The organism is Gallibacterium faecale (genome assembly GCF_027920745.1).
Lineage (GTDB): Bacteria > Pseudomonadota > Gammaproteobacteria > Enterobacterales > Pasteurellaceae > Gallibacterium > Gallibacterium faecale.
Map to the genome: position 1 here is coordinate 1 of NZ_JAQIBB010000039.1, position 43,997 is coordinate 43,997.

Genomic DNA, 43,997 nt, shown 5'->3' on the forward strand with positions numbered 1-43,997 from the left:
AATAATGCGATCTAATTGAAAGTTGAAAAAAGCCTTAATCTTCACGATTAAGGCTTTCTTTTACTACCTAATACTAACTAACGCCCTGCATTTTTCATAATGCGATCTTTCATTAATTTCCATTCACGTTCTTTAATATCTTCACGTTTATCGTGTTGTTTTTTACCTTTAGCAATACCAATCTTCACTTTAGCCCAAGCGCTCTTCCAATATAACGATAAAGCAACAATGGTATAACCATCACGATTTGACTTACCAAATAAAGAATCTATTTCTCTTTTACTTAATAACAATTTGCGTGTACGTGTTGGATCACAAACAACATGAGAAGAGGCGACATTTAATGGCGTAATATTGGCACCAAATAAAAAAGCTTCACCATGTTGGAAAATGACATAGCTGTCGCCAATATTTGCTTTTCCTGCTCTTAATGATTTAACTTCCCAACCTTGTAATGCCAGCCCAGCTTCAATTTCTTCTTCAATAAAATAATCATGTCTAGCACGTTTATTCAACGCTATTGTATTATCTTTCTTAGTTACTTTTTTCTTAGTCATTTTTTATATCCTGTCAATTTTGTTGGCTATTCTACCCAATCACTTTTGGAAAAACAAAGAAAAGCGTCCCTATTCCCAGTTATCGCTCTCTAGTATAGAATGCGCTACAATTTAGCAATATTATTTTAATATGATGAGGACATTATGTCTGAACAATCAATCTTAACTACATCTAAAGGGGCTAGAGTTGCCGTTGTTGATGGACTGCGAACTCCTTTTATTAAGCAAAATACCTTATTTAAAGAGGCAAAAGCGAAAGATCTTGGGGCTATGGTGGCGAACGAACTTTTAAGCCGTTTAGCGATTCCCAAACACAAAATTGAACAAGTGGTATTTGGGCAAGTTATTCAAGATCCCGATATTCCAAATATCTCTCGTGAGATCTCCTTACTACTAAATATGCCTCATGCGCAATCTTATACTGTTAGTAGTTCTTGTCCAACTGGATTACAAGTTTTAGTCAATTTAAGTAATAGTATCTTAATGGAAAATGCACATTATGCGTTAGCTGGCGGTGCAGACTCATTATCTAATGCACCAATTCGTTTAAATTCTCATTTAATTCAGTTAATCCGAGAAATTCTTGCCGCTAAGAGCTATGAAGAAAAATATCGCCTTTTCCGCCAAATTAGTTGGCAAGATCTCAAATTACAAGCCGTTAACCTTAAAGATCCATTAACTCAATTATCTCTCTCTGATGTTTCAGAACAGATGGCGCAAGATTTCCATTTAAATCGCCAAGAATTAGATGAATATGCTGCTCGTTCACATCGTTTAGCCTATCAAGCTTGGCAAAGCGGAGAGTTACGTCAACAAGTTATGGTTTCTTTTCCACCACCTTATGAAAAATTCGTGGTTTCAGATAACCAAATTGAACGTAATCCAAAACCAGAATTATTTGAAAAATTTAAACCGTTTAATGGTAAAAACTATGGTACTGCTACCGATTGGAACACATCTCACTCTTGTGATGGTGCAGCTGCGGTCCTATTGATGAATGAGCATACTGCTAAAGCAGAAGGATTAAATATTCTTGGTTATATTCGCCACTATACAATGACAGCAAATGATGTCTGGAAAAATATGTTTGTTGGCATTACTCATTCAGTAGCCAAAGTATTAGAAAACGCCAATATGCAGTTAAGTGATTTAGATCTTATTGATTTCCACGAAACGTCATCCGCTCAGATCCTAGCAAATTTAAAATTACTCGAATCAGATACGTTTGCACGCCAACATTTAAATCGTTCAACCGCTATCGGTTCTGTCGATATGACTAAATTTAATATTCTCGGTGGTTCAATCGCTTATGGTAATCCACGTGCTGTCAGCAGCTTAAGATTAATCATCCAATCTTTATATGCATTAAAACAACGCGGTGGTGGTACGTCTTTAATCGCTTCTGGTGGTTTAGGTGGTATTGGTGGCGCTATGATTTTGGAGAGTGAATAATGAATACGTTACAAGAAAATCAATTATCTCCATTTACATTAACTATTGATGAACAACAAATTGCTTGTGTGTTGATTAATGTCCAAGATAAAAAACGCAATACATTATCAGCTAATTTCGTTGCTCAACTTGATCAGTTATTAACTTCATTACCCGCTAGTACGAAAGGATTAATTATCCAATCTGCTAAAGAGAATAATTTTATTCAAGGTTTTGATCTTAATAGCTTAGTTGATAAATCCGATTTGCAATTAGAAGCATTTATTAATCAAGTTCATCAATTAATTGCTAAAATTCAGAACTTACCTTTTCCAACTATTGCCGCAATTCATGGAGCTTGTTATGGCATTGGCTTAGAAATTGCATTGGCTTGCCGTTATCGTATTGCATCAGATGATATAAAAACACAATTTGCTATGCCACAAGTACGTTCAGGTGTTGTTCCTTTTGCCAATGGGATCTCACACCTTGCTGAACGCGTTGGTTTAAAAGCTGCCCTCTCATTCTTACTTTCCGGAGATAAATTTGATGTTCATACGATGCAATCATTAAACTGCATTGATGAAGTTGTGCCAAAAAGTTTACTCTTACCAACAGCATATGAATATTTTTCTAAGCAAACTTTTGTGGCAAAAACCCTTTCTCAAACTGCATTAGTATGGCAAAAAATCCAAGGACACTTGCACAATAATCCGCTTACTCGCCATATTTTGTTTGATGCAGCTGAAAATAAAGAATGGTTAGGTCCTGTCGATAATTATCCTGCAATGGCAAAAATTATTGATATTTTAAAACAACCTACATATCAACAACGTTTAGAGGCAGAAAAAAACGCCTTTATTGCCTTATTTAATAGCGAAAATTCTCGTGTATTGCGCAACCTTGAACAAACTAAACGTGCAATGCGTATGCAATATGAAACTCGAGGCAATGTTCGTGATGTCAATAAACTCGCAATCATCGGTGGTGGTTTTATGGGAGCAGGAATTGCGTATATTACTGTACGTAATGCTAAAATTCCTGTTCGTATTAAGGATATTCACCCGAATGGTATCACCAAAGCTTTACATATGACTCACTCTTTACTGCAACGAGAAGTCAGTAAAAAATTAATTTCTTCTGGTGAAATGCGACAGTTGATGTATTTGATTTCTGGTGGCGAACGTTTTCTCGCTGCACCTGATGCGGATTTCGTCATTGAAGCAGTGTATGAAGAGTTAGAGGTCAAACAACGTGTATTACGGGAAAGCGAAGTGTTTTATGGTGAAAATACTATTTTTGCAAGTAATACCTCAACACTTTCTATTGCTGATATTGCAAGTGAAGCAAATCGCCCAGAAAACGTGATTGGTTTCCACTATTTCTCTCCAATTGCACAACGCAAAATGCTAGAGATTATTCCTCATGCCAAGACATCAGAAAAAACCATTGCAACCGCTATCCACTTTGCAATTCAACAAGGCAAAATTCCATTGCTGGTTGCTGATAAACCAGGATTTTTCGTTAACCGCATTTTAATTCCATATTTGCTAGAAGCTTTCTACTGCTTATGTGACGGTGAAGCGGTTGATTTTGTTGATCGTGCTTTACAAGAGTTCGGTTTTGAAGTCGGTCCATTAGCTATGTTAGATGACTTTGGCTTGGATTTACTCGCCAAAATGTTACCAAACTTAGAACAACATTATGGTAAGCCTTTTGCGGTTCCTGCTAAACTTGGTAATTTATTACGTGATGATCGTAAAGGACGTAAGAATAGACGTGGCTTCTATCTCTATAATTCACAAACTGATGAACGTACCATGGTAGATAAAAGTATCTATTACGTGATGGAAACCATCTCTGAAAATAACCTTGAGTCAGAACAAGTGGTGCGTCGCTGTATCTTAATGATGTTGAATGAAGCTGCTCGTTGTTTAGAGGAAGGCGTTATTAGTAGTCCAGAAGAAGGCAATATGGCTTCTGTATTAGGTGTGTTCTTCCCTGATTTCCGTGGTGGTATTTATGCTTATATGCAACATATTGGTGCAACTTCCATTGTGAAAGCGTTAAATGAACACGTCAACTTGTATGGCGAACGTTTCCAACCTTGTGAATGGTTGTTGAATCAAGCAGCACAAGAGCAACAAACCTTAGCCCATTAAGGAGCATAAAATGGCATCTGCAGCGCGTTGGAATCATTACAGTAAAATCTATAATTTTTTCCTTCAAGCTGCAGATAATATGCGCCAGAGCCAATTTGCCTTACTAGACCAACAGCAAATATGGCATCATTCTCCGCTGAATATCTATATTGCAGGAGCGGGTACAGGATTAGATTTACCCTATCTGGCAACACGCCTTAAGCCAAACAGTCAGCTCACATTAATCGACTTTTCTGCTGATATGCTAGCAAAAGCAGATAAGCTCATTCAGCAGCAACAATACCCTTGGCAAATTACGACTAAGGTTGGACGAGCAGAACAAAGCGAACTAGCGGATCAAAGTTGTGATCTTGTGTTGCTACATTTAGTTCTCGCTGTAACATCAACACCACAAGAACTACTTACTGAAATTGTGCGAGTTCTTAAGCCAAATGGCATAATTTCTTTGTGGGATAAATTTTTACCTGATGGGCAACAAGCTTCGTTTTGTAGGAAAAGTATTGATAAGTTTACTACAGCACTAGGTACAACAATCAATCTACGTTTACAAGATCTGATTGCACCATTGCCATTGACAATAGAACAACATCAATTTTGCCATTGGGGCTTAATGCAACAAGTAGTATTACGCAAAACTACCACGTAATACCACTTTTGCCATTTTATTTAATAACCACTCATATTATCTTTTGGTAAAAAGACTTTCTCTTTAATACGCTGCACTTTTGTTTCAATACGACCATCTGGGTGTAGAGTAATTTCACGCCAACCTGGTTGTAAACTATCTAAAGTAAAATGCGCGCAATCTGGTTTAAACTGAATACAGGTCGATGGTGTCGCAAACACAGGAATACCTTGCCATTGTGCATTCACCTCTTGGTGAATATGTCCATAAAAAATACCTTTTACTTTTTTATGTTTAGCCAACACTTCAGAGAAGTCATATGGATTTCTTAAATTATGCTGATCTAACCAAGCAGAACGCGTTGGTACCAAATGATGATGCAAAACCACTAACGTATTACGCTCAGGATACATCAATAGATGATGTTCTAACCAAGCTAATTCATCTTCACTCAACATACCATGTGGCACCCCGTATAACTGGCTATCTAATAATAAAACTTGCCAATGTTCACCGAGTAATAAGTGTTTATGTGGTTGAATGATCGCTTTATATACATCAAAAACAGCTTCCATTTTAGGTTGGAAGTCGTGATTGCCTGGAATCCAGAAAACTTTTTTCCCTAATTGTGCAATTTCTTTTACGAAACGATGATATCCCTCTTCACTACCATCTTGCACAAAGTCCCCTGTTGCTAAAATAAAATCGCTCTCAAAGCCAGAACTTTTAATTTCGCTTAATACCTGCTGGAAACTTGCAAATGTATTAATGCCTAATAACTCACTCTCTGCATCCGCAAACAAATGAGGATCTGTCACTTGGAGCAACCTTATTACACCAGCCGATTCATCTTGAAAAAGATCTGACATAATGCCCCCTAAAATAATTTAAACTCCTTTTTACTACTTTAGACATTTAAATAAAAAAGTCAGTAGGCAAATAGTAAAAATGTTAGTTTACGCACATTTTTTAATAAAATTTTTTCGGAATTGTTTGCTGTATCACAGATTTACTGCCATATTTTTTGCAATTTTCCATAATTTAATTGTAACCATTGCAAACCAATTACTGCGACCCCATTGTCAATTTTACCTGCCTCTAGCCATTGGTATGCTGTTTCTCTTGCAACCACATGCACGCGAATATCTTCATTTTCTTCTGCTAACCCGTGAATACCACCCACTTTACTAGAGTCAACACGTCCAGCAAATAGATGAATCCGTTCCGACATTCCACCCGGACTATCCCAGAATTGCATAATAGGTAATATCTCTGTTAACTGTACACCAGCTTCCTCTTCACTTTCACGTACAGCAACCTCGTCCGGTTTTTCACCCGTTTCAATCATTCCGGCAACCAATTCTAATAACCACGGCGAAGCTGAAGATGTTGCATCAATTGCACCAATACGAATCTGTTCTACTAAAACGACATTATCTCGTTGCGGATCATATAAAACGACTGCGGTAGCTTCATTTTTGGTCAGGACTTCCCTCGTTACCACACCACTCATTTCACCTGAAAATAAGCGGTGACGAAACTGCACTCGTTTCATGGTATAAAACCCTTTAAATACCACTTCATCATGTAACATTTCTACATCTTGTTGCCCATATTGGCGGATAACGGTTTCCTTTGTCATATAACTCTCCTATTTTCTCTTTTCCGCAATATTAGCTAAGAACAAAGCACCTACCATTAATAAAATAGCTGCTGATATTGCTAAAGTACCTAATGCACTTGAATGATCAACAATAATTAAACGAATCATTGCCGTGATCCCGATATATAAAAAATAACGTAATGGGAAATGGAATCCGGCATTAAAATATTTCACAATTAAAGCTAAGAACTCAAAATACAAGAAATAAACCACAATACGTTCTGCTAACACATACGCTATCGTAGTATCACTTGCTTTCAAAACTAAAATTTGTCCAAGTTCAAAAGTTTGTTTCCCTAATAACACCACTAAGATCACCGATAAAATGATCAAAGCAGCATTCAAGATCCACTGCAAAATATTGGCAAACTTTAACCCAAATTCATGTTGGTTATAATGTTTAGATGGTTCCTCTGTCATGCTTGCTCCCGATTCACAACCAAATAACGATTAAATTTTGTTATAACTTGCGCTAACTTATGGTTATCCCATTGATAACAATAACAATGTTCCTCTCTATAATCTTCTACATAACAAGCCAAATAAAAAGGAAGTGTTGATGTAAATAACAGTGTCCCTGCTGGTGCATCACTGGTACTAAATCTCTGTTGTGTTGGTTCAAACATCACTTTAGAGATAGCACCAATACCACGACCCTTTGCTTTTAAAATCGCCTCTCTTGCACACCAGCTTAAATAGAAAGCCTGTTCTGGATGTTGGCATTTCTGCCACCACTTGAGCTCTTCTTCTGTCGCATAATACGCCAATAATCGAGCCAAATTACGTTGTTTTTTTGGGTGTTCTAGATCTATTGCAACTACGCTCTGATATTGTCTGCGTTTAGTTAAAATCACTGCAACCCAATCCCCAGAATGGCTTAAATTAAAATCAAACGTTTGATTAAGCAAACAAGGTCGCCCATTTTCACCACGAGTTATGCCTTGAATAAAAACGCGCTCATCACCAATCTGCTTTAATAATTGCCACAATAAAAAATAAGCTACTTGGCGTTGTCTTTGTTTCTGTTCAGGCAACGCTGGCTGCTGAAATTTAATCTCAGAATAATGACAAGGTGGCTGTAAGTGAAAAGGGTAGATTTGCTGGATATTTCCCCAAGCAATAAAAACTTCAGACATAATAGGATCATTGTTCACAACATAGTGCAAGTGTACTCAAATTCATCGCTAATACCAATAATATTTCTATTAATTACCCGCATTTTAAGCTATTCTATACCACATTTTTTAATTCTAAATATTAACTTAATTATCGGTACTAATAGGACAACTTATCATGCAAGAACAATATCGTCCCGACGTAGTAGAGAGTCGCATTCAAAAATTCTGGCAAGACAACAAAACCTTCAAAGTTCAACAAGATCCCCAAAAAGAAAAATATTACTGCTTATCTATGTTCCCTTATCCATCTGGTCGTTTACATATGGGTCACGTGCGTAATTACACCATTGGTGATGTAATTTCTCGTTATCAACGTATGAATGGGAAAAATGTATTGCAACCAATTGGTTGGGATGCCTTTGGCTTACCTGCAGAAAATGCAGCAATTAAAAATAAAGCAGCACCGGCGACTTGGACTTACGACAACATTGAGTATATGAAAAACCAACTCAAAATGTTAGGGTTCAGTTATGATTGGGATCGTGAAATCGCAACCTGTAAACCAGAATATTATAAATGGGAACAATGGTTCTTTACTGAGCTTTATAAAAAAGGATTAATCTATAAAAAAACCTCAACAGTAAACTGGTGTCCAAACGATCAAACTGTGTTAGCCAATGAACAAGTGAATGATGGTTGTTGTTGGCGTTGTGATACTCCAGTAGAACAAAAAGAAATTCCACAATGGTTTGTGAAAATTACTGATTACGCAGAACAATTACTGCAAGGTTTAGATCAATTACCTGATTGGCCTGATCAAGTCAAAGCAATGCAACGTAACTGGATTGGTCGTTCAGAAGGGGTAGAAATTACATTTAAAATGCAAGACAGTGATGAAACCGTGACTGTTTATACTACTCGTCCAGATACATTCTATGGTGTGTCTTATCTTGCAGTTGCAGCAGGGCATCCACTTGCAGAGCAAGCCGCGAAAAATAATCCAGAACTCACAAAATTCTTACAAGAATGTCGTAATACCAAAGTTGCTGAAGCAGAATTAGCAACAATGGAGAAAAAAGGTATGTTCACAGGCCGTTATGCATTACATCCAATTACAGGCGAAGCGGTACCTTTGTGGGTCGCTAACTTTGTGTTAATGCATTATGGTACTGGTGCCGTTATGGCTGTTCCAGCTCACGACCAACGTGACTATGAGTTCGCTCAAAAATACAACTTACCACTAAAACCTGTGATTACCCCTACTGATGGTAGTGAATTAGATCTTAGCAAAGCCGCTTATACCGAACACGGTATTGCGATTAATTCAGCTGAATTTAATGGTTTAGATTTTGAACAAGCTTTTAATGGTATTGCTGACAAATTAGAAGCGATGGGGGTTGGCAAACGCCAAGTGAACTATCGTTTACGTGACTGGGGTGTTTCTCGCCAACGTTATTGGGGCGCACCAATTCCAATGATGACTTTAGAGAATGGTGAAGTTGTTCCTGTTCCATTACAAGATCTCCCAGTAATTTTACCTGAAGACGTGGTAATGGATGGGGTACAAAGCCCAATTAAAGCCGATCCTAACTGGGCGAAAGCAACCTATAATGGACAATCTGCTCTACGTGAAACAGATACCTTCGATACCTTTATGGAATCCTCTTGGTATTATGCACGTTATACCTGTCCACAATACCAACAAGGTATGTTAGATAGTAAAGAAGCCAACTATTGGTTACCAGTTGACCAATATATTGGAGGAATTGAGCATGCCACAATGCACCTACTCTATTTCCGTTTCTATCACAAATTATTACGTGATGCTGGCTTATTATCTTGTGATGAACCTGCTACCAAACTACTTTGCCAAGGAATGGTATTAGCAGATGCATTCTATTACACCTCACCAACCAACGAACGTATTTGGGTATCTCCAACTAAAGTGAGTGTAACACGTGATGAAAAAGGACGAATTGTTAAAGCAGTTGATCCTGAAGGTCATGAATTAGTACACGCTGGTATGACAAAAATGTCTAAATCTAAAAATAACGGGATCGATCCACAAGAAATGGTGGAAAAATATGGTGCAGATACCGTGCGTTTATTTATGATGTTCGCCTCACCAGCTGAAATGACCCTTGAATGGCAAGAATCTGGTGTTGAAGGGGCTAACCGTTTCCTTCGCCGTTTATGGAAATTAGTCTATGACTATCAACAACAACCAGCAACAACCTCTATTGATGTGACTGTACTTAATGCTGAACAAAAAGCATTGCGTCGTGATTTACATAAAACTATCGCAAAAGTAAGTGATGATATTGGTCGTCGTCAAACTTTTAATACAGCCATTGCTGCCGTAATGGAGTTAATGAATAAATTAACTAAAGCATCTTTAGCAACCGAACAAGACCGTGCGGTAATGAAAGAAGCATTAAATGCTGTGGTGAAAATGCTTTACCCAATTACACCACATATCTGCTTCCAGTTATGGCAAGATCTTGGTAATGAAGATGTGATTGATTTCTCTCCATGGGTCGTTGCTGATGAAAAAGCAATGATTGATGATGAAAAACTTGTTGTGGTACAAGTGAATGGTAAAGTTCGCGGTAAAGTGACTGTACCAGCTTCCGCTTCTGAAGATGAAATTAAAGCTGCTGCTATGGCAGACGAAAATGTACAAAAACACTTAGAGGGTTTAAACATTATCAAAGTAATTTATGTTCCAGGTAAATTACTCAGCTTCGTTGCCAAATAACAAGTTATTTAACTAATCAAGTAGTGCCATATTCAATGACTGAAATACGACTCATACAATATTTCTATGAATATGGCACTCTATCTGTAAAGGAATCCCTATGAAAAAGCTAAAACACATTTTTACTTTATCATTAACACTGTTGCTATCTGCTTGTGGATTTCATTTTGCCAATGATGAACTTTCCAAAAACACCTTTAAAGAGGTGCAATTAGAAACAGGTGATAAATATAGTGATATTGCTTTAGCGATGAAAAAAGAGTTGCGTTCACGTGGCGTTACGTTAGTCGAAAAAGGTAACACACCAATTTTACATTTAAATGGTGTATCGACTAATGACACTGTTGCTTCTGTGTTTAAGCAAGGACGTGAAGCTGAAAGCTTATTGACATTATCTGTTAATGCTTCCTTACAAATGCCTGATAACAAACGTTATCCAATTAATGTTCAAGTTTCACGCACATTCTTCGATAACTCACGTGCAGCTTTAGCAAAAAATGCTGAACAACGTACTATCTGGAGCGATATGTACCGTCAGGCAGCACAACAAATTTTGGTAAAAATGATCAGCATCCAACAACAATATTAATTTATGATAGTAAGGATCTTTGCCAATAAATTAAGCTATTCTCTCCAACAGCAATCTTATCTTGGTTATTTGCTTGTGGGGCAAGATCCTTTACTTTTGGAAGAAAGCAAAGCTACGATTCTGGAATTTGCTAAGCAACAAGGTGTCGAGCAAAAACAAGAACTTGTTATTGATACTAGCACTGATTGGTCACAACTCTTCAATGACCTACAAACATTTGGTCTGTTTTCTAGCAAGCAGATCTTTTTTATCACGTTACCAGAAAATCTCTCCACTACTTTACAACAACAGTTACAACAATTAGTTTCACTCTTACATTCAGATACGATCGTTGTATTACAACTGGCAAAACTCTCATTAGCGATGGAAAAACAAGCTTGGTTTATAGCTTTAAACCAACTCGCTATTTTGCAGGTAAATTGTCAAACACCACCAATAGAGCAATTACCACAATGGATTAAACAACGTGCCACAATGATGTCACTTAATCTTGATCCTGCTGCAATTGAATTACTGGCTTACAATTATGAAAATAATTTAGCTGCCTTAAAGCAAGTTTTACAGTTAATGCAACTGCTATACCCTCAACAAACAATTACACCGTTAAATGCTAACCAATGTATTGAGCAATCTGCTGTATTCACGCCTTATCAATGGGTTGATGCAATTTTACAAGGTAAAGGCTATCGGGCAGCGCGAATCTTAGAACAATTACATAATGAAGGGGATATTCAAGCTGTTGTTTTATTAAGAATCTTACAAAAAGAGATATTCTTATTGCTAGAACTAGGTACTGAACCGCAAGCAAAAATTTCGCCTCAACAGCATCTTTCTGCGATTGGTGTAAAAGAACGCTTTGATCACTTACGCATCTGGAAAAACCGTCGCCCTTTTTACCTTAATGCGATTCAACGTCTTTCCTATCAACAGATATACCAATTAATTCATCAATTAACGGCATTAGAAAAAGAACTCAAACAAAATGCAGATGCCAATGTTTGGCAATCATTACAAGAAATTGCCATTAATCTGGCAAGTTAAAATCACTCTTCTGCTTCAGCGAGTAATCGTTGGATAATTTTTACATTCGCTGGCGGAAACTGCCCTATATCCAGTTGTTTTTGCTCTAACCAAAATCCTTCTTGTCCTTCACGACCAAAAGGTTCCCCTACCCACTCTTCAACTAAATAAAAATAGAAAGAGATAATTTTTTGTGGATACTCAAATTGGAAGTGTTCATACAATTTTGTATTAAGTACAAAAATACCCACCTCTTCTTCAAGCTCTCTTTTTAGTGCTTGCTCTGGTGTTTCACCTTTATCGACTTTTCCCCCTGGAAACTCCCATGATTGAGCAAAATCTTTTCCTTCTAAGCGTTGAGTAAGATAGATTTGTTTGAATTCATTACGAATAATTCCTGCAGCAACTTTAACTAACGGCTTTTTCATATTTTCTCTCTTATTGCTTAATCCTATTTCATCTTGTTGATAAAAAAGCTGTACACATCTCCTGATAATGTACAGCTTCTCTGTTATCTAAAGCAAATTAAAAGTGCTATTTAATTTTGCCACAACAGTGTTTATATTTTTTACCCGAACCACAAGGGCAAGGTTCATTACGTCCGATTTTACGTTGTGATGTTCCATCTTCGGCTTGTCCTGACTCACTGTGGTATTCTACTTGTGCTTGTTCCGCCATTTTTGCAGCAGCCGCAGCAGCTTGAGCTCTCGCTTGTTCCGCTGCTTCGATCTCTTCTTGTGTACGAACTTGGACTTTCGTCAAAATACTTACCACATTAAACTTCAAGGTTTCCAACATATCCGTAAACATTTGGAAGCACTCTTTCTTATACTCTTGTTTTGGATCTTTTTGTGCATAACCACGTAAATGGATACCTTTACGTAAATGATCCATTGCAGAAAGATGTTCTTTCCAAAGTTCATCTAATGTTTGTAACATCACACCTTTTTCGAAATTACGCATGGTTTCAGCGCCAACCATCGCTTCTTTCTTCTTATAATCTTCAACTGCAAGTTCAACAATACGTTCACGCAATGTTTCTTCATGTAAGTTGTGATCTTCGTCCAACCATTTTGCAATTGGTAAATCCATATTGAAATCCGCTTTTAAGCGTTTTTCTAATCCTTCCACATCCCAAAGTTCTTCGAGAGATTGTGGTGGAATATATTGATCAATCACATGATTAAATACATCTTGACGGATCACATCAACAGTTTCAGAAATATCATCATTTTCTAATAATTCATTACGCTGTGCATAAATCGCATGACGTTGGTCATTAGCGACATCATCAAATTCAAGCAAATTCTTACGACCATCAAAGTTATGGGCTTCGACTTTTGCTTGTGCAGAAGCAATAACTTTGGTCAACATTTTCGATTCCATCGCCTCGCCTGGCTCAGAAAATGCTTTACGCATCAGATTTAATTTACCTTCATTCAGGTAAATTCGCATTAACGCATCATCGAGTGATAAATAGAAACGCGAAGAACCTGGGTCACCTTGACGACCAGAACGACCACGAAGCTGGTTATCAATACGGCGTGATTCATGACGTTCTGTACCAATAATGTGTAAACCACCTGCTTTCATTACAATATCATGGCGTTCTTGCCATGCTTGTTTAATCGCTTCAATTTGTTCCTCAGTTGGATTTTCTAATTTAGCTATTTCCGCTTTCCAGTTACCACCTAACACAATATCTGTACCACGACCAGCCATATTCGTTGCGATTGTTACTGCACCTGGATACCCTGCATCCGCTACAATTTCCGCTTCTTTAGCATGGAATTTCGCATTCAAGACATTATGTTTAATCCCTTCTTTCTTCAAAATATCAGACAGTAACTCTGATTTTTCGATAGACACTGTCCCCACTAACACTGGTTGTTGGCGAGCAATACAGTCTTTAATGTCTTCAACTATCGCTTTGAATTTATCTTCTTCGCTCTTAAACATTAAATCTGTACGGTCATCACGAATCATTGGCTTATTCGTTGGAATAACAATAGTTTCTAAGCCATAAATTTGTTGGAATTCAAACGCTTCAGTATCCGCAGTTCCTGTCATTCCAGCTAATTTTTCATAAAGACGGAAGTAGTTTTGGTAAGTAATTGAGGCCACAGTTTGGTTTTCGCTTTGAATCTTCACGCCTTCTTTTGCTTCAATAGCTTGGTGTAAACCATCAGACCAACGGCGACCAGCCATCGTACGTCCTGTATGTTCATCAACGATCACGATTTCGCCATCTTTCACAATGTAATCCACATTACGTTCAAACAGAGAATGTGCTCTTAATGCAGCATAAACGTGATGCAACAAGGTAATTTTTGCAGGTGAATAGAGTGATTCATCCTCTTTCATTAACCCAGCTTCCATCAATAATTTTTCAATTTTAATCTGACCACGTTCCGTTAAATATGCCTGTTTGTTTTTTAAATCGACAGTATAGTCACCATCACCTTGGAACTCTTCACTATCTTCTTTTTCTTGCTTAATTAAATGCGGAATTAGCTTATCAATAGCGATATATAACTCAGAACTATCCTCTGCTTGCCCCGAAATAATTAATGGCGTACGCGCTTCATCAATTAAAATAGAGTCCACTTCATCGACAAGTGCATAATGTAATGGGCGTTGGAAACGTTCTTGCATACTGTGAGCGAGATTATCACGTAAATAATCGAAACCTAGTTCACTATTAGTTGCATAAGTGATATCCGCAGCATAAGCAGCTCGTTTCTCCTCAGGCAACATACCTGGTATATTTACGCCAACTGTCATCCCAAGAAATTCAAACAGAGGACGATTGGTTTCCGCATCACGGCGAGCAAGGTAATCATTGACAGTAACGACATGAACTCCTTTACCCGTTAAGGCATTTAAATAACATGGCAAGGTAGCAGTTAAGGTTTTTCCTTCCCCTGTACGCATTTCAGCAATACAACGATTATTTAACACCATTCCCCCAATTAACTGCACATCAAACGGACGTAAACCTAAAACACGTTTACTTGCCTCACGTACAGTGGCAAAGGCCTCTGGTAATAATTGATCTAAGATTTCACCTTTTTCTAAACGATCACGAAACTCTGCTGTTTTTGCTTTTAATTCATCATCTGAAAGTTCTGCAAATTTAGGTTCTAATTTATTAATTACGGCTACACGTTTATTTAAACGACGTAAAATACGGTCATTACGACTACCAAAAATTTTTCTTGCAATAGCTGATAACATAATAATTTCTTTTTCTTGTTACAAAATCATACTTGCTGACGTACAAGTCAGCACACCAAAATAATTATATACAGATTAAACTTGGTAAGTTGGTCCAGCACGGATTAAGATCTGATAACGATTAATTTGTTGCCACTTATTTTGTTGCATCGCAACAAAAACAGGCTGAACTTTAATCTTTTGGCGAGAAATAACGATCTGTTGTTGGGCTTTCCGCAATAACAAAAAGTGAGAATTAACTTGTTGCTGTTGGATTGCTGAAACAGTTTGATTAGCTTCTAATGGAATTGTTGTCGTGTGGGTTGGCTGTTCTGCGTAGATCGGTAGAAAGAATAAGGTTAATAACCCTAATAAAAGCCGCTGCCATAATGCTTTTTTTCCGACCTTGGTTAATTGATAATCCACAATAATAAACCCAACAAAACCACTAAAAATAACAAGTTACGATTATAGAATAATTCCTCTATAATGTCATACAAATTGCTGTAATAAGGTATGCAGATGGCAACAAACAAAGACGTACGCAATCAAAAAGTGATGAATATAAATGATATTTTGCAGCGTTCTTCACTTTCAACCTTGATAGAACAACACAATCAACTACAACAATTCTATCTTGATATTGAAAAATTAATTCCTGCCCAATTTCAGGGAAAGATGCGCCTCGCCGATCAATCCGAAAACAAGCTACTTTTTCATGTCGCTAATGGCATTGTTTACCAAAGTTTGTTGTTTCAACAGGCCCAACTACTAGCCAATATTCAGAAAAAATATCCAAAAATTCAGCAGATTGAATTTAAAGTCATTCCTAGCTTAGGATAGAGTTGTTTTTTGCCAACCACTTTTCTATCTTAGCGCGTGAAAATACAGCAATAAGTTCTTTCACTTTTACCCGTCGTTCACTGGATTGGCTAATCGAGCGTTGTACATTAATCTTACGAATCTTTGCCCCTTGATATAAAGCACGCGTAAAGCTTGTATCATGATTTGAGATCAATACGGTTGCATTCTGTCTTAATGCTGTCATTCGCGCAAATTCAGCTAATTGCTGTTGTTGCTGTAAACTAAATTCATTACCAGCATAACGCGTAAAATTTGATTCTTGTTGTAACGGTGCATAAGGTGGATCACAATACACCACACTTTGCTCCGTTGCTAATGCAAATGTTTCTTGGAAAGAGGCGCAAATAAACGTAGCCTGTTGAGCCTTTTCTGCAAAATATCGCAATTCATTTTCTGGAAAATAATGTTGGCGATAGGCCCCAAATGGCACATTGAATTCATTATCACTGTTATAACGACATAAGCCATTAAAACCAAAGCGATTTAAATAGAGAAAAATTGTTGCCCGCCGCCAAATATCATCACTACGATTAAATTCATCACGTAACGCATAATAACGTTGTGCTGTATTCGCTTCTGCATGAGCAAAAAGAATTCGTGTTTCTTTGATATATTGCTCAACATCCGTCTTAACTAATTTAAAAAGATTGATCAGATCTGGATTAATATCGGCTAATAGATATTGTTCAAACTCACTATTCAGAAATACAGTTCCAGCACCAACAAAAGGCTCAATTAATTGCGATTTTCCTTGTGGATAAAGGCGCTTAATTTCATCAATTAAGCGATATTTACCACCAGCCCATTTTAAAAACGATCGATGTTTTGGCGAATGTAGTTTATGTGACATGGATTAATTGGTTTGAATACAATCTTGAATCACTTGTAACACTAACGATTTATCAACATCCGCAGTCACATATGCTCTACCAAGAGATTTTAATAAAATTAGACGCAATTTACCGGCTAACACTTTTTTATCACGCATCATATGCGGTAAATAATCTTCTGCCGTCATTTGTTCTGGAGAAAAAATTGGTAAGTTCGCTGCGACTAATAATGCTTGCAAACGGGCAACATCTTGTTGTGTAAGATCACCTAAACGATGAGATAAATATGCAGCCATCATCATTCCTGTTGCAACCGCTTCACCATGCAGCCATTCACCATAACCTAGATGTGCTTCAATCGCATGACCAAAAGTATGACCTAAATTGAGTAACGCACGCTCACCTTGTTCGGTTTCATCTTTTGCGACTGTATCCGCTTTTAATTCACAGCAACGTTGAATACAGTACTGCAATGCCTCTGCATTTAATTGCATCAAAGCAGTAATATTCTGTTCCAACCAAACAAAAAAGGCATTATCTAAAATCGCACCATACTTAATGACTTCCGCCAAACCGGCACTTACTTCACGAGCTGGCAATGTCGTTAGAGTATTGGTATCAATTACCACTTTTGCAGGTTGATAAAACGCACCAATCATATTCTTACCTAATGGATGATTTACTGCTGTCTTACCACCAACAGAAGAATCCACTTGAGCTAATAATGTTGTTGGTACTTGAATAAAACGTACTCCACGTTGGTAAGAGGCTGCTGCAAATCCAGCAACATCACCAATTACCCCACCTCCCAAAGCTAAAATTGTCGTATCTCGACCATGTTTTGCTTCAAGTAATGCAGTAAAAATTAAATTTAATGATTCTAGCGTTTTATATTGCTCACCATCTGGTAACAACACTTCACTGACTTGACAACCAACTTGGTGTAATGCTGTTTTTACTGTTTGTAAATAATGGCTTGCCACAGTTGGATTGGTAACAATCATCACTTTGTCACCAGACTTTAAAGGATAGTAACTACTTGGTTCTGCTAATAATCCACTTCCAATACTGATTGGATAACGTCTTTCTTTAAGTTCTACATAAACATCTACCATTTTTCTATCCTTTAAAGTTAATGTATCAACTGATTAACCAGTGAAATTCTCTAACAAATCAATGATGTTATTTGCCATTAACTTAGCACTTTGATCATCAGTTTGTAAGGTAATATCCGCAATTTCTTCATATAAAGGCGTACGGATTTTCGCTAAATCTTCTAATACTTGACGAGGATCTTCAACACCTTGTAATAAAGGGCGTTTCTTATCACGTAATGTACGTTGGTGTTGTTTTTCTACTGTTGTTTCTAAATAAATAACAATCCCACGAGCGGAAAGATGATTGCGATTTTCTTTTGACATTACCGCACCGCCACCAGTAGATAACACAATACCTTGACGTTGGGTTAATTCATTGATGATTCTCTCTTCTCTTTTTCTAAAGCCTTCCTCGCCTTCAACATCAAAAATCCACCCAATATCAGCCCCTGCTCTTTGCTCAATCTCAGTGTCTGAGTCCACAAAATCCATACTTAATAATTGAGCAAGTTGACGTCCAATCGTACTTTTTCCTGCTCCCATAGGGCCAATTAAAAAAATATTTCTTTTTTCTGCCATGTTTTTATCGTTCTAAATGATTTAAAGATAAATGAATAGTTTGATCTTTGAGTGTGCGTAACTGAATCTAAGTTACTCATTATGTTGTTTTTACTGCAAAAGAAAAAGAATACCGAAGTATTCTTCTATAATCACAACACTCAAAAGATCCCCAAGACCTCGAATGTTCATTGAGATAGCGCGATATTATCTCAATAAATAGGCGCATTTTTCAACCTTACATTCAATTTTTATCAAAGTTTATTCGAATGGATAAATACGTCTTTGCGTTTCTGATAATTTTCTAATGTTTCCGCAGCATTATGAATAATTCTAGGTGTAATAAAAATCACGAGCTCACGCTTTTGATGGCGTTCTGTTTTACTACGAAATAACTTACCTAATCCAGGAATGTCCCCTAACAACGGCACTTTATTTTCTCCTTTTCCCATTAAGTCATGGAAAATACCCCCTAAAACTACGGTTTCCCCATCTTTCACCATCACTTGTGACTGTACTTCTTGCTTATCAATCGTCACCACTTGCCCTGCACCATAAGGAATTGCAGCCCCTGCAGAATTTTGTGTAACAATCAGATCTAATGCAATCATTCCTTGATGCAATATTTGTGGCGTTACCTCTAACCCTAAAACGGCTTCTTTAAACTCAATATGGGTACGACTACTTCTTTCATTATCATCTTCTATCACATAAGGAATTTCTGAACCTTGTTTAATCACAGCTCGTTTTTGATTGGAAGTTAATAGATGAGGACTAGCAATAATTTCTACATTGTTTTCTTGTTCTAAGGCTTTCAACTCAAGATCTAATAATCGTCCATGAATTTTGGCGACTTGTAGTGCAATAGAAGCTGCTTCCGAACTGGTAGCAAAATTGACATTGAGGTGCGTATTCAAATTCTCTACACCAAAACTATCCAATTTGGCAGCTACTTTATGAAAATTTTCTGTTTGTCCAAAAATACCCCAACGTACACCTAATTCCTGCAAACTTTCATTATTGATTGTCACAATCCGAGCTTCAATTGCTATTTGTTCCCCTGGTTTATCTAATTGCATAATTAACTTTCTAAAACGTTCAATCTGTTTTTTATCTCCTTTCACTAAAATCAAATTATTCCTAGGTTCAACACTAAATCCCGATAACGCAGATAATAATCCGCCACCATTTTCATTGAAAACTTTAGCTAATTCAGTTACTTGAATATATTTTACTGCAATAGCTTCATAGTCATCTAATGACATATCTACACCTGTTACAACTGGATCATTCTCCATAAAACTTGGCGTGACAGATTCAAAAAAGGGATCATTAATTGACGGTTTAGCGATGCTCATTATTGAAATCACACTACACAATAAACAGATACTTAATTTATTCATACACGCCTCATTTCAGAAAATAACTGGATTGATATATGTAATCGTCCATACCCTGTTGCATCAGAATCACGTTCGAGTCGAATGGATGAAATTGCCCACTCAGCAAAAATGGATTGGAATAACAGATCAAAATTTGCAATAAAATCTTGGAAAGAGGTATATAAATGCAAATCAACTTTGAGCAAGTCTTTATTACTCATTTGCATATCAAAATGGATCTCTGTGTCCTGACTAAGTTGAGTTAGCTGCTGATGTAAGGTAGCAATCTTTTGGGTATTACTTTGTGTATCTTGTTGTTCACTCACCTTCTTTTGTAAAGCTTGCAGAATGTTTTGTTGCCTCTGCTCCGCTATTACCAGTTCAGCAATCGTTGCTTTTAATTGAGAAAATCGATAATCAGAATACCAATTTTGCCACACCGGATAAGCCAATATTACAAATAAGGCGATCAACCATAGTAACAACAACCAATAAGTTGGCAAATACAAAAGATACCAATAGATTCCTTGTGGATATTTTGTTGCTCGCTTTGACATTAATTGTCCTCTTTCTTATTGAAACGCAACGTAAAATTGTACTGTTTCTGTTGATTTTGGGTTAATGCACTCGGTTCTAATTCAATAGGATAAGGCCAATGGGATAATAAATATTGCTGTAAACGATAGAAGGTTTGTTGATCAACATTCTCTCCCATCATCAAAAAACTTAACTTCTCTTTCTGTTCTATAGCAAACGGACTAATATCAATTTGTGCTAGCAATAAACGCCCTTTATCTAACGGTATTTGCGTTAATGACTGCACAAAATGCACAATATCTTGCAAAGGGACTTTTGCGAGTTGTAGTTGATGGCTAAGAAGTTGTCGCTGTTTTTGTTGGGCGGATTCTAATTGCTGTAATTGCATCACTAACTGTTGTCGCTGTTGATCTAACAGGATATATTCCTGACTCTGCTGGCGTGTATCACGTAATAAAGAAAACCATCCTGCTATGGACAATATCAAAAGTAATAATAATAAAATCATTAAGGTACGAACTCTATTAGCGTAATACTGCTGTCGCCAATTAAGTAAATTGATTTCATTACTCTGATAATCAAACATTTTGCCCCCATAACGCACACCCTAAACAGATGAATTCACTCACAGATATCTTTGGTAATTGTTGAATAAGATACTTTTCACTAACCGAGGATAAATCTATCTGTTCCATATCCTGGTCTTGAAAAACAACAATCGTATTAATTGTTTGGTTTAGCTCTGTAAGATATTTCTCTAGATTAAAAGTAATATTTTCTTGTAAAACAAAAATATCCGTTTTTTGTGGTAAATCTAAGAGGAGAATCAATGACGTGGTGAAATAACAATACAGTGTATTTCCTACGGAACAATTCGATGATAAATGACGAAAAGCTCTTAATAATACTCGAGGAAACACATCCAGTACCCCCAGTTTCAGTGGTGCATATTTAGCGATTTCTTGCTCAGCATATTCCCGTCTTACTGCATAAATCTCTAAATGTTGTTGCTGATAACAATAATCAAACCAAACCTGCTCACGTTCTATTGGTAATTCATGTTCTAACAGGTGGTAAACCTGCTGCTCGATCGCATATTGAGTTAATGTTTGTGGATAGTAATAACTTTTTCGCCAAATTAAATGAAAAGGTAACACAGATACAAACCTAACATAACGTAGATCAAGCTGATATTGATCAATTAAATATTGTTGTAAGCTATTAATATTTTCTACATAACCAGATTTAACCTCAAGCTCTTTACTTAAAAAAGAATAGTAAAAACAACCAGATAAATAAAAAATACCTATATTAATTGTTTGTTTTTTACCTTTTTTTCGTGGAGGAAATATGGCTTTCATCGTATAATCATCACCCAAATTGAAAAACATAAATACACTTTACTGTCATTTATTCGTTTTATTTTGATATAGAGGGTCTTTTTTCGATGAAGATCGTAAAATTAATATTTAGTTCTATTTTGACCTTAGTTGTCATTGGTTGTGTTGCTGGTGGGTTATTCTATTTTCATATCAAATCCCAATTACCAGACGTTAATGAATTAAAAAACGTAGAATTACAGCAACCAATGCAAGTCTTTACCGCTGATGGGAAATTAATTGGAGAGATCGGTGAACAACGCCGTATTCCCGTACCATTAGATAAAATTCCACAACAGATGATCAATGCTGTTATCGCTACTGAGGATAGTCGTTTTTATGATCACCATGGAATTGATCCAATTGGAATTGCGCGTGCTTTAAAAGTTGCACTCACTTCCGGTGGGGCTTCACAAGGTGCAAGTACCATTACGCAACAAGTAGCACGTAACTTCTTCCTAACGCCAGAAAAAAAATTAATGCGTAAAATTAAAGAGGCGGTGTTAGCGATTGATATTGAAAACAACTTAACTAAAAATGAAATTCTAGAGCTTTATCTTAATAAAATTTATCTTGGTTATCGGGCTTATGGTGTGGCTGCTGCTGCACAAACCTACTTTGGCAAAACATTAGATCAATTAACCTTAAGTGAAATCGCCGTATTAGCTGGGCTGCCTAAAGCCCCATCAACAATGAATCCGCTCTATTCATTAAAACGAGCAACTGAACGCCGCAATATCGTACTTGGGCGGATGTTAGATGAAAAATATATTACTCAAGAACAGTATCAACAAGCACTACAAGAACCAATTGTAGCGAGTTATCACGGCTCAAAATTAGATCTACAAGCAGATTATGTCGTCGAAGCAGTTCGTCAAGAGATGGTTAAACTTTATGGAGAAGAACAAGCCTATACTAAAGGTTATCAAGTCTTTACTACCATTAATTCAGAAGATCAGCTCAATGCTCAACAAGCATTAAGGGATAATCTTTTAGCCTATGATATGCGGCATGGTTATCGAAAAAATGCAACATTATGGAAACCTGATGAAGCAGCTTGGGATAAAGATAGAATTATAGGGTTTCTCAATAAGCAACCTAATTCTGATCCTTTACAACCAGCTGCTGTATTGGCTGTAAAAAACAACCAAGCTGAGGTGATGCTTGCTAATGGAGAGACAATTAATTTAACTCAAAATGCCGTTAAATGGGCTGGCAATATCAACAAGATCTTACATACTGGGGATATGATTTGGCTGATGCAGGACAATAAAAAGCAGTGGGTATTGCGTCAAATTCCTATCGCCAACTCTGGAATGATCTCATTAAATAGTACAAGTGGTGCAATTGAAGCAATGGTAGGTGGCTTTAGTTTTGCTCGCAGCAAGTTTAATCGAGCTACCCAATCTATGGTGCAAGTTGGCTCATCAATTAAACCTTTCATTTATACTGCAGCATTAGATAAAGGTTTAACACTGGCTACTATTTTAAATGATGCTCCAATTACATTACGTAAAGCAGGCCAAGCACCTTGGCAACCAAAGAACTCACCAAATGTTTTTAATGGTCCATTACGTTTACGAGTCGGTTTAGGTTTATCAAAAAACGTTATGATGGTACGCGCTGTTAATATGGTAGGTATCGATTATATTGCTGACTATTTACAACGATTTGGTTTCCAAAAAAATCAATATGCCGCCACAGAGGCCCTTGCTCTTGGTGCAGCTTCATTTACACCATTAGAAATGGCTAGAGGGTATGCGGTTATTGATAATGGCGGATTCTTAGTTGATCCTTATATTATTCAATCCATTAAAGATAATACTGGTAATGAAATCTTTACTGCTAAACCAAAAATTGCCTGTTTCCAATGTAGTGATAAACAAATTCCTGTGATTTATGGCGAAGTAAAACCGATCGATTTCTTATCTTTAAAAGTAGATAACTCTGCGACAGAAGGAACAACATCAGATACGCCTTTATCTGCAAACACCGAAGTTGATGAAGATAATAGCGAAGCAGTACCAGACGTTCCTGAATTAAATACAAATAATGTACAACTTGAGAATGCACCAAGTTTATTAAGCAAAAATGACAAAGAAACTACTGGAGATAATACTCCTCAATATGCACCTCGTGTGATTAGTGGAAAAATTGCATTCTTAATGCGTAGTGCCTTGAACTCTGGAATTTATGGTGAACCAGGTGGCAGTTGGACAGGAACAAGTTGGCGCGGCAAAGCAATTGGCCGTCCAGATATTGGCGGAAAAACAGGGACAACAAATAATTCTAAAGTTGCCTGGTATGTAGGTTATGGTAGTGATTTAGTTACCTCTGTTTATATCGGCTTTGATGATAATAAATTAGATCTTGGACGAGGTGAATCTGGTGGTAAATCAGCTATGCCTGCATGGGTTGATTATATGAAAAATGCCTTAAAACCTTTACCAGTAAGAGAAGATCCAATGCCTGATGGTGTTATTCAAAAACGAATCTCTATGGAAAATGGTCTATTAACAGATTCTGGCGGTAGATTAGAATATTTTATCGAAGGTACTGAACCTACTCGTCATTATGTTCCTGAGCAAGGAAATCAAATCATCAATAGTCAAGGTGAAGTCAAAGAGCTCTTCTAAATAGACTATTAAGGGGCTTAATAAGCCCCTTCTTCACAACAAATAAAAGCCACCATAAAAAACAACAGTTCAGATTGCTGGACACATCTATGATATTTTATCGTGAGTTTGCTTTTTCTCATTCAAGCTATCAATAAGAAAAAACAGTTCGATTGATTAATAAAGTTTTAAATCTCAAATTCATACTGTAGAGAGAGTGGAGACTTTAGCATTCAATTATGTTTGTCCCCTTTATTAGATCAAAGGCCTAGTTTTTTGCCTAGGCCTTTATCAGCAGTCTAATCAGTACACTAAAACATGTACCGATCTTTTCTAATTATAAATTAATTACGCTTTGTGTTTCATTGCTGGGAATAAAATCACATCACGAATTGAAGCTGCATTTGCAAATAACATTGCTAAACGGTCAATACCAAGACCTTCACCTGCTGTTGGTGGTAAGCCATGTTCAAGTGCAACAACAAAGTCTTCATCTTTAAACATTGCTTCATCATCACCTGCTTCTTTTGCAGCTACTTGAGCATCAAAACGTTCATTTTGATCTTCAGCATCGTTTAATTCTGAGAAACCGTTTCCAATTTCACGTCCACCAATGAACAATTCAAAACGATCTGTTACTTCTGGATTTTCATCATTACGACGTGCTAATGGAGAAATTTCTGCTGGATGTGCCATTAAGAAAGTTGGTTGAATTAAGTGATGTTCTGCCACTTCTTCAAAAATTGCATTAACTAAACTACCCAATCCCCAAGATTTTTGTACTTCGATGCCTAATTTTTCTGCTACTGCTTTAGCACGCTCAAGATCATACAGATCTTCCTTAACAATACCCTTCTCCGCACCATATTTCAACACAGCATCGTGCATTGTAATACGCTCAAATGGCTTACCGAAGTCAAACTCATATTCACCATAAGGCACTATCGTAGTTCCTAAAATATCTAGCGCTAATTTACGTAACAACTCTTCTGTGTTATCCATTAAATCATGGTAGTCAGCATAAGCTTGGTAATATTCCAACATCGTAAATTCTGGGTTATGACGAACTGATACCCCTTCATTACGGAAATTACGGTTTAATTCAAATACTCGTTCAAAACCACCCACAACAAGACGTTTTAAATATAATTCTGGTGCAATACGAAGATACATATCAATATCTAATGCATTGTGGTGAGTAACGAATGGACGTGCTGAAGCACCACCTGGAATCACTTGCAACATTGGGGTTTCAACTTCCATAAAACCTTTGCAAATAAAGTATTCACGAATACCAGCAATCACTTTTGAACGAATCACAAACGTACGACGAGATTCTTCATTACTAATTAAATCTAAATAACGTTGGCGATAACGCATTTCTTGATCAGATAAGCCATGGAATTTATCTGGTAATGGGCGCAATGATTTGGTAAGTAATTCAATTTCTGTACAACGAACTGTTAATTCATTCGTTTTTGTTTTAAATAATGTTCCCTTAGCACCAACAATATCGCCAAGATCTAACATTGCCATTACTTCTTCATATACACCTTCAGGCAATAGATCTCGCGCAACATAAAGTTGGATCTTACCGCTCATATCTTGCAAAGTAATAAAACTTGCTTTTCCCATTTTACGGCGGGTCATAATACGACCAGCCACAGCTACTGCAATTTCTTTATCTTTTAATACTTCACCATCTTCATTTTCATACGCTGTATGTAAATCACCTGCAAGGCTGTCACGGCGAAATGTATTTGGAAATGCATTCCCTTTTTGACGTAAACTTGCTAATTTTTCACGGCGAGCTAACATCTCTCCATTAAGATCAAGTTCTTGATTATGTTCTGACATAGTTATACCTTTATTTTTTAATGATTTTTTACAATCCTGCTTTTAAGCTTGCTTCAATAAAACGATCTAAATCCCCATCTAACACCGCTTGTGTATTACGATTCTCTACACCGGTACGTAAGTCTTTAATTCGGGCATCATCTAATACGTAGGAACGAATTTGACTTCCCCAACCAATATCTGACTTACTATCTTCAAGTGCTTGTTTTTCTGCATTTTTCTTTTGTAACTCAAGCTCATATAATTTCGCTTTTAATTGCTTCATTGCTTGATCTTTATTTTTGTGTTGTGAACGATCATTCTGACACTGCACCACAATACCACTTGGCATATGTGTAATACGCACCGCACTTTCAGTTCGGTTTACGTGCTGCCCACCTGCACCAGATGCTCGATACACATCAATCCGTAAATCAGCTGGATTAATTTCAATATCAATATCATCGGTAATTTCAGGATACACAAACACGGCACTAAATGATGTATGACGACGATTATTTGAATCGAAAGGGCTCTTACGCACTAAACGATGAATCCCAGTTTCTGTACGTAACCAACCAAATGCGTATTCCCCACTGACACGAATCGTTGCAGACTTAATTCCAGCCACATCACCATCAGAAACTTCCATTAATTCTGTTTTAAAACCTTTACTTTCTGACCAACGTAGATACATTCGCAACAACATTTCAGTCCAGTCCTGTGCTTCTGTACCGCCTGAACCTGCCTGCAAATCAACATAACAATCTGCACTATCATGTTCACCGCTAAACATTCGGCGAAACTCTAATTTAGCCAAGTTTTCTTCTAGTTGATCTAATTCAGCAACCGCTTCATCAAACGTTTCTTGATCATCCGCTTCAATCGCTAACTCTAATAAACCATCAACATCTTCTAAACCTTGCTCAAGATTTTTGATGGTATCTACTACTGCTTCTAATGAAGAACGTTCTTTACCTAAGGCTTGCGCTTTATCTGGATCATTCCAAACATCTGGCTGTTCTAATTCCGCATTGACTTCTTCTAAACGTTCGACCTTACTATCAAAGTCAAAGATACCCCCTAAGCGCTAGGGTTCTTTCACCAATATCGCTAATCTTATTTTTTATAGGGTTAATTTCAAACATACAATTTCATTCTTACCTAACATTAGAAACCCGCAATTATAGAGTATTCCATCCCTTTAGCCTAGTTTCTTTAGTAGAAATTTGTTAGTCAGCTAAGGATTTATGATAGAATACGCTACTTATGTAAAAATCAATACGCTAAACGTTATCACTTTATTAGTACAAAAAATTAAGGAGGAAACTCAATGAAATCAGAATTAGATACTTCAACACTTTCCTACCGAGATAAAATGGCAATTGAGGAATATGAACGTCTTAGTCCTCGTTTACTTTATGAAATTATTCGTCAGGATGGGATTGAGGAACTGACTCGACCAACTAAAGCGCTAATCTTTTCCGGGATTACCGCTGGTTTAGTCGTAACATTCTCTTTTGTATTTAAAGCGATTTTTACCGCTTATGTTCCAGATCAACCTTGGGCACATTTAATCACTAATATGGGCTATACCGTAGGATTCCTATTGGTTATTTTAGGGCGTATGCAATTATTTACTGAAAACACAATCACAACTGTTGTGCCGCTATTTAATCCATTAACTTGGCGTAAAGTGACAGCCGTTTCTCGCTTATGGTTGATCGTTTTTATTTCTAATTTAATTGGCACCGCATTAGCAGCATTATTCTTACAAAATCATCAAGCATTTAATCCTGAATTTGTTAATGCGATGCACGAAATTGCTATGCACGTCAAACATATGACTGTTTCAGAGAATATTCTAAAAGGAATTCCTGCTGGAATTCTGATTGCTTCTGTTGTATGGATGATGCCGTCGGTGAATAGTGGGAAATTTATTATGATTTTCTTCTTTATTTATTTGATTGCATTAGGAGATTTCGCACACGTTATAGTAGGCTCTGCTGAAATTGCGTATCTTGTTTTTCAAGGCGATGCCTCACTATATGATTATTTTGTCACTTTCTTATTGCCAACCTGCTTTGGAAATATCTTAGGCGGAACTGTCGTCTTCACTATGATGATTTATGGCCAGGTTAATCAAGAAATTGAATTACGTTCTAATCGTTAAATTCAACACAAAAAAAAGCAGATCCTCTCGATCTGCTTTTTACTGTTTAAATCTTAGGCATTTAAAATTTTACGAATTTCTTCTGCACTTAAATGATATTCATGTGGACAAGCACGCCACGCGGCTAACATCTTCTGATATTTATCTGCCATACAAATTTGTGCATCACTATCATTAGAATAGAATACAACATCAGTATAAAGTTTTTCGCTTTCGCGTAAGAATTTGACATATTGACAATATTTTTTCTCTCTTACGGCACAATAACCTACAAATTTAATTTGATGTTCACTCACCGCAGATTTATCGCTTAAGTTATTAAAAGAAACTTGTAATGCATGATACATTTCTAATGTATCGCGTACCATCTTACATTCAGCTTCATTTAAATAAGAGAAACCTTTATCTAATTCTTGTAGTTCTTTCGCAAAACCACACTGAACAATCGTTTTTAAACGGCGAAAATGATTTGCTTGTTCAGGGTTAAGTAATGCCATTAATTCATATTGATTAGCTAAAATCAATCGCTGGGTGGAGGTCATTTCCATGATGCTATCCTTCTTAAAATACTAAAAAACTTTGACGGCGCTTACTGTAAAAGATTAACGTTTGCCTGTCCTTAATTTGAATCAAAAAAAGAGAAAATAGACACTATTAGTCAATTTCATCAACAATATTTTTATCTAATGTTTCTTTTGCTTTTGTTTCTGCCTTACCATCTGAAACTTTAAACTGTAAATTTTGGAAGTACGCTTCTCGATAAGTCACATAAGGATCCTGTGCTTGTTTTAATAACGCATCTTGATCTAGAACACTGGCTCGCTTATCCACACCTTGGATTCCCCATTTTAATAAACTCCAAGGTCCTAATAGTGACAACATTGGATAAGTCATATCAACCAAATGTCCGATATCTTGACGTGGTGTTGCAGCACCATATCCTGGTAACACAACATAACTCCCGGTTCCCATTCCATAGTGTCCTAACATATCACCAAATTCACGACTTTCTTGTTTTCTCAACGGTTTACTTGCACTAGCAATATCAATAAATCCAGCTAAACCAAATACACTATTGATCCAGAAACGGTCAAAATGCACCATCGCTTGTTTAAAATTACCCTCTAATAAACGGTTTACAAAGCTCATCGGTTCATCTAAGTTACTGGTAAAATTCGTTAATCCTGTTTTTACTGGTGCAGGAACATAATCACGCCAACCTTGTGCAACTGGACGTAAAATATAAGGATCAAGATAGTTATAGTTCACATTCCACATTGCACGGTTAAAACCTTGTAATGGATCATTACGCTCCCCCGATTCATTATGACTAGCGCATCCTGCCGTTACCGCAGTAGCTATCGCAACTACTAATAATTTTTTACTGAATAATCTCTTCATCTGCTATTTCCACCTTGATCAATATTACTCTTTATTTTAATCAAAATTTCAACGTAAAAAAATGTTTCGCTGAAAATAACACTTGCCTTTAATGAATAAATATTCAAAAATATTGCATATTTTTTCAATAACAAACAATCTTTTATTTGTATTTAAACGTTTGCTCCATTAAAATAACGCGATTTTTTCCCTTTTGCGAAAAAATATTCAGACACGATTTAGCCAACATGGTAAAAGTATTATGATGTTACCGTTTGATCTAAGTTGTGGTTAATGAGCATTCGTAAGTGTTCGACCAAACACATAAATTTTAATTTAGGAGTAATTGATGTCTGAACAAGCTATTCTTGTCCTTGCTGATGGTTCTATTTTTCATGGTACTTCAATCGGCGCATTAGGACACACTATTGGTGAAGTCGTATTTAACACTTCAATGACGGGTTATCAAGAAATTCTCACCGATCCATCCTACACCAAACAAATTGTTACATTGACTTACCCTCATATTGGTAATACAGGTACAAATAGCGAAGACGTGGAATCCAATGCTATTTATGCTGCCGGTTTAATTATTCGTGATTTACCGTTATTACACAGCAACTTCCGTAGTGAAATGTCATTACAACAATATCTTACACAAAATAATGTTGTAGCGATTGCGGATACTGATACCCGTCGTTTAACACGTCTATTACGTGATAAAGGAGCCATGCCTGGTTGCATTATGGCAGGAGAAATTGATGAGAAAAAAGCACTCCAGTTAGCCCAAAGCTTTGGTTCTATGGCAGGTAAAGATTTAGCCAAAGCAGTCACCTGTAATGCACCTTATGATTGGACTGAAAAAGTATGGCAATTAGGTGTTGGTTATCCAAAACAAACTAATTTCCGTTTCCATGTTGTAGCTTATGATTTCGGGGTGAAACGTAATATTTTACGGATGTTAGCGGAACGAGATTGTCGTATCACGGTTGTCCCAGCGACCACACCAGCCCAAGAAGTATTAGCGCTTAATCCAGATGGGATATTCTTATCTAATGGTCCAGGCGATCCAGAGCCTTGTGAGTATGCGATTACCGCGATTCAAGCATTATTAGCAAGTAAGAAACCAATTTTCGGTATTTGTTTGGGGCATCAGCTCTTAGGACTTGCTGTTGGTGGTAAAACCAAAAAAATGGCATTTGGCCACCACGGTGGTAATCATCCAGTAGAAGATCTTGATACACAAAAAGTATTAATTACAAGCCAAAATCATGGCTTTGAAGTGGACGCAGACAGTTTACCTAATAATGTACGTATTACGCACCGTTCTTTATTTGATGGTTCTGTTCAAGGGATTGCATTAACTGATCAGTCTGCATTCTCGTTCCAAGGACACCCAGAAGCTAGCCCAGGACCACATGATGTTGCTTACCTATTCGATAAATTTATTCACGAAATGGAAGTTGCTCGTCATACCCATACCGCTGCTTCTTATGTGGTTCGTTACTAAAAATGATAAAAAATTAACGGAAAATAGATTATGCCAAAACGTACAGATATAAAATCAATACTCATTATTGGAGCAGGCCCAATTGTTATTGGTCAAGCCTGTGAGTTTGACTATTCAGGCGCACAAGCTTGTAAAGCGCTACGTGAGGAAGGTTATCGAGTTATTTTAGTAAACTCAAACCCAGCCACTATTATGACAGATCCTAATATGGCTGATGTCACTTACATTGAACCAATTCGTTGGCAAACATTAGCTAAAATTATTGAAAAAGAACGTCCCGATGCTATTTTGCCAACAATGGGGGGACAAACCGCATTAAACTGTGCATTGGATCTATCCAAAAATGGTATTTTAGCCCAATATCAAGTAGAGCTTATCGGAGCTACTGAAGATGCCATTGATAAAGCGGAAGATCGTGGTCGCTTTAAAGAAGCAATGCAAAAGATTGGACTAAATACGCCAAAATCTTTCGTGTGCCATAGCTTTGCTGAGGCATGGCAAGCTCAAGAGGAAGTCGGCTTCCCAACATTAATTCGTCCATCTTTCACTATGGGAGGATCGGGTGGTGGTATTGCCTATAACCGTCAAGAATTCCAAGAAATTTGTGAACGTGGCTTTGATGCTTCTCCTACCCATGAATTACTTATTGAACAATCGGTATTAGGTTGGAAAGAGTATGAAATGGAAGTGGTTCGTGATAAAGCTGATAATTGTATTATCGTTTGTTCTATCGAAAACCTCGATCCAATGGGCGTACACACAGGAGATTCAATTACTGTTGCACCAGCGCAAACGCTCACCGATAAAGAATATCAAATTATGCGTAATGCATCTTTAGCTGTATTACGTGAAATTGGTGTAGATACAGGCGGTTCTAACGTGCAATTTGCGATCAATCCAGAAAATGGCGAGATGATTGTGATTGAAATGAATCCGCGTGTCAGCCGCTCTTCTGCTTTAGCTTCCAAAGCAACAGGTTTCCCAATTGCTAAAGTTGCTGCTAAATTAGCCGTCGGTTATACATTAAATGAGTTACGTAATGATATTACTGGTGGTTTAATTCCTGCTTCCTTTGAACCATCTATTGACTATGTGGTAACCAAAGTACCTCGTTTTGCTTTTGAGAAATTCCCACAAGCAGACGATCGCCTTACTACGCAAATGAAATCCGTTGGTGAAGTAATGGCAATGGGACGTACATTCCAAGAATCATTGCAAAAAGCATTACGTGGCTTAGAAACAGGTATCTGTGGCTTCAATTTGCGTTCAGAAGATAACGAAAAATTACGCCATGAAATCTCTAACCCAGGTCCAGAACGCCTATTATATGTTGCTGATGCGTTTGGTCTTGGTTGGTCAATTGAAGATGTATATCGCTATACCAAAATTGATCCTTGGTTTTTAAGACAAATCCAAGATTTAGTCTTAGAAGAACTTGCACTTGAAAAGAAAACGTTTGAGCAATTAGATTATACAGAATTACGTCGTTTAAAACGTAAAGGCTTCTCTGATAAACGTATTGGTCAATTAACCAAAACTAGCGAGGCGGAAGTAAGACAACGTCGTTATCAATTAGATTTACATCCTGTTTATAAGCGAGTCGATACCTGTGCAGGTGAATTTAAATCTGACACAGCTTATCTCTATTCCACTTATGAAGAAGAGTGTGAAGCTAATCCATCTAATCGTAAAAAAATTATGATTCTTGGTGGTGGTCCAAACCGTATTGGTCAAGGTATTGAATTCGACTACTGTTGTGTTCATGCCGCATTAGCGTTACGTGAAAGCGGTTTTGAAACTATTATGGTGAATTGCAACCCAGAAACGGTATCGACTGATTTTGATACTTCAGATCGCTTATATTTTGAACCGCTTACTCTCGAAAATGTATTAGAAATTATTCATATTGAAAAACCTTATGGCGTGATCGTTCATTACGGTGGGCAAACTCCACTTAAATTGGCTAATGCTCTCCATCAAAATGGTGTCAATATTATCGGTACTTCTGCGGATAGTATTGATGCAGCAGAAGATCGCCAACGTTTCCAACAAATTTTAAATGATCTTCACCTAAAACAGCCACCTAACCGTACCGCACGTAATAGTGAAGAGGCGGCTCAATTAGCAGATGAAGTTGGTTATCCTTTGGTGGTTCGTCCTTCGTATGTATTAGGTGGACGTGCAATGCAAATTGTATATAACCAAGAAGAATTGAACCGTTATATGCGTGAAGCTGTTCAAGTTTCTGAAGATAGCCCAATTTTATTAGATCACTTCCTTGATAATGCCACTGAAGTTGATGTGGATTGTATTTGCGACGGCGAAACAGTGGTAATTGGCGGTATTATGCAACACGTTGAACAAGCCGGTATTCATAGTGGTGACTCTGCTTGCTCTTTACCTGCATACTCGCTCAGTCAAGAAATCCAAGATGAAATCCGTCATCAAACTACGGAAATGGCAAAAGCATTAAAAGTAGTTGGTTTAATGAACGTACAATTTGCGATTCAAAACAACACTATTTATGTCTTAGAAGTCAATCCACGCGCTTCACGTACAGTACCATTTGTAAGTAAAGCTACTGGTGTGCCATTAGCTAAAATTGCCGCACGTGTGATGGCTGGGATCTCTTTAACTGAACAAGGTTTTACTCAGGAAGTCATGCCAGAAAAATTCTCTGTGAAAGAAGCCGTATTCCCATTCATTAAATTCCCTGGTGTAGATACCATTTTAGGCCCTGAAATGCGTTCTACTGGTGAAGTTATGGGGGTTGGTACGACATTTGAAGAAGCCTTTATCAAAGCACAATTAGGGGCAGGTGAACATATTCCACATAACGGTAAAGTTTTCTTATCGATTGCGGATCAAGATAAACAACGTTTATTGCCTATCGTGAAATTATTACAACGCTTAGGTTTTGGTTTATGTGCAACTTATGGTACAGAACAGTTCCTTGCGGAACATGGCATTATCGTTCAGCATGTGAATAAAGTCCGTGAGGGACGTCCTCATATCGTAGATGCAATTAAAAACGGTGAAATTTCTTTAGTTATCAATACGGTTGATGGTAAACCTGAATCTATTGCGGATAGTCATTCGATTCGTCGTAATGCATTACAACATAAAGTGATGATTCAGACCACGATTAATGGTGCATCAGCATTAGTCAGTGGTTTAGGTAAACTTGATCAACTCGGTATTTATTCACTACAAGATTAATCACTTTATCCCCTGTTATGTTACAAATAGCAGGGGATATTCCTTTTTACACCTTCCAGCTTTTACTCAAAACTTCTCTTTTATAATTTAAAAGCAAACGTTTGCATTTTTCGATAGTAGATTTTTTTTATCTCAGGTAAAATTCACCCCTATTTTATTTCTTGTCATTTTTTAGAAGGTATTTAAATGGCTAATATGCTCGAACAACGTTTTGAACTTACTGCCCGCAACAGTTCTTTACGTCAAGAAGTAATTGCTGGGCTCACCACATTCTTAGCAATGGTCTATTCTGTGATCGTTGTCCCTGGAATGTTAAGTAATGCTGGCTTCTCAGCAGAATCCGTATTTATTGCAACCTGCTTAGTTACTGGTCTAGGATCAATCCTAATTGGTTTCTGGGCAAATGCACCAATGGCGATTGGTGTGGCAATTTCGTTAACTGCTTTTACTGCATTTAGTTTAGTGCTTGGTCAAAAAGTGAGTGTCCCTGTTGCTTTAGGAGCTGTTTTCCTAATGGGTGTTTTATTCAGTATCATCTCTGCCACAGGGATCCGGGCATGGATTTTACGCAATCTTCCTGCCAGCATCGCCCACGGCGCAGGTATCGGTATTGGTTTATTCTTACTTTTAATTGCTGCGAATGGTGTTGGTCTTGTTGTCGGTAATAATGCAGGGCTCCCAGTCAAACTGGGTGATTTCACTTCATTTCCAGTTATCATGTCATTACTTGGTTTAGCAGCGATTATTGGTCTTGAACGTTTAAAAGTAAAAGGCGGAATCTTATTCGTTATCATCGCAATTACTTTAATTGGTTTAATTTTTGATCCAAATGTCAAATTTGCGGGTCAAATTTTTAAATTGCCTTCTTTTGGAGAAACATCTCATTTCTTACAACTTGATATTGTTGGCGCCTTACAACCAATGGTATTACCTGCTGTATTTGCTTTAGTCATGACAGCTGTATTTGATGCGACCGGAACAATCCGTGCTGTTGCTGGACAAGCAAATTTACTCGATAAAGATGGTCAAATCATTAATGGAGGTAAAGCCTTAACCTCTGACTCAGTAAGCAGTATTTTTTCTGGTTTATTTGGTACTGCACCTGCAGCTGTTTATATTGAATCCGCTGCTGGTACTGCGGCAGGCGGAAAAACAGGAATTACCGCAATCGTTGTTGGTGCATTATTCTTATTAATGTTGTTCTTCCAACCACTTGCCGCATTAGTTCCTGGTTATGCGACAGCACCAGCGTTAATGTACGTTGGATTATTAATGTTAAGCAATGTGACTAAATTAGATTTTGATGATTTTGTTGGCGCAATGAGTGGCTTAATCTGCGCAGTATTTATTGTTCTCACTGCAAATATTGTTACAGGTATTATGCTCGGTTTTGCTTCATTAGTGATTGGGCGTATTGTCGCTGGCGAAGTGCGTAAACTCAATCTAGGCACAGTAATTATTGCGATTATTCTGGTTATCTTCTACGCAGGTCACTGGGCTATCTAATTTTTACACTAACGTGTGTGAATTTATGCTTCATACACGTTTATTTTCTCTACAAAAACACGTTTTCAATGTGCGTTAATATTAATTTTATGTTATTTTGGATACGTGTTTTTTCTATTAATCAAAGGTTTTTTATTTATGGAAAAAGTGATTATCGATGAGAGTCAGTTTTTTCGTACAATTTCACGTATTTCTCATGAAATTATTGAGAAACATCAAACACTTGATGATTTAATTATTGTCGGAATTAAACGCCGTGGTGCAGAAATTGCCGAATTACTTCGTCAAAAAATAGCACAATTAACTAATATAACGCTACCTTATATGGAGCTAGACATTACGCTTTATCGAGATGATCTTCAATATGCTGATCCTACCGAGCTTCCCGTTTATCATGGTGCATCTGAACAAATAAATATCCAAAATAAAAATGTCATTCTTGTTGATGATGTATTGTTTACTGGAAGAACTATTCGGGCAGCATTAGATGCATTAATTGATTTCGGACGGGCAACACGCATTGAATTAGTCATCTTTGTTGATAGGGGACATCGTGAATTACCAATTCGAGCCGATTATGTAGGTAAAAACGTACCCACTTCTCGACAAGAACAAGTTCAGGTAAAAACAATGAAATTTGATGGTTGTTATCAAGTAGATTTATTAAAACCTGAATGAAACCTTTTAAATTTTTAATACTCTAACCAAATCGTGATATTAAATGGCAAAAATAGGACAATACGGTATGAAAAATAAATGGATCAAATTGCTTCTTTTAGCAGGTTGTTTATCAGTTGCAGCAACCAGTTTCGCAGTAGAAAAAGTGGTTGCTACGGTTAATGGTACCCCAATCCTCAACAGCCAAGTAAGCAAAGCTTTAGGAAAAAGAACCAATACCCCTGCAAATCGTGCAGCCGCATTAGATGATATTATTGATGATATGTTAGTACAAAAAGCGATTGCTGATGCCAAAATTTCTGTATCTCAACAACAAATTCAACAAATTATGCATCAAATTGCCGATCAAAACGGTTTAACCTACGGACAATTCTTAGATGCATTGGATTATCAAGGTATTGGTGAAGCAAAATTCCGTCAACAAATTGCTCATCAAATTATTATGGGACAAGTCCGTAATAAAGCGATTAGTGAAAGTATCTCGGTATCACGTGAACAAGTTGAGCAACTTGCAAAACAGATGTATAACGATGCAAAACAAAAAGGTACGTTAAAAACTGTTACTGCTCCAGAATATTTAGTCAATCATATCTTAATCAAAACTAACCCGTTGCTAAATGATACCCAAGCAAAACAACAACTAACCTCATTACGTGCGGACATTCTTGCTGGTAAAACCTCCTTTGCTGATGCGGCAAAAACCTATTCTAAAGATTATCTCTCAGGTGCTAATGGCGGTAGCTTAGGTTGGAACTTCCCTGAAGTGTATGAACCACAATTTCAAGTGATGATTAAAAACACCAAAAAAGGAGCAATTTCCCAACCATTTAAAACTAAATATGGCTGGCATATTTTGCAAGTTGTCGATACCCGTAAGGGAGATAGAACCAAAGACAGCTATATGCAAAAGGCTTATCAGCAAGTCGTTAATCAACAAGCGATGGAAGCCTCAAAAGACTGGGTAAAAACTTTACGCCGTTCAGCTGATATTAAGATTTTGCAAAAATAATCTTTGTAGCATAAACTGCACCAATTACAGACCGCACATCATGTGCGGTCATTTTTTCCATAATCGATAAATAGTAATAGACGAAATAGCACTATGAATTCAAAAACACATCTTGGGCATACAGCTCGTAAACGTTTTGGGCAAAACTTCTTACATGATAATTACATTATTCAAAGTATTGTGGCTGCGATTAATCCACAAAAAGATGATTTTTTAATTGAGATTGGTCCGGGGCTGGGCGCCTTAACTGAACCTGTTGCAGAACAAGTTGATCATCTTACCGTTATTGAATTAGATAGGGATCTTGCTGAAAGATTACGCCACCATCCTTTCTTACATCAAAAATTGACGGTAATTGAACAAGATGTTATGCGTTTTGATTTCCAACAATTAGCACAAAAAACTCAACAACCTTTACGCGTGTTTGGCAATTTGCCTTATAACATTTCTACACCGCTTATGTTTCATCTTTTCCAATATCATAATGTCATTCAAGATATGCACTTTATGTTACAAAAAGAGGTCGTAAACCGTTTATGTGCCGGTGTTAATAGTAAAGCTTATGGCAAACTGACAATTATGGCGCAATATTTTTGCCAAGTCATTCCTGTATTAGAAGTACCACCAACAGCATTTAAACCAGCGCCTAAAGTGGATTCTGCTGTGGTACGTTTAGTGCCGCATAAAACACTGCCACACCCAGTAAAAGATCTCTATTGGCTAAATCGTGTCTGCACTCAAGCTTTTAATCAACGCCGTAAAACAATACGTAATTCATTAATGGATCTGTTTACCGCAGAACAATTAACCGCCCTTAATATTAATCTCACAGATCGTGCGGAAAATCTCTCTATTGCGGATTATGCTCGTTTAGCTAACTGGTTAGCCGATAATCCACCACAAACTTCTTCCGATAACTTAGAGGATCTTGAGGCATAATATGGAATATATCACGCTCTTAGTAGGTATTGTTTTTATTCTATGGGGGGCCGATCGTTTTACCGATGGGGCGATAGCCCTTGCTCGCCGTTTTCAGATTAATGAATTAGTGATTGGACTAACAATCGTTGCTTTTGGTACTTCTCTACCTGAATTTATTACTAGCTTTTGGGGAGCATTAAAAGGCAATTCGGGCGTTTCTGTAGGGAATATTATTGGTAGTAATCTATTTAACACCCTAGTGATTGTAGGGGCAAGTGCGATTGCTACCCCCATTGCTATAAAAGCCAGTTCGATTAAAAAAGAGATCCCATTTTCTTTACTCGCAGCAATTGCTTTTATTCTGTTATGTTTTGACAAATTTTTAAATGCTCAAAATACAGATTATATTTCACGTGCCGACGGTTTAATTTTATTGCTGTTTTTTATCATCTTCTTAAGCTACACCTTTTCTTCTGCTAAACAACAGGATTTAGAAGCGGATAATGAACCAACCACTTTGTTGCCATTAAGTAAAGTCGCCTTTTATCTTATTATTGGTTTAGCTGTTTTGATTTGGGGTGGTGATCTATTTGTTTCCGGTGCCATTCAAATTGCGCAAAATTTTGGTATCAGTGAGGCTGTAATTGGCTTAACTATTGTCGCTGCGGGAACATCTTTACCAGAATTAGCAACTTCTGTTTTTGCCGCAAAAAAAGGTAGCTCAGATTTAGCCATTGGTAATGTAGTTGGTAGCAATATCTTCAATATCTTTTTTGTTATGGGGGCTTGCTCTGCGATGTTCCCACTTTCAGTCGGCGATATCTCTTATCTTGATTTTGCTATGCTCATTATCAGTACGCTTTTACTCTGGCTATTTGCGACTACAGGCAAAAAAATTACACGCTTAGAAGGGGCTATTCTGCTAGCCAGTTATGGTATCTATTTAGCTTATTTATTAACAACGCTTTAAGGAGATAACGTGGCAACGTATATTGTTGGTGATCTACAAGGTTGTTTTGACGAATTACAATTATTACTAGAGAAGGTGTCTTTCGATCCTCAAATTGATACCCTTTATTTAGTTGGCGATCTGGTGGCTCGTGGCGATAAATCATTAGAATGTTTACATTTTGTCAAATCGCTTGGCCCTGCTGCACAAACAGTTCTTGGTAACCATGATCTCCATTTACTCGCTACTGCATATGGCATCAAAAAAGTGAAAGCAAAAGATCGAGTTGATGCTTTATTTAATGCTCCTGATTTTGCTGACTTAATTGAGTGGCTACGACATCAACCGTTATTAATTGATCGCTCACAACAGCAAGGCTTTGTAGTCGTCCATGCAGGAATTAGCCCTGAATGGAATTTAGCTACCGCTAAACAATGTGCCCAGGAAGTTGAGCAGGTTTTACAATGTGGTGATTATCAGAAATTATTAACTGAAATGTACAGTGATCAACCAGATCACTGGTCTGAACAACTTACAGGTATCGATCGTTTACGTTATAGCATCAATGTATTCACCCGAATGCGTTTCTGTTTTCTTGATAAACATTTAGAGTTTGCTTGTAAATTACCTCCTCTAGAAGCACCATCAGAATTAAAACCTTGGTTTGAGCTACCTAATTCGCTCTCTCAACCGACAAATATTTTATTTGGCCATTGGGCTAGCCTAATTGATTATCCAACACCAAATATGATTTATGCGCTAGATACGGGATGTGTTTGGGGAAATCGTATGACAATGCTGCGTTGGGAAGATAAACAACTGTTCACGCAAGCTGCTGTGAAAACTTATATTACCTAATACTAAAATTAATAAACTAAAAAATTTTTGCTTACTAGAAAAAAGGCATAGTAGACAAAAAGATTGGTATTTTGCTGAACTATGCCTAAAAATTGATGCTTCTAGAACTATTTTCTCATCACAATAACAATTATAAAAATTAATATTTTTGCCTATTCCAAAACTTTTAATCCTCAATTAATCTTGCCACTCATCAATTAATTGTAACAACTCAATAGCTAATCTTGCCCGCGCAAAACCACGTTCATCGCTCACTGCCCACAAACTTAATTGCTCATCATCAGTATGTATTTGACTAATATGTAATTGAGGTAATTGTTCTGTATTTTCTTCAGTTTCACCATTAATAACAGGTGTTACAATCTGTTCTGGATGATATGTTAATAATGGCTGCGATTGCCACACATTCGCAAAATCAACTTGTTCAAGATCATAACCACCAACAGTGATCATTTGTGAAAAACCATAGAATACAGGTACTTGGATTTGATGTTCTACAAATTGTCCCGTGAACTCTGGCAAAATTTTAGCTAATAAAATACGCTGTTTATTTAGCTCTTCCCGACCAGTTATTGGTGCAACATCAAAAGCTAAGCGTTGTTGCTCTTCACTTAGTGGTACACCATTTAATAATTGTGCTGTTTGTCCAACTAATTCTCGTACTTTTTCTTCGCCAAAATACGCCATTGGTAATAATGAAGTTACCGATAATTCGTTCACTTGATATTGTTGTAATAATGGCTTTAATACTAACGCTAACTGAGAAATCTGTGGATTTGGTAATGAAACAATATTTCTCAGTCTTAAGTCAGCTAATACGTCATTATTCACAGTCGGTACAACAGCTGGAATATCAGTTAAATAAGCACAAATCCCTAATACATCAATAGCAATACACCCAGTTTCCGCTGCCGCAGCCAAATGGGGAACTTGCTCGAGCTTTCCAGCAAATAATAAATAGTCATATTCTCGCCAATCTACATCATCAAAATTTAACTGTTCTACATATTTACCATTAAAACGAATGTTTTGTTCTTCAGAAAACTTCTCTGCTTCAATAACTGTAATATTAGCGGTACTTAGCCGACTTTGTTCCAAAATAGTGACTAATTTTTCTGTTAAAGCAAAATCAGCTGCAATTGCGATATTTAAACTTGAATTCATTTTCTTCTCCGTGCTACTCTTCGGCTCGCTATTCTAACAAATTAACTTTTAACTCGGGAATGTTTTCCATGACTCCAGCGATTAACCTACTCAAAAAACAAAAAATTTCATTTCAAATTCATCAATATGATCATGATCCGAATAACACCAATTTTGGTAAAGAAGCTGTAGAAAAACTCAATCTTTCCCCATTACAGACCTACAAAACATTATTAGTCACTGCTAATGGTGATGATAAACATCTTGCTGTTATGGTTGTACCTGTTGCATACAGCCTTAATTTAAAAAAGGCTGCAAAAGCATTAGGTGTAAAAAAAATCGATCTTGCAGATAAACATCTAGCCGAGAAAGTGACAGGTTACTTAGTTGGTGGAATTAGCCCTTTGGGTCAGAAAAAACGCCTACCTACGATTATTTCTAAAACAGCTGAAGACTTTAGTACGATCTTCATTTCCGGCGGTAAAAGAGGTATTGATATTGAGTTAAATCCACAAGATCTTGCAAAACTTACACAAGCAAATTTCGCTGATATTAATGAAGAATAATTAACAAATAGAATAAACTTTTTGAATTTTCACTATCTATTCAATGTCATTAGGTTATTTTTCAGACAAACTGGTTTTGATTAAACCAAACAGCAAAAAATCTAAAAATTTTTATTGATTAGTTCCTGAAAATCAGTATTATAAGCACCCGTTGCAATGTGGTAACACTTTGGGTCGTTAGCTCAGTCGGTAGAGCAGCGGACTTTTAATCCGTTGGTCGAAGGTTCGAATCCTTCACGACCCACCATTTATTCCATATTCCACCCTTTAGGGTCGTTAGCTCAGTCGGTAGAGCAGCGGACTTTTAATCCGTTGGTCGAAGGTTCGAATCCTTCACGACCCACCACTTAACACTTATTTATTTAAGTGGGTTATTAGCTCAGTTGGTAGAGCAGCGGACTCTTAATCCGTCGGTCGAAGGTTCGAGCCCTTCATGACCCACCACTATATTAACTCACGTCCTAGGGTCGTTAGCTCAGTCGGTAGAGCAGCGGACTTTTAATCCGTTGGTCGAAGGTTCGAATCCTTCACGACCCACCATTGATTTTATACCTAATTAAATTCTTCAATATATTCTCTTTTTTTTCATCATATTAATTAAAGCTTCACCAACACACAGCCAATTAAGTGAAGAAGAACTTGCTAAAATTAATATTTCTGCAGGTCTGATTCGAATTTCAGTTGGTATTGAAAACATTCAAGATATTCTTGCTGATATTGAACAAGCATTCAAAGCAGTTCTTTAGTCATTTCTTTAGATTTGCTCTTATCATTATCTTAATAATAGATAAGAGCAATTTTTTATCCTATTCCTTACTTCTCAATAACTACTCATCTTATAACCTTGTTGGGTAATTATTCTTAACCCTATTTATCGACTTACTTCACACTTCTGATATTTTAAACATAAAATGTTTTTTATATGTTACTTTTACTGTTATATTAAATTTAAGGTATTTTTATAAATAACTTTTAAACATTATTAATAGGAGAGCTTTATGAAATAAATAATTCTTTAACTTCTTTATATTTTCCTCACTATTCAGGAGATGCTTATGAAAAAACTAACGCAAACTGAAATCAACACAGCTTTTATCTGCCACAAGCTAAGTAAATTAATTGGCCCTGTCACAGCCAAAAGCCTATTCAATGGCTATGGTATTTTTAAGAATGAGCATATGTTTGGTATTTATCAAAAGAAATTTTTTTACATAAGAGCAACAGCACAATTTGCTGAGTTATTGCGACAAATTGGGGCAACACCTTGTCCTTATATCTCAACCACTTCAGCCCAATATTTTCATCTTCCCGATGAGATTACTGAAGATGATAAAAAATATAAATCCTATTTAGAACTCTCTATTGCTCAGGTTAAATTTGAAAAAAGTCAAAAAAAGAGAAAAAAGCAATCTCAAATCAGAGACTTACCTAATCTCAGCATCAAACACGAAAGACTCTTAGCGCGAATTGATGTCAAAAACGTGAAAGAGTTCAAAAGGAGAGGGCCTGAAAAAGTTTTTGTACAATTAAAAAGCATCATATTATTAGATAGTTTAGATTTATATTGGAAATTAGTGGGTGCGCTCTATCTCAAACATTATTCACTATTAACGCGTGAAGAGAAGGAAAAACATCTCGTACTGCTGAATATAGCACTAGCACAAGAAAACTATCCACCAGAGACCTTATAACTGAGCTCCGTGAATGATTATAGCTTTCTTAATTAGTACTATCCTATAAATGTATAAACAGTCGCTTTGAAATGGTGATTCAAGTTGATGACGAACCTATGATATTTCACCATAGGTTTGTTTTCCCTCTTGATGTTAGACATCAGCATTGATTAAC

The 43,997-nt window shown here is 36.9% G+C and carries 39 protein-coding genes, 4 tRNA genes and 1 pseudogene; 24 read left to right on the forward strand and 20 right to left on the reverse strand.

Annotated elements, in window-relative coordinates; genetic code table 11:
• Positions 1-77: 77 nt before the first annotated feature.
• A complete protein-coding gene (gene smpB, locus PF272_RS02950; RefSeq protein WP_065233700.1) occupies positions 78-557 on the reverse strand; it encodes an SsrA-binding protein SmpB in 480 nt (159 codons plus the stop codon).
• A 144-nt stretch (positions 558-701) separates the two neighbouring features.
• Between smpB and PF272_RS02955 the strand changes: the two genes are divergently transcribed.
• Genes PF272_RS02955 through PF272_RS02965 form a run of 3 tightly spaced genes read left to right on the forward strand, consistent with a single transcriptional unit; the run spans position 702 to position 4,796 of the window.
• Positions 702-2,009, forward strand: coding sequence for an acetyl-CoA C-acyltransferase (locus PF272_RS02955; RefSeq protein ID WP_271141569.1), 1,308 nt, complete (start codon positions 702-704; stop codon positions 2,007-2,009).
• Entirely contained in the window at positions 2,009-4,150 is a 2,142-nt protein-coding gene (locus PF272_RS02960; protein WP_271141570.1) for a 3-hydroxyacyl-CoA dehydrogenase NAD-binding domain-containing protein, read from the forward strand. The genes PF272_RS02955 and PF272_RS02960 overlap by 1 nt, the downstream gene beginning before the upstream one ends.
• 10 nt (positions 4,151-4,160) lie before the next feature.
• Positions 4,161-4,796 carry a class I SAM-dependent methyltransferase gene (locus PF272_RS02965; protein WP_271141571.1) on the forward strand — a complete coding sequence of 212 codons (636 nt, stop codon included), beginning with the start codon at positions 4,161-4,163 and terminating at the stop codon, positions 4,794-4,796.
• A gap of 20 nt (positions 4,797-4,816) precedes the next feature.
• Here PF272_RS02965 and cpdA read toward each other — a convergent pair whose 3' ends face one another.
• The 4 genes from cpdA to PF272_RS02985 all read right to left on the reverse strand — a co-directional run bounded on the left by cpdA (position 4,817) and on the right by PF272_RS02985 (position 7,574).
• The gene (gene cpdA / locus PF272_RS02970) at positions 4,817-5,644 is read right to left on the reverse strand and encodes a 3',5'-cyclic-AMP phosphodiesterase (protein WP_271141572.1); all 828 of its coding nucleotides are present in this window, start codon (positions 5,642-5,644) and stop codon (positions 4,817-4,819) included.
• Between the two features lie 140 nt (positions 5,645-5,784).
• On the reverse strand, positions 5,785-6,417 hold the full coding sequence (nudF, locus tag PF272_RS02975; protein ID WP_065237074.1) for an ADP-ribose diphosphatase: 633 nt from the start codon (positions 6,415-6,417) through the stop codon (positions 5,785-5,787).
• 9 nt (positions 6,418-6,426) lie between these two features.
• The gene (psiE, locus tag PF272_RS02980; RefSeq protein ID WP_271141573.1) at positions 6,427-6,858 is read right to left on the reverse strand and encodes a phosphate-starvation-inducible protein PsiE; all 432 of its coding nucleotides are present in this window, start codon (positions 6,856-6,858) and stop codon (positions 6,427-6,429) included.
• Positions 6,855-7,574 (reverse strand): 4'-phosphopantetheinyl transferase family protein, encoded by a 720-nt coding sequence (locus tag PF272_RS02985; RefSeq protein ID WP_271141574.1) that lies wholly within the window; start codon positions 7,572-7,574, stop codon positions 6,855-6,857. The genes psiE and PF272_RS02985 overlap by 4 nt, the downstream gene beginning before the upstream one ends.
• Before the next feature lie 157 nt (positions 7,575-7,731).
• On the opposite strand from PF272_RS02985, the gene leuS reads away from it, so the two are divergent.
• The 3 genes from leuS (at position 7,732) to holA (ending at position 11,944) form a co-directional block, all read left to right on the forward strand.
• Complete coding sequence (gene leuS, locus PF272_RS02990; protein ID WP_271141575.1) at positions 7,732-10,314, forward strand: leucine--tRNA ligase; 2,583 nt, start codon at positions 7,732-7,734, stop codon at positions 10,312-10,314.
• 100 nt (positions 10,315-10,414) lie between these two features.
• Positions 10,415-10,903, forward strand: a complete 489-nt coding sequence (locus PF272_RS02995) for an LPS-assembly lipoprotein LptE (RefSeq protein ID WP_065233708.1) — start codon at positions 10,415-10,417, stop codon at positions 10,901-10,903.
• Between the two features lie 3 nt (positions 10,904-10,906).
• Positions 10,907-11,944 (forward strand): DNA polymerase III subunit delta, encoded by a 1,038-nt coding sequence (holA, locus tag PF272_RS03000; protein ID WP_413789416.1) that lies wholly within the window; start codon positions 10,907-10,909, stop codon positions 11,942-11,944.
• Positions 11,945-11,946: 2 nt separating this feature from the next.
• Here the strand turns inward: holA and mutT are convergent, their stop codons facing one another.
• From mutT to secM, 3 genes are all read right to left on the reverse strand, one after another.
• Complete coding sequence (mutT, locus tag PF272_RS03005; RefSeq protein WP_271141576.1) at positions 11,947-12,351, reverse strand: 8-oxo-dGTP diphosphatase MutT; 405 nt, start codon at positions 12,349-12,351, stop codon at positions 11,947-11,949.
• 106 nt (positions 12,352-12,457) lie between these two features.
• Positions 12,458-15,160 (reverse strand): preprotein translocase subunit SecA, encoded by a 2,703-nt coding sequence (secA, locus tag PF272_RS03010; RefSeq protein WP_271141577.1) that lies wholly within the window; start codon positions 15,158-15,160, stop codon positions 12,458-12,460.
• A 75-nt stretch (positions 15,161-15,235) separates the two neighbouring features.
• On the reverse strand, positions 15,236-15,565 hold the full coding sequence (gene secM, locus PF272_RS03015) for a secA translation cis-regulator SecM (protein WP_271141578.1): 330 nt from the start codon (positions 15,563-15,565) through the stop codon (positions 15,236-15,238).
• 96 nt (positions 15,566-15,661) lie between these two features.
• Here secM and PF272_RS03020 point away from each other — a divergent pair, with 96 nt between their 5' ends.
• Positions 15,662-15,982 carry a DciA family protein gene (locus tag PF272_RS03020; protein WP_271141579.1) on the forward strand — a complete coding sequence of 107 codons (321 nt, stop codon included), beginning with the start codon at positions 15,662-15,664 and terminating at the stop codon, positions 15,980-15,982.
• Here PF272_RS03020 and PF272_RS03025 read toward each other — a convergent pair.
• From PF272_RS03025 to PF272_RS03055, 7 genes are all read right to left on the reverse strand, one after another.
• The gene (locus tag PF272_RS03025; RefSeq protein ID WP_271141580.1) at positions 15,969-16,853 is read right to left on the reverse strand and encodes a Dam family site-specific DNA-(adenine-N6)-methyltransferase; all 885 of its coding nucleotides are present in this window, start codon (positions 16,851-16,853) and stop codon (positions 15,969-15,971) included. The two genes, PF272_RS03020 and PF272_RS03025, sit on opposite strands and share 14 nt — an antisense overlap.
• Positions 16,854-16,856: 3 nt before the next feature.
• A complete protein-coding gene (gene aroB / locus PF272_RS03030; RefSeq protein ID WP_271141581.1) occupies positions 16,857-17,948 on the reverse strand; it encodes a 3-dehydroquinate synthase in 1,092 nt (363 codons plus the stop codon).
• A 33-nt stretch (positions 17,949-17,981) separates the two neighbouring features.
• Complete coding sequence (gene aroK / locus PF272_RS03035; RefSeq protein WP_065233715.1) at positions 17,982-18,509, reverse strand: shikimate kinase AroK; 528 nt, start codon at positions 18,507-18,509, stop codon at positions 17,982-17,984.
• Between the two features lie 233 nt (positions 18,510-18,742).
• Complete coding sequence (gene pilQ / locus PF272_RS03040) at positions 18,743-19,891, reverse strand: type IV pilus secretin PilQ (protein ID WP_271141582.1); 1,149 nt, start codon at positions 19,889-19,891, stop codon at positions 18,743-18,745.
• Positions 19,888-20,427: a hypothetical protein gene (locus tag PF272_RS03045; RefSeq protein ID WP_271141583.1), complete on the reverse strand. Its 540-nt coding sequence runs from the start codon at positions 20,425-20,427 to the stop codon at positions 19,888-19,890. Before PF272_RS03045 ends, pilQ begins: the two co-directional genes overlap by 4 nt.
• Positions 20,427-20,993, reverse strand: coding sequence for a hypothetical protein (locus PF272_RS03050; protein ID WP_271141584.1), 567 nt, complete (start codon positions 20,991-20,993; stop codon positions 20,427-20,429). The genes PF272_RS03045 and PF272_RS03050 overlap by 1 nt, the downstream gene beginning before the upstream one ends.
• Positions 20,986-21,798 (reverse strand): type IV pilus biogenesis protein PilM, encoded by an 813-nt coding sequence (locus tag PF272_RS03055; protein WP_271141585.1) that lies wholly within the window; start codon positions 21,796-21,798, stop codon positions 20,986-20,988. Before PF272_RS03055 ends, PF272_RS03050 begins: the two co-directional genes overlap by 8 nt.
• A 56-nt stretch (positions 21,799-21,854) precedes the next feature.
• Here PF272_RS03055 and PF272_RS03060 point away from each other — a divergent pair, with 56 nt between their 5' ends.
• Positions 21,855-24,422, forward strand: a complete 2,568-nt coding sequence (locus PF272_RS03060) for a penicillin-binding protein 1A (RefSeq protein ID WP_271141586.1) — start codon at positions 21,855-21,857, stop codon at positions 24,420-24,422.
• 327 nt (positions 24,423-24,749) lie between these two features.
• Here PF272_RS03060 and lysS read toward each other — a convergent pair whose 3' ends face one another.
• Both lysS and prfB read right to left on the reverse strand, forming a co-directional pair.
• Positions 24,750-26,258 carry a lysine--tRNA ligase gene (gene lysS / locus PF272_RS03065; RefSeq protein WP_271141587.1) on the reverse strand — a complete coding sequence of 503 codons (1,509 nt, stop codon included), beginning with the start codon at positions 26,256-26,258 and terminating at the stop codon, positions 24,750-24,752.
• Positions 26,259-26,286: 28 nt separating this feature from the next.
• A protein-coding gene (gene prfB / locus PF272_RS03070; protein ID WP_271141588.1) for a peptide chain release factor 2 occupies positions 26,287-27,385 on the reverse strand; the annotation gives its coding sequence in 2 pieces (ribosomal slippage) (positions 26,287-27,309 and positions 27,311-27,385; 1,098 coding nt in all).
• A gap of 185 nt (positions 27,386-27,570) precedes the next feature.
• Here prfB and PF272_RS03075 point away from each other — a divergent pair.
• Positions 27,571-28,410, forward strand: coding sequence for a formate/nitrite transporter family protein (locus tag PF272_RS03075; protein ID WP_271141589.1), 840 nt, complete (start codon positions 27,571-27,573; stop codon positions 28,408-28,410).
• A 53-nt stretch (positions 28,411-28,463) separates the two neighbouring features.
• On the opposite strand, the gene PF272_RS03080 is transcribed toward PF272_RS03075, so the two are convergent.
• Both PF272_RS03080 and PF272_RS03085 read right to left on the reverse strand, forming a co-directional pair.
• On the reverse strand, positions 28,464-28,958 hold the full coding sequence (locus PF272_RS03080) for a YfbU family protein (protein ID WP_065234371.1): 495 nt from the start codon (positions 28,956-28,958) through the stop codon (positions 28,464-28,466).
• Between the two features lie 106 nt (positions 28,959-29,064).
• The gene (locus PF272_RS03085; protein WP_271141590.1) at positions 29,065-29,811 is read right to left on the reverse strand and encodes an MlaA family lipoprotein; all 747 of its coding nucleotides are present in this window, start codon (positions 29,809-29,811) and stop codon (positions 29,065-29,067) included.
• A 328-nt stretch (positions 29,812-30,139) separates the two neighbouring features.
• Here PF272_RS03085 and carA point away from each other — a divergent pair, with 328 nt between their 5' ends.
• From carA to apaH, 8 genes are all read left to right on the forward strand, one after another.
• Positions 30,140-31,300, forward strand: coding sequence for a glutamine-hydrolyzing carbamoyl-phosphate synthase small subunit (gene carA / locus PF272_RS03090; protein ID WP_271141591.1), 1,161 nt, complete (start codon positions 30,140-30,142; stop codon positions 31,298-31,300).
• 30 nt (positions 31,301-31,330) lie between these two features.
• Complete coding sequence (gene carB / locus PF272_RS03095) at positions 31,331-34,519, forward strand: carbamoyl-phosphate synthase large subunit (RefSeq protein ID WP_271141592.1); 3,189 nt, start codon at positions 31,331-31,333, stop codon at positions 34,517-34,519.
• Positions 34,520-34,705: 186 nt separating this feature from the next.
• Positions 34,706-36,025, forward strand: a complete 1,320-nt coding sequence (locus tag PF272_RS03100) for an NCS2 family permease (RefSeq protein WP_065237330.1) — start codon at positions 34,706-34,708, stop codon at positions 36,023-36,025.
• A 138-nt stretch (positions 36,026-36,163) separates the two neighbouring features.
• Entirely contained in the window at positions 36,164-36,703 is a 540-nt protein-coding gene (gene pyrR, locus PF272_RS03105; RefSeq protein WP_271141593.1) for a bifunctional pyr operon transcriptional regulator/uracil phosphoribosyltransferase PyrR, read from the forward strand.
• A 67-nt stretch (positions 36,704-36,770) separates the two neighbouring features.
• A complete protein-coding gene (locus PF272_RS03110; protein WP_271141594.1) occupies positions 36,771-37,712 on the forward strand; it encodes a peptidylprolyl isomerase in 942 nt (313 codons plus the stop codon).
• Positions 37,713-37,805: 93 nt separating this feature from the next.
• On the forward strand, positions 37,806-38,651 hold the full coding sequence (rsmA, locus tag PF272_RS03115) for a 16S rRNA (adenine(1518)-N(6)/adenine(1519)-N(6))-dimethyltransferase RsmA (protein ID WP_271141595.1): 846 nt from the start codon (positions 37,806-37,808) through the stop codon (positions 38,649-38,651).
• Between the two features lies 1 nt (position 38,652).
• Entirely contained in the window at positions 38,653-39,603 is a 951-nt protein-coding gene (locus tag PF272_RS03120; RefSeq protein ID WP_271141596.1) for a calcium/sodium antiporter, read from the forward strand.
• A gap of 9 nt (positions 39,604-39,612) precedes the next feature.
• Positions 39,613-40,440 (forward strand): bis(5'-nucleosyl)-tetraphosphatase (symmetrical) ApaH, encoded by an 828-nt coding sequence (apaH, locus tag PF272_RS03125; protein ID WP_271141597.1) that lies wholly within the window; start codon positions 39,613-39,615, stop codon positions 40,438-40,440.
• 177 nt (positions 40,441-40,617) lie between these two features.
• Here apaH and PF272_RS03130 read toward each other — a convergent pair whose 3' ends face one another.
• Entirely contained in the window at positions 40,618-41,604 is a 987-nt protein-coding gene (locus tag PF272_RS03130) for an Asd/ArgC dimerization domain-containing protein (RefSeq protein WP_271141598.1), read from the reverse strand.
• A 68-nt stretch (positions 41,605-41,672) separates the two neighbouring features.
• On the opposite strand from PF272_RS03130, the gene ybaK reads away from it, so the two are divergent.
• From ybaK to PF272_RS03165, 7 genes and pseudogenes are all read left to right on the forward strand, one after another.
• Positions 41,673-42,149 carry a Cys-tRNA(Pro)/Cys-tRNA(Cys) deacylase YbaK gene (gene ybaK, locus PF272_RS03135; protein ID WP_065239285.1) on the forward strand — a complete coding sequence of 159 codons (477 nt, stop codon included), beginning with the start codon at positions 41,673-41,675 and terminating at the stop codon, positions 42,147-42,149.
• Positions 42,150-42,320: 171 nt separating this feature from the next.
• Positions 42,321-42,396, forward strand: a tRNA-Lys gene (locus PF272_RS03140).
• A gap of 23 nt (positions 42,397-42,419) precedes the next feature.
• Positions 42,420-42,495 (forward strand) — tRNA-Lys (locus tag PF272_RS03145).
• Positions 42,496-42,517: 22 nt separating this feature from the next.
• A tRNA-Lys gene (locus PF272_RS03150) sits at positions 42,518-42,593 on the forward strand.
• 20 nt (positions 42,594-42,613) lie between these two features.
• Positions 42,614-42,689, forward strand: a tRNA-Lys gene (locus PF272_RS03155).
• A 62-nt stretch (positions 42,690-42,751) separates the two neighbouring features.
• Positions 42,752-42,895, forward strand: a pseudogene (locus PF272_RS03160) (PLP-dependent transferase); the annotation flags it as partial.
• A 309-nt stretch (positions 42,896-43,204) separates the two neighbouring features.
• Positions 43,205-43,840, forward strand: coding sequence for a TfoX/Sxy family protein (locus tag PF272_RS03165; protein ID WP_271141599.1), 636 nt, complete (start codon positions 43,205-43,207; stop codon positions 43,838-43,840).
• Positions 43,841-43,997: the final 157 nt, after the last annotated feature.

What these genes read in the sequence shown, in the direction of transcription:
- smpB (WP_065233700.1), bottom strand. Translation starts at nt 557, where the DNA reads ATGACTAAGAAAAAAGTAACTAAGAAAGATAATACAATAGCGTTGAAT.
- PF272_RS02955 (WP_271141569.1), top strand. Translation starts at nt 702, where the DNA reads ATGTCTGAACAATCAATCTTAACTACATCTAAAGGGGCTAGAGTTGCC.
- PF272_RS02960 (WP_271141570.1), top strand. Translation starts at nt 2,009, where the DNA reads ATGAATACGTTACAAGAAAATCAATTATCTCCATTTACATTAACTATT.
- PF272_RS02965 (WP_271141571.1), top strand. Translation starts at nt 4,161, where the DNA reads ATGGCATCTGCAGCGCGTTGGAATCATTACAGTAAAATCTATAATTTT.
- cpdA (WP_271141572.1), bottom strand. Translation starts at nt 5,644, where the DNA reads ATGTCAGATCTTTTTCAAGATGAATCGGCTGGTGTAATAAGGTTGCTC.
- nudF (WP_065237074.1), bottom strand. Translation starts at nt 6,417, where the DNA reads ATGACAAAGGAAACCGTTATCCGCCAATATGGGCAACAAGATGTAGAA.
- psiE (WP_271141573.1), bottom strand. Translation starts at nt 6,858, where the DNA reads ATGACAGAGGAACCATCTAAACATTATAACCAACATGAATTTGGGTTA.
- PF272_RS02985 (WP_271141574.1), bottom strand. Translation starts at nt 7,574, where the DNA reads ATGTCTGAAGTTTTTATTGCTTGGGGAAATATCCAGCAAATCTACCCT.
- leuS (WP_271141575.1), top strand. Translation starts at nt 7,732, where the DNA reads ATGCAAGAACAATATCGTCCCGACGTAGTAGAGAGTCGCATTCAAAAA.
- PF272_RS02995 (WP_065233708.1), top strand. Translation starts at nt 10,415, where the DNA reads ATGAAAAAGCTAAAACACATTTTTACTTTATCATTAACACTGTTGCTA.
- holA (WP_413789416.1), top strand. Translation starts at nt 10,907, where the DNA reads ATGATAGTAAGGATCTTTGCCAATAAATTAAGCTATTCTCTCCAACAG.
- mutT (WP_271141576.1), bottom strand. Translation starts at nt 12,351, where the DNA reads ATGAAAAAGCCGTTAGTTAAAGTTGCTGCAGGAATTATTCGTAATGAA.
- secA (WP_271141577.1), bottom strand. Translation starts at nt 15,160, where the DNA reads ATGTTATCAGCTATTGCAAGAAAAATTTTTGGTAGTCGTAATGACCGT.
- PF272_RS03020 (WP_271141579.1), top strand. Translation starts at nt 15,662, where the DNA reads ATGGCAACAAACAAAGACGTACGCAATCAAAAAGTGATGAATATAAAT.
- PF272_RS03025 (WP_271141580.1), bottom strand. Translation starts at nt 16,853, where the DNA reads ATGTCACATAAACTACATTCGCCAAAACATCGATCGTTTTTAAAATGG.
- aroB (WP_271141581.1), bottom strand. Translation starts at nt 17,948, where the DNA reads ATGGTAGATGTTTATGTAGAACTTAAAGAAAGACGTTATCCAATCAGT.
- aroK (WP_065233715.1), bottom strand. Translation starts at nt 18,509, where the DNA reads ATGGCAGAAAAAAGAAATATTTTTTTAATTGGCCCTATGGGAGCAGGA.
- pilQ (WP_271141582.1), bottom strand. Translation starts at nt 19,891, where the DNA reads ATGAATAAATTAAGTATCTGTTTATTGTGTAGTGTGATTTCAATAATG.
- PF272_RS03045 (WP_271141583.1), bottom strand. Translation starts at nt 20,427, where the DNA reads ATGTCAAAGCGAGCAACAAAATATCCACAAGGAATCTATTGGTATCTT.
- PF272_RS03050 (WP_271141584.1), bottom strand. Translation starts at nt 20,993, where the DNA reads ATGTTTGATTATCAGAGTAATGAAATCAATTTACTTAATTGGCGACAG.
- PF272_RS03055 (WP_271141585.1), bottom strand. Translation starts at nt 21,798, where the DNA reads ATGTTTTTCAATTTGGGTGATGATTATACGATGAAAGCCATATTTCCT.
- PF272_RS03060 (WP_271141586.1), top strand. Translation starts at nt 21,855, where the DNA reads ATGAAGATCGTAAAATTAATATTTAGTTCTATTTTGACCTTAGTTGTC.
- lysS (WP_271141587.1), bottom strand. Translation starts at nt 26,258, where the DNA reads ATGTCAGAACATAATCAAGAACTTGATCTTAATGGAGAGATGTTAGCT.
- PF272_RS03075 (WP_271141589.1), top strand. Translation starts at nt 27,571, where the DNA reads ATGAAATCAGAATTAGATACTTCAACACTTTCCTACCGAGATAAAATG.
- PF272_RS03080 (WP_065234371.1), bottom strand. Translation starts at nt 28,958, where the DNA reads ATGGAAATGACCTCCACCCAGCGATTGATTTTAGCTAATCAATATGAA.
- PF272_RS03085 (WP_271141590.1), bottom strand. Translation starts at nt 29,811, where the DNA reads ATGAAGAGATTATTCAGTAAAAAATTATTAGTAGTTGCGATAGCTACT.
- carA (WP_271141591.1), top strand. Translation starts at nt 30,140, where the DNA reads ATGTCTGAACAAGCTATTCTTGTCCTTGCTGATGGTTCTATTTTTCAT.
- carB (WP_271141592.1), top strand. Translation starts at nt 31,331, where the DNA reads ATGCCAAAACGTACAGATATAAAATCAATACTCATTATTGGAGCAGGC.
- PF272_RS03100 (WP_065237330.1), top strand. Translation starts at nt 34,706, where the DNA reads ATGGCTAATATGCTCGAACAACGTTTTGAACTTACTGCCCGCAACAGT.
- pyrR (WP_271141593.1), top strand. Translation starts at nt 36,164, where the DNA reads ATGGAAAAAGTGATTATCGATGAGAGTCAGTTTTTTCGTACAATTTCA.
- PF272_RS03110 (WP_271141594.1), top strand. Translation starts at nt 36,771, where the DNA reads ATGAAAAATAAATGGATCAAATTGCTTCTTTTAGCAGGTTGTTTATCA.
- rsmA (WP_271141595.1), top strand. Translation starts at nt 37,806, where the DNA reads ATGAATTCAAAAACACATCTTGGGCATACAGCTCGTAAACGTTTTGGG.
- PF272_RS03120 (WP_271141596.1), top strand. Translation starts at nt 38,653, where the DNA reads ATGGAATATATCACGCTCTTAGTAGGTATTGTTTTTATTCTATGGGGG.
- PF272_RS03130 (WP_271141598.1), bottom strand. Translation starts at nt 41,604, where the DNA reads ATGAATTCAAGTTTAAATATCGCAATTGCAGCTGATTTTGCTTTAACA.
- ybaK (WP_065239285.1), top strand. Translation starts at nt 41,673, where the DNA reads ATGACTCCAGCGATTAACCTACTCAAAAAACAAAAAATTTCATTTCAA.
- PF272_RS03165 (WP_271141599.1), top strand. Translation starts at nt 43,205, where the DNA reads ATGAAAAAACTAACGCAAACTGAAATCAACACAGCTTTTATCTGCCAC.